The following is a 50,060-nucleotide window of genomic DNA, read 5'->3' on the forward strand; positions in this document are numbered from 1 at the left end:
TGCCGTTACGCACCACCCCGTCAGTAGCTGAACAGGAGGGACAGCTGATAGAAACAGAAGCCACTGGAGCACCTCAAAAACACCATCATACACTAAATCAGTAAGTTGGCAGCATCACCTTCAATATCTACAGAATATAAAGCACCTGCATTTTCAGCATCTTCGATGTTTTTATACTGGGCACTAAATATAGCAATGGTCTGAATTTCGTGGTTATGCATGAACCGGTCCTTATTAAATTATAAAAGCCACCCGAGAGTGGCCTGAGTTGAAACTTAAATCTGTGAAGTATTTTTGAGAGATTTTTTGCGATCCAGATGCCGGGCAACAATGGTTCCGATAACAAGTAGCATGATGACCGCACTGAAGAAGGTGCTGTCAGGGACGCCCTGGAAAAAATCACTGAAACTGTAAACAATAAAAATCAATGCGCAAAAATAGAAAACGATACGAACATAAGGGGTAAAAAACATTTTCATCGGTTGCCTTCCATTCAGGGAGAATTCTCAGTAATTACATCACACCTGAAGAGAAACTATTTTCGTATAAATGAGCATTTTCGACATATCAGAGGGGGGGTTTACTCATAAATGAGGTAGTAAGGGTCACACTTGAGGTGAAAGTTACTTTCCTGGCTGCGAACGAACTATCTCAAATGTTAGAGGTGTGCGTTCGCCTTGAGAGCCTCATGCCCTGAGGAGCTCAACTTGAGCCGATAGTATAAACCTGGCTCCAGATGGCTTGCTGGCTGGCATAACTCCACGAGGCCGAGCCGGAACAGGACCGGAGAGCTCCTGCACGTCACATCATCAGGATTCCCCATAAACGTACGCCGTTCTCTGGCCCGTCTGAAATTGCCAGAGATATCATAGACCGTGCCGGATGCCATCCGTCGTAACACGTAAATCTGTGCCATTGTAAGCTTCTGGGCGGAACTGCTTAAACCTGACATACCTTCCCCTCCTTATATAAAACAATCCGCCAGCAGCTCGACTGGCGGACAATGTTTGACTGGCAACAGCAAGGACATACTATTTAGTGACAAGTTTGATCTTGGTTTCACTCATTCGAAGTCGAAACTCCTGAAAACCCTGCTCTACCGCTAACTCCAGCCACTCAACGGGAATGGTATAGCTACAATCAGACCCACCCAAAGCGGCATCACAAGCGTAATCCCAGTCCTCATCCAGTTTTGGATTCATCCCCTGGGCGTAAGCCACAGTATCGCGGGATGCGGGAGAGCCCTCAAGCTCAGCATTAGTGATCAGGTATACACCATGACTGTGCGCGAGAAGCACTTTTGGCACCAGATGTGTGCTGGCAATTTTTGAGGATGAGGGAAAGAAAACCCTACCAGCTTTACGCGCCTCTTCTTCAGTCTGTCCCTCAGCGTTAAGGAGGGCTCCCCCCGGATAGCATGCCGGGTCATAGATCTGATCTGCGGTGACCGAAAACGTTTTTGCGGTGCGAATTTCTTCGATCAGTTTATTAATATCCGCCATTTCAAATACGAGAGTGGTCACAGGCTTACTCTCCCTCTTCAGTGGACAACATCAGATACTTTGTTGCCAGCAGAAGCTCTCCCACATCCTTGAGGGACAATTCAGCTTTGCCTTCTACGGCAAGCTGCAAGCGCTGTCGAATTGCATGAACAGAATCTGAAGATAAAGATGCCATTTTGCGCAAAACGGCATTAGCCTTTTCTACAGCAGGATACAGAATTTCTGAGTTGGTATTATCTTCGTCATTATCAAAGATAATTTCAGAATCCATATTGATGTTATCTTCAAGCCAGCTTGAAAGCACTTCAAGTAATGACATCACCTTTTCAATTTGCATATCGCCTCCTCTGTTAATGTGAAACAAATATAACAAAGTGGCTTACCCGGCTAATAACCTGAGCAGAAAGTTTTCGCACTTTGTTTGAAAACAACTTTTCTGCTCAGGTTAATGTTAAAGTCGCTGTGTAAAAGATAAAGGGCACTAAAGATGATTTAAGCATCAAACAGACTAAATCGGATTCCGTCTTTTATATCGCTTTTAAAATAGAATGAATGAAATATAAATTTAGCGTTTATGATTGAACGCTGTAGAGGTTGATTTATCCAGTGATATTCAGTTTGGGGCCTTAAAAAGGTTTTATTTTGGATTCGAATTACAAAGGGAGCACCGACATTTTTCTGGGGGCTCCCGCAGAGAAAAAGCGGTGAGGCTATGAAGACGAAGAGGAGGTATTCGACGAAATACTGTATGGCCACAGGAGAGCTTCAGCACCCATATCCTGCCGTCTCGCTCGCCTGTAATGATTTCAACATGTACAACGTCATACCACGTAGTTGTATTTCTCACTTTGTTTATGCTTCCTGACACCGTGTGAACGCAATCTTCGTCTGGATGCGTTCATAGATGGAAAACTGCCTTTCAATGGAACCGGCATTAGACAGTAATTCATGAAGCTCAGCAGAGTCTGTATCGGGAACGATAGCTACAGAAACTCCATATCTCCGTCCAATTTTGATTAGGTGCGCAAGCTGTTCTTTTTCGGATTCTGTGAGCATTGCCAGATCTCTTCCGGACACCTGCTCTATAAACGAACCAAGGTTTTTGGGAAAAAAGGGTTCGGCATCAGAGTTATGTGCTGGGCGCGTCTGCGGCTTATCGAAGCTATTGGGCATGAATAGAACCTATACAGTTAGAGAACTGGAGAATGGATAAAGACTCTATGAAAATCAGTTGTGCTACACTCGAATGCTAATCAAGCTTTATGATGGCTTTAGTAGGGATGGCCGTCAACTTAAACCGATAAGAAGGGAGCCATTTATCGTTAAAGTAACTTTCCCGGATGATGCTCTTTTTACGAAATAAGTTTCTCACACTCCTGTATAAGAGTCGCCCTGGAACGAGATCGACTGGCTTTGCTTAATGAAGAGCGTAGTTGATGTTCATCAACCCCATCAGCGATAAACTGACCGATTTTTGTTTCAAGCCGCTGCATTGCCTCGTAAAGCTTGGCATCCGCATTATTTTTAAGAAACCTCAGTATATAATCAGCAATAATTTGGACGGGAGTGAACTTATACATTATGTATCCTTAAGACGTTGTGTTAAATGATTCAAAAAAATTTATAACCAGACGTAAATTATTATACATAAGTAAGCACTTTAGCTAACAAGCTGGAGGAGTGAATTTCGGTTAGCAACTATATTTTAGAAGCTGATTGCTGAATAGACAAAGCCCGGCTTACCGGGCATTCATTTAATTAGATGCTAGAAATCTGACCCGTCGTCTGACTTTTATTCCAGGCAGAGTTAGGAACTAATAATGATGGCCTGGTCAGTTTGAGGAAGCCGGTTTCCTCTGATAAATGCAGGGTGGTTTAAACGAGAAGAAGAAATGGTCATCGCCAGAAATGTCTCTTCACGCGAACGCAGAAATTCCCCCCATGAATAGGTTTCCCATACGTCGTGAGAAAGGTCGGATTCCTTTATGTACCGGGATTGCATTGTTGGCTCAAAATCGACAGGGGCTAAACTGTCATAGGATGGATGAACACGGTACCCCAATCCCTCCTCCGTCTGATGGTATGCATGTGCCAAAAGGACATCGTGGGAGACCAGGTCATAGTCGTTGTCCTGAACGAGCGTTTTTACGGTATGACTAATTTCCCCAAAGCCGTCTATTTCCCAGAGCGTTATCATTGTGAACTCAGCTAAAGTTCGTGGGCTCTTTACCAGAAAGCCATTTAATGCTCGTCGCCCCTTCAGCATGCCAACGTGGTAGGTCTTGTTGGGATAGGGTTTCATTGCCACCAGCGAATCAGCTTTAAGCTCAAGTGACAATTCAGGGACAGACACGGACATGAGAGTACACTTGTTTTTCATATGGTGAAGAATACGTGGCACAAGATGCAGATACATCATTTTCTCCTTTTATGGATATAACTGGCAGATCCTCAGCAGCATCAAAATAGTTAATAGACTTTTTTAATTGGTTAACCACTGTTGATTGACTTGTTTTATGTCTCTGAGAAATTATTCGTTTTGTTTCTGTTCGTTATACTGCTCAAACCAGAAGACGACCGGTTTTACTACAATATGAAGCAAACCAAAACGTTCTGCGGTACGGAAATTCACGCTATATGCGCGAGCCCGTTCAACCTGTTTGGTAATTTCATTTCTCATTCCTTCAACACTAAAAGCTCCTTTAAAAAGGTTGCAGGGAGCGCATGATGGAAATAAGTTTTCTATTGCATGCAGTTCAGGGTGCATAACCTTACCCGTACTTCGGGCAACATGAGTTACGCCGCTGCCGACCGGGGCTCTCACCAGTTCAAAGTCGCGTCGAACAGGCTCAACATGATCGGCATGCCACCCTTTTTCAGGAAGCTTGCAACCACAATAGGCACAACGCCCCCCAAATTTCATTCGCAGCTCAGCTCGCTGTATTTTAGAGATCTTATTTTTAGGTTTTGAGAACCTACCATCAGGTGATTCCGCTTTGGATAACTTTGCTGAGGGCTCAGGTAACTCAACTAAATTCCCGTTGATATTTATCACCTTGACCATATCATTTTCCGCCTTTACTAATCTCACGGGCACAGGAGCTGGCTTAAGTAACCGCTGAAGTTAACAGCCACTGACTGCCTCTACCCAGACCTTCTGTTTATACTCAATAGGCCACCCCTCTTTATCTGCCCGGATGACGCAATCATTTACCGTGGTGCGTGACCGGATACGAACATCAAGCGGAAGCGAATCGTTATCCACACGAGCCTGTGCCTCATTTAAAATGCGTAAAAACATCTCTTTGGTCATTCAGATACCCCCTCAACTTTGCGAATTTTGATCAGATGAGGGCGATTCAGTTTACAAAGTTGTTCTGTCGCTTCATCAATCGAATTGAACCGATGAGCCTCTTCGATATTTAAAGTCCAGTATTTCGCTTTCCCTTCTCCCAGATCGGACTCAAAATAATTTCGCTTTACATCCATTTTTTTAGGCCTGCCATTTATCTTGACGACATTATGTCTGTCATCAAAAAGAAATTCGTCCCCCTCAAAAGTGATTAATACAAATGGCCCCTCAGGCTTGGAAGTCCGGGGACTTCCCATTTTCAAAGTCATACTTCAGCCTCTCGATAGAACTCATGAAACCTCAAATTAAAATGGACTCACACCACACTGATTCAGTATTCCTCCTGAACCCCATTAGGCTCTGTTGTGATTTCATATTTAATACCGCCAGGTGCTCCCACAGCGTCCGCGACCGACTCACACAGCAGCGAGAGATCGTTGAGGGTCATTGGGTGTTCAATGTCCAGCGTGAAGAGTTTCCCGGCTTGCTTGGCGGCTGTCTTGTCAGCATGTTCAGCATTAAAAAGGTATACGGTGTGTTTTTCCTGAGCGGGGGTATTTTGATTTTGCATTGATGATCCTTTTGTTTAGTTCCCCGATTCCGGGGGTGAGTGAATTAATTTAAATTTATATTTGTCTGGTTTAATTAGAACGTTTCCAGGCTATGCGTAAACAGGTAATGCAAAGGCTGTATCAACAGGATTAAAGTTACTTTTCTGGATGCAGCAACGCTTGGACATGATGTCCACATTACATCACGATCAAAGCTAAGTTTTTTTTGTATAACCCCTTCATTTTCGTGTGTTTCGCGTTTCAGACGCTTATACGACCTGCCTGACCATCCTCATCAGAAGGCGGTTTAACAGTCCTTTCGCTGTCGGGCGATTGCTATCGACATAGTAAAAACCTGTTTTGGTCGTACCGTGAGCACTGCTCAGCACCCTCAGTTCCCAGATAACGTCACGGATAACGCCGCCATTTTCTGGCTTAAGGCATTCAGATAAATGGCGCATGAAACGAGCTCTTACGGCACGGTAATAGCGGAACTCCTCTGGCTGGTTAGTATTTTCTTTCACCCGGAGTCGCTGGTTACACAGAGTTAGAACTGCATCCATCATTCCCGCCTTCAGCTTCGCCTGGATCGCACCTTGTTGCTGTTCCCTCTCACCTTCGAGTAACGTTAAGATTCTTTCTCCGAGTGCCGTCTTGTTGTGTACGTGCAACTGTACACAGGCAGCTACGCATGCCCAGAATCTGAACTTTTTTATCTGTCCACGCAATTTCCGGGCTACAACCTGACGGTATGCAGTATCGCTGAGTATTTTAAAACGCCGACTGGCAACCAGCTCTGGAAGCGACACTCTTTCGCCTATCCCCAGGCGGGAAAAGGTTTGTCCCCGTTGTGCGAGACGATGATAGACAGCGCCCTTCCCTTTTGAAATTCGGACCGCGCCATAACGAAGAAGATACTGAGCAGCAGTCGTTGGAGTAAACTCACCGTCAGCGATGCTCTGGCGTAACCCGTCGTATTCATGCCAGATAATCCAGGACGCCGTATCTTCTTCAACAGTCAGCTCATCCTCTTCCTCGAATGCCACGACGACAGAACTGCTCTCTCCGGTCTTTAGGCTACGTGAAGCCCTGGGGTCAGCCTGCCCGTCAAAATAGGTCATCAGCGGCAACGTATCAGTCAGTCCATCATAAGCTGTACCGAACCGGCCTCCGGGCAGTTTCATCCAGAGTGGAGCTGGCATTGGTGTACGGGCCACAGGCAGCATGTCAGGCTCATCCTCAAGAAGGTCCAGATCGGCCTCTTCCCAGACTCTGCGATAGATCTCAATTGCCCGAAACGGGCGAGGGTTGAAACAGTGCAACGACCAGAGGAAATCAACGTGGATCACGTTTGCTTCATGTACAAGCCGAAATTGTGGCTCAGCCATACGACGGTTATAAGCCGTATCGTCCACCTCGCCGGAAAGTAGCTTTCTGCGATGCTTTGCCGCACGTCTGGCTTCAACATAATCAAGGCTGCAACAGACATGAAAAAGACGTTCAGTCAGGGACGAAGAAAAGATATTGGGTTGAAGACGCACATACCCGCCTTCGAACACTTTACGACCGATATAATCCCGCAGGCTCCAGTCGTACTGGATCTTAGAAAGAAATCGCTGAAGACGACTTAGGCCTGCCTGATAACCATATTTCTCAGGGTCAGTGCGAAGGAGCGTTTCCATTGAATGGTCAACCCCTACGGCTGTGCAAAGCGAGCACCCATATCTAGCCCCACAAGCTGAGGTTCGCGTGGGTTTCTCCGGCGACCAGATACACTCTCCGGTGGCGTCTTTATAAAGCGTTGCCAGGCTGAAGTTATCCGGCATAAAGCTTGGTAAAGGGAAGCGGGATTCGGAACCACAGGCCATTAGAAAAGACCAGATGTCCTGAGTGCGCCACTCCTTTACTGGATAGAGTTCACCACCGTGCTCAGTCAGGGTTACTTTCCTCGCCTGCCCTCCCATTTTGAGGATATTTCCGGCCCTTCGGGCACTTTCATCATCCCTGGAGCCCAGCATCAGGCATACCCTGCTTCGTACGGATGCCGGGGCGTTTTTTAGATAACGAGCTTTGGCCTTGCGCAGGGGGGCGATTTTGTAGTCGGTTGAGCACTGACGGGTTGAAGAATTAGTCCAGGTCGGAAGTCCACGTCCAGTCAGAATGCGGCCTACCCAGCTCTGCGTAAGAGACGGTTGGGCGACAAGGACTGTGACCGGTAGCTGGTGTTCAGCAATGAACATTCTAAGCTGGTTGAGAACCTGTGAAGCCTGATAGTGCATCTCAGGGTTTTCGATCAGCGTATCGGACATCTGAATGAAATGATGTTCGCTGATATTTGTGCCGTTACGTACTGCCCTGATCAATGCCATCAGAAATAGGTGAAGAAGAGAATGGGAGTCTTTACCGCCACTGTATCCCACGCACATCGTCCATCCGTCCGTAATAGCCTGATAAATAGCAGATGTGGCTGACGTGACCAGAGAAGAAAGACTCACAGTCTCCTTTTCATCGGTATAGTTCAGATCGGCATCGGTTGTCAGGGTCTCCCAAACATCAGCCCATTTATCATGTTTCAAAATGGCAGCATTAGCCGCCTCAGGAAAAATAACTTCTGAGGGTAATTCAAGGAATGAGTCACTTTTTTCAATAAACATATATTTTCCTGAACCACGGCATATGCTGCATCACTGATATTTTTATTAGAACTTTAAAATAACTACAGCGCAACCATTTAGCGAAATTATATTAAATCAAAATCACGCAAATTTAATTCTTAAATAGATTTAAAATAAAAACCCATTGTAATTTAATCTCCCAGCACAGCTATTAGATATAGGTTGGTGGTGTAATAAAAGCCGTGACATTTGTTTTCAACTCAGACAGCGGAATTGAAGGAGTGTTAAGAGTCATGTCATCACCACAATGGCGTGGTAGAGCAGAAAGCTGAAATGAATCTTTCATCACCCTAATAACCGGGCATTCCGTACGTGCTGATGGCATTACTTCCCGCAGCATCGCTTCCTGCCTTGTGCTATCGCTATGCTTATATTCATCCTGGTCTGTTATTTCTTGAATTTCATCTTCACCACAAAATGACCAGTTAGCGTCATAGAAGTAAAACTCAGTTAACTGAAGATCGTTTTTTTTCACGTATGTCGCCAATTTGCGGATACGCTGTTCAAGCATTGTATCTATCCGTAAGGAAACACTTTGCGGAACATCACTTGCAAAGTCATTGATGCAAACAACGGTAGATACTATGAATTTATTGGTCATGGCAGGCTCCAGGCCACCGGGGGAACCGGTGGCTACGGTTATCAGGCAGGCTTATGCGCCGCAAAGGGTGTCAAGGGAAGGAAGAAGCTTGCTCAGCTTGTCGTAATCGAGCGGAGACAGTTCTGTAACGAGTTCGACCGAAAGACTGGTGTTGTCTTCTTCACTCAGAATATAGATTCCGTCTTCTGGCTCTTTTCCGGCACATGCCTTCAGTCGTCTGTTAACGACCTCCTGGGCTGAATCCGCTACGTCGCAGCTCAGGACATAGCTTGCCACATAGCTGCTCTCACCGTGGTAATGCGTCACTTTACACAGAGCATACTGGATACCGGCTTTGTGAGCCTCATTCATGAGACGAGAAAACTGACAGCCATCCTGGTAATAGTGGGTATCCTTTGTGACCAGAATAGTCATACCCCCAAATTCATCTGTCCGGCTTTTACTGCATGTAAATGCAGCAGTAATTGTTACCATTTCCGGGAGGTCGAATACCGACAGCACGGCAGTTGTGAGGCAAATTGCATGGTCAAGATCAATAGTCTCTCCATGAAAAACTGACAGCCCACTGCTGTTAACTTCTGTTGCGAACGACAGTTCATAATTACAGTCTGGGCAGGATGGTTGCCCAAAGCTCGGCTCTGAAGGGTCATACTCAGGGTGGTTCTCAATAATACTGAGAATCAGCTTCTCAGTCAGAGAACAATCTGCCAGTGGCTTATCAATCAAACGCTCACCTTCTGCAATTTCTGCTTCGGTAACGAATGTGATTGCTTCTTGTGCCATTTTAGCCTGCTCCTGAGTGCAGGGAATAATAAACGACGCCAGAGTATAATTATCTGCCACAGTTGACTCCTTGATTATTTAATTAATGTATTTGATGAGAAGATCATAACAAACACACTACTACCAACTAATAACCTGAAGTCGTTTTTTTAGAAAAAATATTAAGAAGAATATGAACACCACCTCATCTTAAATTAATATTGTTCAGGATTAATATTCATTTTTGCAAATAAAAACCGCCAGACGGCGGCTTTTATAAAGAGGGAAATATCATTGGAAGCTGAAATTACTTCACGGCAGGCCGACAAATTACGCGACTGCTGTGAGCTGAAGCGAAACTTGTAGAGGAAACTATAATCACCTTTTCTAAGTCGTCGGCACTGTCGGCAATATGATGCCGAAAAGCCTCCTCTGCATCACCAGGGGAATCGGCTTCGACCGGGTAGGCCTGATCATCATCATCAAACATAATGCGCCCGGAAATGAGATAAAGTCGGCTCAAATCTGGCGTCGCTGCGCTCGTGCTTCGTTCGTTCAGATTCATTTTTTCTCCGTCTGTTGCTCGTAAAAAGAATGACGCCGGTTTAAAAGGCGTCGCCAGGGTTCAGGCTAAAACGCAGGGTTGCCATCGAGGAAGCTCATTGGCTGGCCAATAGCGGATGCCACCCTGAGAATTTCACCTGGTGTGGCATAGCGCAGCATTTCTGAGCGTCCAAATTTCTGATACTCATCTACTGACATCTTTCTCCACTCGGGGTGAGGATCTTTTCCGCACAGTGACCAGTTGCTTTCAGAGGAATCACGACGGAGAACGTACACATCAAGCGAGGCTGTAAGCCCGCTTCCATATCCCCGCTGCGCTACAATACGAACCTGAGAACCATCGTCGCGTTGCAACGTCTGGGTTAATTTCGTGATAGGATCCTGAGAATGCATGCCATTTACCTCGTTTTTAAAAGAATTACCGTAAGTAAATGATACCGAATCGAGAATTCTGGCTAATAGGTCAGAAGAAAAAATATTGCATATTTTTGAAGTGTAGGATAATGATTAGAATAAAATGGCCTGAATAAATCGTTAGCTTTAACTCTGCTTATTTCAGAAAAACTCTGAATTAGTAGTGATGGAAAACGACGCGGTGAAAAGTAACTTTTACACCGCAATTCAGAAAAAAGTTTCAGTTAGTCACATTACGAATAACCCGGCTTACTTTCGCATGTGCGTTCCCCTGCATGTTAAAGTAAAGCCCTCCGGGCAGACTCGTCGCCCACTTAACGCCTCGCTCAGCCATACGCTTCGGTGTTTCCAGCCAACCACGAGGAATATTGCCCGGAACGTTACCGATAACCCGTCAAATGCATGCTGCTACCCGGATGCCGCCGGGAATATCGCATTTGGATTCAACAATATGCATGACCTCAGATAAAGCACCATGCCGCTGGACATGATCGCCAATGTGCAACTCGATAGGAGAAGCCATTTCTGAATCTGACTTCATATCTGTCCACCTTTAATTTAGAAACCGTCTAAATTACCAAATTAGTTAATCCAACAACATCTGTATCACAACCATCAATTTGTTTTTGTTGGGTCTATATCGTAGAAACAAGTGAATAATGAATACACTCGTTAATACAGACAACCGGAAATGAATGACTACCTGATTATCTCAGCGGTATATGCTAAGCCGTTAATATTGCCATTCTCTGGTGGAACCACTGCTAAATGAATAAACCGTTTGTCGCTTCAAACCACTTTATCAAAACCGTTAACTTGCATTAAGTCCGATACAGTTCGGCGAGCTCATCCAGCATGGGGTTACTCTTATATCCCGGTGCGGCCGTAAAAAGGTTTCGGGAAATCGCCAGCCACTCCATGATTTTGTCCGTCGCCAGCCAACGTCTGCCAAGTCGCTCGGCTGCGATGGGGACTTTATGCAAGCCAGCGAAGGGATCTACAACAAGATCTCCCGGCTCTGTCAAAAACTCAATCAGAAACGCTGCAAGCCTGGTAGGAGACGTTGCACCGTGCAGCGGAAAACCGAGCTCGCGGGCAATGGAATGGCAAAATCTCGTATCAGCGCAGCTATTGCCGTAAAACAAAGTATTCTTGGGGATCGTTCCTTCTGTTTTATTTCCAAAGGAACCGCTTTTAAGCTGGTACGCCCCATCACCATAAAAGGTCGTGCGATTTTCACCGCCTGCTGCCTGCAATTTTAGATGCTGGTCTGAATGCGGTTGTAGTACACGTAAGTTGTTTGAACGAACCTTACTCGCATCATTGGTAAACCACAGCACAGGCTCATACGATGAGCAGAGCTGCACCCGTTGCTTACATGCCCAGTGCGTTGGCGATGGGGGCTTACTGCGATTCACCCACTGAAGCCTGTCCATGAGCTCAAGCCCCAGCTTGTCACATAATGCCAGTGTCAGACGCTCCAGATACAGAGAACGTGAAGGCCTACCCCTATTAAAGCTATCTTGAGTGATATTCAATGCCACACTTGCGCCCGGTACAAGCTGTTTCACGATCGGTTCGAGGATACGCAGAAGCCAGTCAATATAAGCCTGCTCGCCACGCCCCCCTCCGTGCCCGTAGTCTCTTGAATTTCGAAGGAGGTAAGGTGGCGAGGTCAGGCAAAGATGAATTTGCTCGGTGATATTGCTGAAGAAGGCATAGGCGTTTCCAAAAACCGATGCCCCAAGAGAAGTTGAGAAACCGACAACACAGAGCTTTTCCCATGACTCATGCAGGTTTGTTTTCGTCTTAGAGGCGTATCTCCAGACGCCCCGTTTTTCTGGAACGCGTTCGATGACCCCGGCCTGACGGAGAGTCTGCTGAAACCAGCGAACCTTATGTTTGACGCCGCTGGTTCTGGTTTTATCTGACCCAAATTCTTTCAGTTCGTGCAATTCGGCATCCGACATGCCAGTTTTACGCTGCACTTCGCGATAAAGCTCGTCGTTGGTCAACGGCGATTCGGAGGCAGCGTAGATATGCGCAATTAAGTCCGTATTAATCGTACTCATCAGCCATCCTAATGGGGATACAGTTATTATATCGGCCTGATGGTTGGAAGTGAGATTACTAAATCAGACCGATCTGGTTTGTTGAAGACTTTGCCAAATCATGCAGCACAGCTGGGCTTGCACAGAGCGAGCCGGGCTCCTTTAGCGGAGACACCTTCGCAAGTTGGATTAATCAGCCTCAAGATTCTGGAACTCAATGAGCTTTTGCTCACACTCCTCCCTGCCCCACGATCCCTGCCAGTCACAGATGTCCCGGTACTTACTTTCCAGCTTATCCATCTGTGCGAGATTAGCTGTTGCGAAGTCTGTCCATATGTCATGCCAGCAAGCGTTGTACGTAACGCCAGCTGGTGGACAATACTCCATTGCATCAGCATTAATAATTTCAACGCGAAGATCGGTTGCAAACGAGGCTGCAACGAGGTTAATAACATCCTGTTCTTTTTCGATTACCGTGACATGGGTTACATCGTCTTTCTGAAGAATGGCGTGGAGCACCATACCAAGACCAAGACCATTAATGAGCACCCGCCCGGTGGCTCGCTCTATAAAATCCTGGCAGGTTCGGATCTCCATCGGGGTATTGGACATCACCACATCCCAGCCGTTGGACAAGCGGCGATATCTACCGGGCGGGATAAACTCATCTGTATTACCAGTACACTCGGCACGAAGGGCGAGGGTCAGCGCCTTATCTGTGGTAATTTCGAAAGTGTCCAGTTTCCAAGTTCCGGACTTGCCGTCTTTAACGGGTAAATCAGAAAAGCAGCTCTTCATCGAGGCAACCAAAATTCCAGTAGTTTTGTTACGCTGAACCTACCACAAACCCGCTCTTAATGAAGGCATCAGGAGCGATAGCGATCTTTGAGGCATCGTTTAAAACAGCGGCATCCTGTAACAGACACCCGATATTTTTTTTAATGCCGCAGGTGTTAAAGGTAGCGTTGCAAAGTTGCAACATCTTCAGGGGCAACCTCCACGCAGCTCCTGACACTGTAGTGATTTTCGCCGTTGTAGTCATAAACCCCACCGTCTTCAAAACTCAGCTGTTCAACCTCGCCAGCACACTCGGAAATCAGTGCCGTCTGGCAAGCATTTTTCTCACAATCGCTGACGAGTATACGAACATAGCTTTTCTCATGGTCGCCGTTACGGTTCTGGATCTTTACGATAAAGTGTTTTTCAGACATTTGTGCCTCCAGCTCAGGTTGAGGTTAATTTAGCGTTGCCCCGGTTCACCGGGGCAAGAATAAATCAACCCTTAATGAAATTGTGCCCCCAGGTGTTAGGCTTAAATGCCTGCTCTTTGATATATGTTTTCATTACCTTGCAGGTTTTTTTCAGGGCTTTGGTATTGGCATCGGTTACTGGGATAAAATGGCGAGAATGACGGTTTTCCCGGTACTGCTTATCAGCGTTTGGGTCAATTGCTTCGCTTTGCAGGAGCCCTTCGTGCCTGCCAATTACTATTACGTAGTTCATTTCACCTGAAACACGATCCGTGAGTAATTGAAGGGAAATATCAGCTGCTCGCGTGGCCTGGCTTGCAGATATTTTTGCATGCAAGAAAGCCCCCTTTCTGAATTTGGCCGGAGTTAGCCCTGTAATATCCTCAACACTAAAATTAAGTGAGGAAAGAATTGAAAATAAGTCGCAGCTAATGACTTCAGTATTATTAGGCATTTTACCCGTCCCCGTCCATATTCATGATACGGTAATGATACCAGGTCGATATCATTACCTAATAACTTGGTGAAAGAAAATCTGTAATTTTTAGTTAACTAAAATTAATAGTCTCAATACTGCTCAAGAATTCTTTTTTTACGTCCGGTGTAAAAGGTATACGTTCAATGTATTTATAAAGTGTCGCAAATGTTTTGGGTTCAATGTTTCGGGAGATAATGTCATCAATCGGATCTTCGAACATATTGATAAAGATATCGACATGCTGCTCTCCGCTTTCTGATGCCTTTGAAAGAAGACTGACCACTTCAATGTAGCGATTATCCTGCTCTGCAATGAACAACCAGTGCCCTTCGTTAAAGGCGGGTGCAGCGCTGTAGCGTTTAACAACAATTTCTGAAAGATTATATCCTGCCTGATTCAGCAGATTATTAAAGTTGAGTTGAGTTGAAATCACGTCTAACGTTTTCATAAAACCTCCTTTTCATCTGTACTTATTATACTGTTACCCAACCCCCAGCTAATAACCTCCCAGCAAATTTTCAGAAAAAAAACACCGCCTTTTATTTAAGATTGAACACATCCTTTTTAAATACCAACAATGATTATGAAACCACAATGTAAGTGAAGCGCCATTATGGAAAAGTAACTTTTGTGCAGCTCATAAATTTTATTTATTAGTTACGTTCCTTTGTCTTGTGGTCGAAGTTCATCAGGCGAGGCCTAAGAAGAATATGTGTGGTTTCAGCCAATGCGGTGATCGGGCATTATAATTTGGTCGGGCTATTATACGTGGGTAAAGGTAGTGGTAGGGAGAGGATCAGGTTAAATTGCATTTTCCCGGTTGCCTTCCCTGGCCTACCGGTTTCAGGTCAGACGCTAAGACCAGCGGTAATACTTAAAGTAGTCCTCATTTACAGCCAAAAACTCCCTTAAACCGTTCATTAATCCCTTTTCAAACGCTGTAACGATAAACCGGTATCCGTCCAGTGTTTCAATGTAGTAGATCCCGCCCGGTGTTATTCCAACATGCAACACCTCGGCTGTCATCATAAACTGGCCTTCCGGAAAATCATGCGACAGGTATATAAAACCCGTCGTGGCCGGTGCGGGTGTGGCATTCACTAAGACACCGTTAAACTGCTGCCCGTGCCTCGCCGGTACAAGCTCACTTCCCCTGGTTGACTTATCGAGCAGCCCCTTAACATCTTTTTGCTCTTTAGATGAGGTATAGCCCCGCACATCACTCCCATCACCTGGGCGAGAGCCGGTGCCGACATGTGCAAGACGACGGTAAGCGCTGCGCATATTGATGTGGCAGGATGCCCCGGCTCTACCCTGAAGCCTTACGCCAAAATCTTCGCAAAGTAATAAAATCTGACGTAGCTGGTGTTCATACACGGACGCAGAAAGTGAAAGGTTGAAACTGGAAAAGGTCAGTTCTAAAACCTTTTCCCGTTTGTCATTGAAATGTGCTTCCAGCCTGATGATTGGCTTTTCCGACATTGCAAAAGCTTTGTCCGTTGCTCTGTACCGGCATTCATCTCCGAAACATTCTTCAACAACGCTGGCTATAACCGTGTCGTGATCGCCATCTTCCGGAGCTGGCACAAAGATTTCAAATTGTGCCGGTGTCTCCGGCTCCAGCAGAACGGGATATAAACGCGGAGAATTAAGCAATGCGCATTCAGAATTAATGAGCTTAACCCAGGCGCTTTTGTCGTCCGGATCCTTAAGCTGCTGTCCAAGGTTATCGCAAAAGTCTACTATCTGACGGGTATGCTCATCCGTGACTGCACAGATCAGGTTAAGACCATGCGTGGCCATACTCAATTCCCGGGTTCGGGACTGGGAATTGATCGACCAGGGGTTAAGTGAAAGCGAAATAGGGCTTATGGAAGGGACGACCGTCTCATTCTGCAAATCTGTAAGCTGGCAGTTCGCAGTAGGCTTCGGGGAAAGGGTACTAAATATGTAACTTGCCTATTGTTTAGTACTGGCCTGGATATAAAACATCGCGTCCATGCTTGTATCCCGGGATGAAATTGAAAATAGCTTCATTTTTAACCTTAATGGATGAGCGATTTATAGTCATGTGCTGACAAATGGACATTATGTGCGCCATCATTCCATTCAAAGAATAATCGATACTTAGAGTTTACTCGAATGGAGGAATAACGGTTTGACGTCATTCTTAAGCGTTCATAACGCAAGCTGTTGGATAATAACTCCCGCTCACTCTGGACATTATCCAGCGTTTCGAGTCGACACAGAATCGCGTTAATAATTTCAGAAGGAATACCTGCCGTTGTTTTTCCATTACGGAAGAACTTTTCAAGCCGTCTGTCTTTAAATGAATGGATCATAGTTCCTCCGTAATAATTGACCTTAAAATTAAATTAAAAGGGCTTTGAATTAATGAATCCCTAAAATGCGGGCGGCGACTGCCAGCTGCTTATCACTTAACTGACGCTGGTGGGTTAAAGAAGACTTAAGGCTTTCCAGATAATTATTACTGCTGGATTGCTGGGTGATTGCATCAACCATTTTTTGATGAGATCTGCACCATGCATTGAACGCAGAGTTGTGGGCGTTTTCAGTCCTCAAACGCTCGTTTTGCAAGGATGCTGACACTTTGCGGGCAGCTTGAGCATTAATGCGGTACAGCGCATTCAGCGTGTAAGCAGTGCGGGTCGTTTCGAGGCTGTAACCCGTGGCTTTACAAGCCATACAGCGACTTCTATAAAAATGCTTACGCTCTCCCCGACCATTGCATTTATCGCAAAGAATACGAAAAGTATATTCCGCAGTACCTTTTACAGAATCAACACAGCGGATTTTTGCGCTGGAGATTTCAATTCCACTGCGATCATAATATTTGGTCATAATGTGATTCCTCCGGTTAGTTCTGGAGTAATCATGACAGAATGAATCTACTGGCTAATAACCTGAGAGTAAATATTTTAAAAAAACATTGAGAGAGGGTCTGCAAATTTATACACGAAGGATTCAAATATAATTTTGTTTAAAAAATTAAGAGCATTCTGAAGTAAAAGTGCATCAAAAAGCATTCATGGATAAATCATGTACTGGTGCCAGCCATTTAAACGCGGGCATTGTTCCGGAGTGATTAAACGGTTTAGCATCATAGATTAAAACCAAAAGGAAGGCGTCCTTCCCGTCTCGGGAATATTACTTTCCCGTTTGCAATTTAAGAGCCACTTAATGAGAAAGTAATAATTAAGTCATGCTCAACTCTACATATTACATTGAGGATGGCGTAACAGGGTACGGCATACTACCGCACCCTTCTGAAGAGCTTATGTTTGAGGGAATTCTATAGCAAATGTGGCCGTGCCAGATTGACCACTTACAGCGGGAGTAACGGGATACGTGCGCTCTTCACCATTACCAAGATCCAGTGACAGCGATTTAGTTTCACCAGGCTGGACCGTAACTCCGGCAACCGTAACGCCGAACTGGGCATTTTTCTGAACAGTCAGGGTTCCGTTTAACTGTCCGGTAATGATAGAACCGTCCTGACGCCGCAACACACTGGTTCGGATGATGGCCAGCGGCGTGTTGTCCGTTGCTTTCAGTGCTACGGCTGTGGCCAGCGTCTTGAGATTATCCAGCATAATCAGATTCGCAGGCTGGTAGGTAAAATTAAGCGTTTTAGTGGTCCGGTTACCTGATTCGTCAATAGCCAGTGCCTCCAGATGATACATCTGTCCCGATTCGTCAGTGTTGGGGAAGATTCTGGGGTATTCCGGAATAAAGACATCCTTGGATAACGGCGTGAATGCCAGGGTGACCTTTTCAGAGTTAGGTCCACCAGCGAGCTGAAGCGATGTCAGGGAAGCATCCCCAGAGGCATCAGTAACGCTTATGCGAAGGTTCTCAAGCCCTTTAACCAGTTTTCCTTCTGCGTCTGCGCCATTAAAACTGAACGCGATAACCGGAAGCGTTGAGTCAATTTTCAGCGGTGCATTAAGCGTTTTGGTTCCGGTGTTTCCAACAAGATCCGTGGCAGAGACGCTAACCACCGTATAATCCCCGTCCGGTAGACCAGCGTATGAGAAGGTGGCGTTTTTGGTTTTATAATCGCTTTCACTGACGGTCACAGGCTTCAGCGTGAAAGGTTCCCCCCGGGCATTTTTAAGGGTGGCTTCGAAAACTTTGGTATCCCAGTAGCTGATGTTCCAGGCGTTGACGCGATCATTATCGGTGGCCGTCATAGTGATTGTCTTGGAGGCCTTGTTTACCTGAGCGACATTAACCACCGGTGGGTTGTTATCCCAGATAACCGTAAAATTACCAGCAAGCGCATCGAATATGCTGTCACCATCTTTTCCCGAGTAAAGGTGCAGATACTCAAATCCTTTGTCACTGGTGTAGTTGAAGTTAACCGTCATCTCGCATGAACTTTGTCCGATAGGTATAGTGCAGAACCAGGCTGCATTTTTTACCGTTCTGAACTTTTGCACGTATGGTCGGGGTTCAGCGGTTACCTTTATGCGGCTAATGGTGGCGGTTTTAACGCTGATTGAGGCCTGAGTTAACCACTCACTGGTATCACTCCGGTACATCTCTTTAGCCACTATCTTCGGGGCTATTTCCATCGCCGGGGCTGGAGTGAAGTTGAGGGAGTTATGATGAATTCGTCTTACTCCTCCTGCCAGAGTCTGGAATTCATGATAAGTATCCCCCACATTGGGATATATGTATTTGAAAGTATAAATATTATAAGTGCTATCGGACGTCTGGAAATTCGAGTCCGCCCAGCCATATTTGGAACCGTTAACAGCAGTAAAGTCACTTTTTTTCCTTAATACCCGTACGGAAATAGGGTTCTGGAAGACGGTCATGCCAGACTGATAAGTGACCCATGATCCGGTAGTGGCGTCCTGCACCTGGATGATATCGTCAGGCTTAACCCGATCAATTACGCTTCGGCGGCTTAGTTCGATCCTGTTTCCCGCTTTGTCATAAAGGTAGATCCCCACTTTATATTCAGAGCGGTTTTCCGGTGCCAGGGCATTGCTGCTTGCGTCGGCGACTTGAACGGTTACGCTACCTTCCACTGTATTAATTTCCGCTGGCTTTTTACGCTCCACTCCAGCGGCATCGGTTATGAAATATTCAGCATTAGCAAGCCCGGAACCTTTATCACTCAGTCCATTAAAGACCAGTGCCTGGACGCTGGCGTACTGCATACCGGCTGGTACTGAAGTGAAGATCGCTTCGCTGCCAAAGTTCCACCCGTTTCTCGTATAACTTATGGTACCCGTTGCCGGAGGCGTTCGGTCAATTGCAAGCGGGTAATCCTGCCGGGAGACCTCCTTCCCTTGCAAGTCGGTAATCACCTCTCTGAGGGTGAAGCTATCTTCTCCCATCGCTGGTACGGTCAGAGTCTTGCCGTAATAATCAAAGCCTGTCGAAGATGTGGTACGGTCATCTACGGTAACCAGGCTGCTTTTCGTGCTCCAGATGAGGCTCCCGTCACTTTTCAGCAGACTGAGCGTAATATAACGGTCCAGACCGGAAATAACGGCAACGTCAAAGCTCGTTACCGGATTAATCCATACGGATGCAGGCGATACGGTCTTTTTAACGTTCAGGGTATCTTTAAAGCTGAATTCTGCGATTTCAGCGGAAGCTCCTGCGCTGAAACCTGCAAATGCAATAAGCAGGGCTAGTTTGATTTTCATGGGTTGTCTCCTGATCAGGTTCCCCATGATACTTTTTCAGTGTTCGAGATCTTTTCGGGAAAATAGCTAATTTTAATGTTTTTCTTTTCTGCCCGGCGGGACCTGTTTTGTTCCATTTTTATCAGTGAATGTAATGAGACCGATTCGTCCACTGTTAACAGTGTAAAAGCGAGGTTGAAAGCCAGCTTTGAGAAGGTTTTCAATAGCTGAAAAAAAATCTTTTTTGAGCATTGGTTTCAAGATGGTTTTCCTTTTATGCCCGGTGCCGCCGGGACGGTGGCATTAAATATACGCCATGTAAGTAAATTAATTTTTACCCATTTGATTGTCAATACAAACAAAAAATAAACCATGTTTATTATTTTACCAGCGATGCTATTTTAAAGTCCGTCTAAAATAAAAAACCAAAAAGTTAAATTTGAAGCCATCCTTCCTAAATTCATTTCTTGCGCATATTAGCCCCTGCTTTAAGTATATAATTTTTGAAAAAGTTGTCTGGAGGTTATTAGCTCGTGCATCTGGATTGTTAATATAAAGCCAACACAGAAAAGGAAAACAAAATGTATAAATTAGTATCTCCTCGTGAACTGACTGAGATTATTACCGGTTTACTGCTTAAACCTGAACTCCTTGGTGAGCTGGACTCACCAGAAAAGCATCGGATGTTTATGGCAGATTTAGGCCGGGTGGTGGCAGAACATTGTGGAGGTCTGGTAAACAGCGTCGTCTTGCCAGGAGCTGAAGTTACAGTGCCGGATGGGTTACCGCTTAACGGCCAGCCAGTACGTTATCTCGGAATCAAAGAGAGCATCCCTCACCTCCTTGTAGAGCCTGATGCTTCCTTACCTTCGCTCGCTAAAAACGTCTGGATGTATGCAGATCCTGAAGGCTGGAAAGAACATTTTGGAGCTGAGGAAGACTGCCTTACTCATGAAATGATGCAGCTGTTCCGTAAAGGTATCCAGGCTCTTCAGAAGGAGCATGATACCCCTGAAATTAGCCTCACACTTCAGGACTGGCGCCTGGAGGAGGAAACACTGAGAGAAGAGGACAGTCAGGCCTATCAGGTCAGCGTTACCGGCCAACATAACATCCACTGTGAAGTTGTTAACAAGGAAGGTAACCCCTGTTTTGGTGTCATGTTCGAAATCGATCAGGGTGTGCCTGCCTTACACATCAACACCGGCGGGGATATGTTGCTCCACATTCATTGCGCCCATAACGGACTCGTTCTGACCCCTGATGCAAGCGGTCAGCGATTTGAGAAGGCTCCCGTTGACCGCTTCGCTTATAACAGCCCATCCCTGCTGTTGTCTGCCGACTAACCAAGGCCAAATCTGAATTGTCCTGTTTAAGTAACCAACCCGCTGCCGCCAGGCGGGTAAATCCTCTTAATGGAGTTTTAATGCAAATCTCAACTGAAGTTCTGAACGTCTTATCTCGCTGCCGTGCTGAAGGGAACTTTCTTTTCCTGGCCGACCAGCTCGACCGCAGCATTTATGTTAAGACAAACAAAGTGCTGGAAGCTGCCGGTGGCAAATGGAACCGAAAAGAGCAGGCACATATTTTTACGGCGGATGCAGCTGAGCGTATCGAGCAAATCATTCTGACAGGTTCGGTCGACATCCCACGTGATTTGTTCAATTTCTTCCCTACCCCTGAGAATTTAGTCACAGATATGGTTCTACGCGCTGAACCAGCTGCCGGGGAACGTGTTCTGGAGCCTGAGTTTGGTGATGGCCGCATTCTGAAAGCCTTAAAACTGGCGGCTCCGGATGCATTGATTACCGGGATCGAATTGAACGATGAGCGATTCCTTGCAGTGAAGAACGATAGTGTCCTTAGCACAGGGGCCGAGCTGGTGCATACCGACTTTCTTGGGTACCAGCCCGATGAAACTTTTGATGTTATCGTTATGAATCCACCATTCCTTAAACGCTCTGACGTTAAACATGTCATGCATGCCATCGCAATGCTCGCTAAGCGAGGTCGCTTACAGGCCATTCTGTCAGCTGGGGTATTGTTCCGGGAAGACACACTGACAAAAGCGCTCAGGGAGCGAGTCAAACAACTTGGCGGACAAATTTCGCCTCTTCCGGATGATACATTTAGGGAGTCCGGAACAAAGGTCAAAACAGCCCGCCTTGAAATTGATCTTCGCCGCTAACTGACAAGCAACCGGAAAGAAATCTTAATACGAGTAGCCGGTTAAAGTTACCTGACCGGCTTAACTGACTAAATCAATAAAGAGTGAACAGAAATGACGCATACTGCCGTTTCTCAGGCTAATAGTGCTTTGCAGCTACCCACGCTGGAGCATGTCTACGCACTTCTGAAAGCAAATTGTAAACCTGACCGCTTTGACGGGCGTGACGGACCCGTGTGGGGCCAGGAATACTCGTGGAATCTGGCAAAAGATCGCTTACAGGATCTGGAGAAATACGGTAAGGCATATGTCTCCCGTCATGAAGACCGTATGGGGGAAGGATTTAGTTTTGGTCCTGACCTGTTAATTATTCGCTAACGCTCTTAAGGCCTGATGATATGGTAAGCACAACTGGAAAAAATATGTTTTCAAAGCCTATGACCACTTTCACACCAGAACGTATTGAACAAATTTTGGAATTTTCCGAGGGTAGTAACCCAAGCGAAGCAATGAGTCTTAGAGCTGACGAAGTTGCTGTACTGGCACGTATTGGAAAGGCAGTTATGTCGATTGCGCCTGTTTATCAGTGCGAGTTTTGCCACCATGACGCAACCGGGCAACTTCAGTGGCACTGGGAAGATGTGAACAAAGCTTTTTATGATAAATACGATCCAGACAGACGCGGAAGACGTCGAATCCTCTATACCGCCCCGCCGATGCCTTTAGTTTCGGCTGACCTGCTTAACATGGCTTCATCTGCTATTGAAGACTTGCTCACTAACAAAGACAGAAGTGGTGCGGGAATGTGGAATGACATTCCAGAACAGCTACGACGCGCAGCAGAACTGGTAATGGATAATAGCCGGGCCGCTGAAATAGAAGCGATGCTGATGCGTCTTTATGTAGAATGTGACACCGGTGAGCGCAGAGGCAACGGCAGTCAATCTGGCGTAGCAATGCCTTCGTGGCAAACCGTTGAAGAGGCACGTGTGTTGCTGGGGGTGAAATGATGCAGTTCTCGCCAGGGCAGTTTGTAATTCACAACAAGAAGCGCCTTGCGGAACGAAGGTAGACGTACTGACTGAGGTTCACTCCCCTCTCGACTGGTGGCGTAATACCGCCAGGTTTTGATTCATATATGCCGTCCGTTAACGCATTTATATCTGTCATACCTAATTTATCCTGATTCTTTTTTACACAAAGTAAAAGCATCACTTAATGCGATATGTGGATGCCGATAGTTTCAGGCTAATGTTATAAGTTTTGCAATCGTTGCCAGTTTGGATACCACAGCAATGTCAGATGTAATTCCAAAAAGAAAGATTTACGTCCTGAACGCACAATAAGGTTTGTCGAAAGGCAAATTATAGATTTGTAATTTCGAGCACCATATGGAGAAGTTTTTTATACTTTTACGAACATAGTGACCTTTAGGAAAAGCTTAAAATAACACCAAACCTAAAGGGGAATAAGAATGAAACATCTCGCTTTTATTACTGCTGTAGCCGGACTCGGTATGTCTGTTCAGGCCCCAGCTCAGATATATGAATCGGCCTTTAAGGACACGAACGGTATTGAGATCCACGCCCCGTCTTCTCGTCTTATGCTTAATCCGGCATCACCGGTAACTTTGACACTTATTTCAGGTCTTGATCGTTTCGTTAATGTCAAAGTCACGAAAGACACTGGAACTGTCATTCTTAATACTACGACTACACGGACGGGTGTATCAGACCGACTAACAGCTGCTGACGGTAGTGAGTTCTACGGCAAAAAAGTAACTTTGCCTGCTTTGGGTGAAGGCAAATTTGTCGTTCAGATAAACGTGTTAGATCTCAATCAGAAGCCTGTAGCGACCTATAACTATAACTGGCTAATTGATGTCACCCCTCCAGCGGCAAATGCTCTTACCGCTAATACTGGTTCTGGCTCTACCGCTGGTGACGTGTGGAAGCTTGGATTAGAGGCAACGGGGCAGTATGACTTCACCTCTTCGGGCGTAAGTGATGCAAATGGTATTGATAAGGGCCTAATATATATTTACAGGCAGGACGGTAGCCTCTACAGCACTACACAGATGCAGTATGACGTATCCGGCCAAAAGATGTACCACACTTACTCTAAGAATTCAGTTAAGGGAACCGGAATACCAGACAGCAACCTGGATGAAGACTTTACTGCAAAAGTTGTTATCTTCGATAACGCAGGTAATAGCCGAACGCTGCCAACTCAAAAATTTCGCTACGACAACACGCTGGGTGAGATGACACTGTGGGCCGTTCATGATCCAAATACGTCTTCCAGCGTCGTACCCGGGGTTTCTAATTATCCGGCTTACAAAGCCGGTATGGTCGTTAACGAAAACCCTATTCGATTAGTCTACCGGATCCCAAAATCTAACTACCGTGCTTATTCAGAAGGTGGGCTTCAGTTCATCAATCAATATTCCGCCCCCAAAGAGATAGCTGTAGACAGCACTTATGCTTATGTTGAAATGACTCTTCCCTATGGCTCAATTAATGGGGATATGGCTCGTATGGCGAACTTTGGCCAGTGGGGAGGGTATTATCCGTCATACAGCCTCGTTCTAAACCCATCTGCAAACCAAACGCCTGCATTTGCGGGTACCTGGGTAGATTTCCTCGATGATAAGGGGAACTGGGTTAAGTGGAAGGATTTTGAGAGTGTGGCTTCATCACGACTGCCAATTAAAATTTCCCGACTTCGTTTTAACGTTGAAGCCCGGCCCTTTGCACAGGAGATCGGCGGTAAGGCGACCTGCACCATTCCGGCAGGAAAAACCTCGTGTGAAGCGCCTGAGACGTTTGATATGGCCTTGGGTACCCAGGGCTACAATAGAATCCTTTACTTCGTTCGCAGCATCAGCAATCCCATTTTGCGGTCTGAGCAATGGATTATGACACGCTGGAACAATAAACAACTGCCGGTAATAAACTCGATATCATATGACGAGACTAACAAGCAGCTGGATGTACTGGCGTCACTTGAAGGCGATGGTAACTGGTTCGACTCGGTCTCATTGAGGGAATTTTATCTTTCCGATAAGAACACCGGTACCCGGATGTCACCAACAGGCGTAATCAAATCTCGTATCTCAGGTAACTACACGATTGCTTATGATTTATCCCGTCAGTCTGAAGGAAAATACAACGTTGAGGTCAACATCAGGGACTTCTTCCAGAACCAGACCAATAAAACTTTCGGAGAAATTGCTCTGGATAACACTCCTCCGACAGTGGCCATAACATTCGACGGAAAGCCGGTAAAAGACGATACGGTAGTGTACGGCCTGGAGAACCTCAGGATCGCTCTGGCAGATAATCTGACAACCCCGAGGATAACCCGTCTTCAGCTCGTAGGTGGCCCCACAGCTGATAACGTTGAGCTTACGTGGTCACCGGCAGGCAAAGATACATACATGCCTGAGTATCCGAGGCTGTTCCCAAATTTCGAACCATCTGAAAATTATTCAATTAGCGTAACAGTTGCCGATAGTCAGTCGAATACCAAAACCTATACTCAGAAGTTCAGTTATCTACCGAATAACCTTGTGCAGTTACATAATCTACGCACATTGTCGGTCAGTTCACCTCTCAAAACGACAGATGGCGTACCACTTGCGTACCTGTCCACTAACGTTCTGCGTAAGACAAATGGAGAAATTGCTAAAGGGGTCCAGAACGCAACGCTGACTGTGCGGAAGGATGCAGCCTTCGGTATTAAATTTAATGGGGCACAGGCGGCTCCAGGCGAGTCAGTTGAGGTGCAAATAGATATGGGCCAGGGGGATAATCTTCTGTTACCCGTTTATCCTTCCGAAAATGGGAAAGTTGGCACCTCAGAATTCATGATTCAGATCGACGAGTTGAAGTAACTACCCGGAGCCGACAGTAAAACTGACGGCTTCAATTTTACTGCCCTCCTCGACTCCGATCAGCCAGTACGTCTTCAGAGATTCGCAAGGAAGAACCGAAAGAAAAGTTACTTTAATCGTACGTTTCCAGCGATGCTTTCAAAAGACAATGCATACTCGTTGATTACGACAATGGGAGTGAGTGTCGAACCCCTTGAGTAAGGATACCTGGTAAATATACAGCCCCGGGGATTCTCTTCCTTCAACCGGGGATGACAACGGGAGTGAGTCCGGCAACTCACACCTGTTGTCACTTCTCTGACATATCGTCATACGAGCTTACTCAAGCGCATCCACAAAGATGGGATCGTTTTGAATCTAAACTGGTACTGGTTAGCCAGTCACTTGCATCTACTCCCCCGTCGATATTTAAGTGACAATTGTAGTGATCTGCAATACTGGTGTCTCAGAAACACTGACGACGGTAGAGACTCAATACCCTAACCCCTGACAACAGAAGTGAGCTTAGAGGTGTTACGCTGCTGTCACCTAATGCTTGGGAATTGCCTGACTCACAACCATTGTCATCCGGAGCTACTGATTAACGTTGAACCGCTGGACTTTAATGACAGTGGTAGTGATGGATCATTTCCATTGTCGTCATTTTATCGGACAAGCCTCTTCGTCCTACAGGTTTAAGCTGACAATGGTAGTGATTGGATGATCTCACTACTGTTGTCACTCAGTTCTTTGAGCGGACCCTTCCCTCGGTTGGTCGGCATTAACAACGGTAGTGACTCGATTGGCTCACTGCCATTGTCATCGTGTAAATGACGTACCTTATCAGCTCAGCTGAAAGCAATGACAACGGTAGTGACTCTAATTGCTCACTGCCATTGTCGTCGTGTCTATTGAGAGCCTTATCAGTGCACCTGAAAAGCAATGACAACGGTAGTGATTCTAATGGCTCACTACCGTTGTCACCGTGTGTATTGAGAGGATGGTCCACTTAACTGGACGTATATGACAATGGTAGTGACTTTAATAGCTCACTACCATTGTCGGTGTGTGAATTGAGAGGATGAGCAGCTCAGCTGTACGTCCATGACAATGGTAATGACTTAATGAGCTCACTACCGTTGTCACCCTGTTAATTAAGAGGCTCATCTGCTCTTCTGGAAGGCTATGACAACGGAAGTGACTTGCTGGGCTCACTGCCATTGTCGCCGTATGAATTGAGAGGATCATCCGCTCTTCTGGATGGCAATGACAACGGTAATGACTTAATAGGCTCACTACCATTGTCACCCTGTGAATTGAGAGGATGATCTGCTTAACCAGACGGCCATGACAACGGTAGTGACTTTCTGGGCTCAATACCGTTGTCACCCTGTGAGTTAAGAGGTTGACCCGCTCTACTGGACGGCCATGACAACGGTAGTCACTTTCTGGGCTCACTACCGTTGTCGCCATATAGAATGAGAGGAGCATCAGCTCAACTGAACGGCAATGACTACAGTAATGAGCTGGATGAAGCATAACCATTGACATCTGGCCCAACCGGAAGCCGTATTCGCCAATCCAATCGAGATTCACAATGGCCGTGACTCGCCGCATTAAGTTCCGGTGTCCTCCCAAAGCTGAACGCACACTCGGAGGACAATGACAATGCCAGTAAGGTACACATCATTACCATTGTCACTATAGCTACCAGAGAAGCCGGGATTTGAATGTCGATGGTAGTGAGTGGGTCAACTCACTGCCATTGTCACCCCGTTACGATATTTTCCGTTGGATGTACTGGCCAATGAAGTAAAGCGTAGAAACCGGGTGTTAACAGGTGACTCAGGAGAAAGCGTTGAATTTCGCAATCTCGATCTACATAGGGTGGTAGAGAACAATGACAACGGTAATGACTTTTGACTCATTACCGTTGACGTGAAAGAGCGGGCTGGGACTAACGAAAATCGAAGAAGTAATTTAGCACCCGGAGCCTAAACCGCCGGGTTAACTTTAGCTGGCGTTGCTGTTCTTTTTCTGGCTTCGAAGACTACGAATATAGCGCAGTTCTTCAGCGGTTAAATCATGGACGGTAAGAACATCATCGCCGTCAATCGGGTCAGCTGGTGGGCATAACTCACCTTCTAAAACAGAAGACCCTGAGTTCTCTTCTTCATCTTCAACCACTTCTAAAGGAGGCTGAGTATTGTTCAAATTCAGATCGGGATCCCGCTTATGAATCTGGAAGTATACTTTTCCGTCTTTCTTAATTTCGGTGTACTTGAGGTATCCTATCGATGCCAACTCTTCAAGAGCCTTTCTCACGGTAGCATTCTGACTATTTGCTCGTGTTTTGAGGTTCAGACGATTTTTCAGCCGAGTAAGGGATATCGGTATAGGATTTGGCGGTAATGACTCTATGAACGTATAGAGAGCCTGGGCGCTTTCCTTCTTGGCCAACTCCTTAATTGCCTTCAGCTGCATCAAAACCTTATGATCGTATTGATAGAGCTCGAAAATCTTAGGATCAACCTGAAGGACAACCTGATCTGATTCCGGGTCTAACAGGGCAGACTGTACCAGATGCGTTGTATAGACTTTGGACGAGTTATTACTGGTGAACGACAAGGTAACGGATGCTAACCTGCGTAAGGAGGCGTCTATACGTTTTCTGGACGCTGTAGATGAGCGATAATTTTCAGGCGTACATAGCTTGAGGAATTCAGTGAATTTTAAGCTTATCGTGTCATTGTTAATCGGATGATTGGCATAGGTTCGAATGATGCCCATCCACGTCTTAAAATCTACTGACATATTAAGACGCTCACCGACAATTGAAATATTGGTGAACCCCTCGCTCTCCATTAAAGAGAGCGTCTGTAACTCTTTCGTTGCGTCAAAGCCAACCGTTTTATATTCCCGATTTTGACGCCCCACACTCTTTGGTGATGGGACGAACAGCCCGAGCCGCATCAAAGCAATAGACTGCACCGTACGGTTGCTGTTAGGACGCAAAATGATGTCTTTACCTGATTCTTTCTCTCTAACAGAGAAAGCCCTGGTGACCAGGTCCTGCTGCTCAGTATCTTTCTCTTTAGTCATAATAAGTTATCACTGAATGTGTAAACAGATTGGTGAATAGTAAGCCCCAGCGAACTCTATGTCACTGGATGGATCATTGTGATGATCCATATCTGTGCATAAGTTCTACCTAAAAAAACGACTCCACTCATTAAAACTTGGCAAAAACTCTTTGCATACAATGACCTGCAACTCTTATCAACAACGGATCAGATCAAGTTAAAAAGATCTAATGAAAAGTCACTACTATTGTCGCTCTGATCACTACTGATGTCAAAAAACTCATTACCAACGTTATAATAATCACTACTAATGTCAAAATAATCACTACTGTTGTCACTGATCACGTCTCAGGCCTTGTGCCGTCTGGCCTGGAGGCAGCGGGGATCTCTTTTGATCTATCAGGAACACTAAGGTACTAATTATTGGAACTACCTTGTGGAAAATGGGGATAAATAAATGCTTAGTTCTTATACAGGTCTCAACTTGCCTCCCTGATAAAAACTGTCGTCAAAGCTAAATCACAGCCACAGGCATTTTCGGTGGATAAATTTTTGAGAAATAGAAGCATACATGCAGACTCGTGTCGCAAGTAATTGAAAGTAATGATTTATTTAAATAATGCGAGTCACCTTACCTCACAGTGGAAGTTTAAGTCTAACCTCACTACCATTGTCACTTAAAATCATTACCAACGTCGAAATAGTCTCTACCATTGTCTTTTAAGTCACTCCCGTTGTCACTTATGTCGCTACTGTTGTCAGTGACAATGCTCCAGCCCAGTAACCATGCGGCCTACAGCGTACCGGGATCTTCTTTGTACTCTCTGGCACCTTTGGGATCATTTATTGGATCTACATGAGGGATAAAATCTTTTGACGATTTCGTAGTGCAGTTATACCAGCGACTTAGCAAGACAAAAGCTGCAATTTAGTGACGAGTTACTAGTCTGCCCAACAAGAGCAATGCAGAGAAGATATGTGGTGAAATGACCATGGTAGTGAGTCTAATCACTACCATGGTCCGCAGTAAGCGTTACTTACGCAATGAACGTCGGACTGATTTGCAACAACATGGGCTACGGCGCATCAGAAGGCGGCCGTTGTGCTTCAGCAAAACAGCCCTGCTTTATTTTAATTCTTCAATGTTAATCATGAACTCAGATCTGCCAGTAAGGCCGGATACAGCAGGGAAAATAGGAAAGCTACGGCTGTCCCCGAGCCCCAAATCCAGTTGAAGCTCTTTGCTTTCACCTGGCATCGCAGAAACGCCATTTACAGTCACGCCGAATGCAGCGTCCTTACGGACAGTAAGCACTGCGTCCTGAAGCCCTGTAGCGATTGAACCATCCTTTTTACGCAGCTGGCTGGCATACAGAACAGCCAGAGCAGTATTGTCAGATGTTTTGAGAGAAGCATTGACAGCTAAGGTTTTCAGATTCTCTAGCCTGACGAGATTGTTTGGAAGGTAGTTAAATTCGACTGAGCTTTCTTTAACGTTGTTCATCTCATCTTTGGCCTGAACTGTGAGAGTGTATGTTTCGCCTTCATTAAGAGACGGAAAGATCTTGGGATAATTAGGTGCATACAGGTTGTTTCCCAGATTCACCCAAGACAATTCCACCGCATCAGAAACAGGGCCACCGCGAAGAGTCATACGGCTTAAGGATGGTTTAGTTAGAGCATCGGTGAGCTGTATACGGACGTTCTCCAGCCCATATACTGTTACGTTTTTGCTGATCGGTTTTCCTTCGTAGCTAATACTTACAGATGGTGCTGTATTATCAACGACAACTGTTTGATAAGGGAGGTTACCGGTATTGTTGAATGTATCTTGGGCATTAATCACCACGTTATAACTGCCTTCTGGTACCTCTTTCATGTTGAACTCATACGTGTAGTTCCCAGACGCCATATTTCTACCTGTTTGTTTGCCGGTTACGCTTATTTCTGCGTTGTTACGGTTTTTATCTGACAACCAAACTCGATTTACATAAACATGGTCGAAATATGAACCATCTCCAGGTTGATTCACGTAAACCTGGAGAATGTTGGTGGTTTCATTGTAATCAAATCCAGTGACGGAGGGACCCAGTGTATGCCAGGCTATATTCTCCCATATAGGGGCAAAGAAGGTTGCTTCGGTGGTTGACCTTACTTCATAGCCACTATGAAGATAACCGGTAGTGCCATTTATAATATCCTGGGGCAAAGAGACGGTACAGGTTGTTGAGCCAGCTGGAATACTGCATGTTGCTCCGCCAGTGATTTTTTGATCATATGGCCTGGCCTGTACATTGAATCGGATATTAGTAAGTTTTATAGGCATATCAGATGCCTTGAACAGGTTCCAGTTTACGCTGTTGAACCATGTTCCATCAGCCTTTTGTCGTTCTATGGGTGAACTTCCCCAAGCCGGACTCTTTACAGAGGCAGGATCCCAGTTGAGCCAGCTGGCATACTGACCAAGATCTCCTCCAGACCATTGATATGTATTCACAGGTCTATAGTAGTTTCCATCTAAGGCACCCTGTGGCAGCTTAACTTCCACGTAGACATAGGTGGCATCTTCGGAAAGGACCTGTACTCCGCCATAGTTATTGGTAATGCTCATGCCACCATTTCGATATGGCTTCCAGTTAGTTCTTGGGATACGTATAACCAACTTGTAGGGGTTTTCCAGCACTGTAAGGCCTCGTTTAAACGGGACGTATCCCGAAGAAATGCCGGGTACAACACTGGTGCTTACACGTGAGTCATGAACTGCAAATGGCGTAAATTCTCCCATTTGATCGTCATATAAAAACCGCTGGGGAGGAATGTTAAGCGTATTTCCTGCCAGGTCCGTAACGATGAAATTGAAGGTGAATTCTTCATCAAGATCACTTGAGGGCATGCCAGCCTGGGTGTTCATATCTTTAATCCACGGATAGAACGCACGTTTATTGGCTGTGTCATAACTCAGGTTATTGTCGGAGACCACAGAACCATTACTTCGTTTAATGACAAGACGGATCTTGTCAATTCCACTAGCATCCTCAATACCGTCTGCAAATATAGAAAACTGGCCACTACCGCCTCGGCCCAACTCCCAAAGTGGCCCAGAAAGTACCATGTCGTAACCTGCGTTTTGACTCGGATAAATACTCTTATAGCGTGGAGGAGTTGTATCAACGATGAAATGATAAGTAGATGTGCTCACTACAGTCTGGCGAATATCCAGAGTTTCATTGACTACAGTAAAGGTCCCTTCTCCGAGCGCCGGTAGAACCATATCCTTTCCATAGTATTCTGTTCCATCGGCAGCAACGATACGATCTGCAACGCTCGTTTTGGTCGAGACGGAGGAATACATAACCTTTTTATCGCTGTCTCGTGTGACCGTCACTCGCTCGTACCGATCAAGACCCGATATCAAGTTCAGAGTCAAAACACCAGCGGGATTAAGATATGTTTGTGTTGCAGGTTTGATATTCCGAACAGCCTTATTGGTATCTGTAAATGAGTAGCTAAATACCTGAGCATGTGCCGAAGATACAGTAGCAAGGGCAGTTGCAACCATGCAGCCAATTAGAGTTTTACGCATATGATGCTCCGGGAATAGGTTATAGCCTTATTCTACGGATTCAGCCTACAAGGTCCGGTCGGATAAAGTGATAATTTGCCTGTTAAAAGAGACATCAAGTGAGAAAGCAACCAACGTACAGAATGCAAAATGGCGGCAGTGCATCTGGATGACGCAAAAGTAACTTTTTGTATCCACTTTTTTGGATTTTAGCCTTCAAAATGAGTATTCAACCAATCATAAAAGTAACTTTTGATAGACGCTGCTCCTTTATGTTTGCCAATTGTGCTGATATGTTTGTAAATTCAAGGAAGTGAACCGCCCCGGGAATCCTGGAGACTAAACTCCCTGAGAAAGAGGTAAACAGGATGACTAAAAATACTCGTTTTTCCCCCGAAGTCCGTCAACGGGCAGTTCGTATGGTTCTGGAAAGTCAGGGCGAATATGACTCACAATGGGCGGCAATTTGTTCCATTGCCCCAAAGATTGGCTGTACACCAGAGACTCTGCGTGTGTGGGTTCGTCAGCATGAGCGGGATACCGGGAGTGGTGATGGTGGACTCACCACCGCTGAACGTCAGCGTCTGAAAGAGCTGGAACGTGAAAATCGTGAACTGCGCCGCAGTAACGATATCCTTCGCCAGGCTTCCGCTTATTTTGCGAAGGCGGAGTTCGACCGCCTCTGGAAAAAATAATGCCGCTGCTGGATAAGCTGCGTGAGCAGTACGGGGTCGGACCGGTATGCAGTGAACTGCATATTGCCCCGTCAACGTATTACCACTGTCAGCAACAGCGACATCATCCTGATAAACGCAGTGCCCGTGCTCAGCGCGATGACTGGCTGAAGAGAGAGATACAGCGCGTATACGATGAAAATCATCAGGTGTACGGTGTGCGTAAAGTCTGGCGCCAGTTGTTACGCGAAGGTATCAGGGTGGCCAGATGTACAGTGGCGCGCCTCATGGCGGTTATGGGACTTGCCGGTGTTCTCCGGGGTAAAAAGGTCCGTACTACCGTCAGCCGGAAAGCCGTTTCCGCAGGCGACCGCGTAAACCGTCAGTTCGTGGCAGAACGTCCAGACCAGTTGTGGGTGGCTGATTTTACCTGGGTAAGCACATGGCAGGGCTTCGTTTATGTGGCGTTCATCATTGATGTGTTCGCCGGATACATCGTGGGATGGCAGGTCTCATCATCCATGGAAACAACATTCGTGCTGGATGCACTGGAGCAGGCGTTGTGGGCCCGTCGGCCGTCCGGCACAATCCATCACAGTGATAAAGGTTCTCAGTATGTATCGCTGGCCTACACGCAGCGGCTTAAGGAAGCCGGATTACTGGCATCAACAGGGAGTACTGGCGACTCGTATGACAACGCGATGGCGGAGAGCATCAATGGTCTTTACAAAGCGGAGGTAATACACCGTAAGAGCTGGAAAAACCGTGCAGAAGTGGAACTGGCCACACTCACGTGGGTGGACTGGTATAACAATCGACGATTGCTGGGAAGGCTGGGTCATATCCCTCCGGCAGAAGCAGAAAAAGCTTATTATGCTTCCATCAGAAACGATGATCTGGCAGCCTGAGTTCACAGATAAAACACTCTCCAGGAAAACCGGGGCGGTTCAGAAGCGAGATTTTAAAAGCATCTGTTGAGTCAAATTTATGTAAAATAACAGGGAAACCATCACTTCTAGGTTGAGGAAACCCAATGTTATACATGCTCTTATGCTGTTTTCTGATGCTCAACAGTACATTCGTTATGTTCAGAGCAATGTCTGCAATAAGTAAAGGATCCGCTAAAGAAAACCGGTCTGAAATATCGCTGATAGTCCTAGCAACACTTGGAATCGCATCACCATTCATTGTCGCAATGATTACTATTAATGAAAGTATGACATCTAAAACAGTAACAGATTTTTCTTTGGGTGCTCAGTGGTACGGAATGGTTTCAGCGGTAGCGCTAATGGGGTTATATGCTCGACGCGTTTGGAAAGAGAAGAAGTCCTTATTTACTGGCGCTTTCCTGGCCTCTTCCTTAATGGCCTTTATTTTTACTGACAGCCTTGTTTTCGTATCCCAGAAGGACACCGGCGTTCTGGCTACTTTCGTACTCGATAAAAACGCTGGAGATATTGATTGTAGTCGCCCGGCTATGATTGTCCATTACAGTAAAGGTGTTCCAACGGACTGGCGTTGCCCAACCAGTATCATGTTGATGGCGTATTCTTCATATCCTTTTTTACCCTGGCCTGAGTATAGCCATGGTACCAGCCAGTCTCTTACGGTTGTTATTGATACATTTATGGAAAACGCTGTTAATCTCAGCCAAAAATAAAAAATAAACCTCACTAGTGAGAGGTTTTATAAACCTGAGCCACCAATCTAATTAACTCTATATTTTTGTTTTAGCTTTTTTAAAGATAGACTTACCGAATAAAACAGCAATTATAGAGCAAAGGCCTGGCGTTAGGACAAAAGCTAATAATGCACTGCCAAAACTTGTCATTTCAGGCACCAGGAACCAGCTGATAGGCCACGTCAGGGCTGGTAAATTTAGCGGATCATAAAGCGCATGTAGAGCGCTTAACACACAGTAAAGTGCTAAAAAGCAAACTAGATAAACAACGATCCACATTTTAATTTGCTCAGCAATTTCAAATTTTGGACTGCCCATGCTTTACCTCAGTGGCTGAATATTGATGGTTAATATCTTTAATCACCCGTAAGCACTTAGTGCATACCTTAGTTCGATTTGTCTGCTTGTCCAGAGTGTATTTAACTTCAAGTTGACCTCCAGCATTAAGCAAAGTGAGCATCTCATCTTCTAACACGCTTCGGTAAATGGTCTTGGCCGAGAGTGTGCCCGGTAACGAGTACTCAACATAATTGTTTGAAACTCTTACCGATTTAGGGATTTTACCACTGAGCTGGGTTTCATTCGTTGAAGGCATTACAGTTACTTTAATCACAGTTGCCGGTGACCAGAAATCCTGATAACGCACTTTATGAATTTTATCAGCTCTAAGGCCTAACCACACATTTCCGGCGATAAGAACAATAAGCAATCCATAAACTGATCGTCGAATGTTACGCCTTTTAATCACAATGTCCCCCATCCCTCAAATATCATTCTAAATAACTGCACCAGGATATCATGAGCGTAATTAATAGAATTCTTCATAACCGGGGTTTTCAGTTGAGTTTGCGGACTCTTTACTTTGCGGTTTCTCACCCTCTAGTTGAGTATCCCTGACAGGCTTGGATTTACCCATGCTCCTCTGAAAGGTATCCATAACAAACTCAATATCTTCTTCTGGCAGGCTGGTGGGTTGGTTGCTCATAGGACTTCCTCTTGTTGAATACGTTCGGCGTACAGGATGCGAACCGAAACGGTCGTGTTTTCAAACTCGTTCTCAAAAACGTCCATCCATTCCGTCCGGAATTCTTCCCCCAAAAGGTTATCGAGCCCCTGAAGAGATAATGGAAGAACGGCTGCTAGAGATCCCCCGGCTGCGAGATGAGATGCAGCTGCCTGGAGATGCAGCCTGGCCCGGTTATCGGCAAAAGGTGGGTTCATCACGACATAATCAAACTTCTTCTGTTGATTAGACTTAGACCATGTGAGGAAGTCAGCTTCTGTCGTATCGTATCCCTTAGCCCGGGAGATAAGGCAATTCAAAGTATCAAGCTCGATGCCAGTAACGATCACACCGGCAGGGAATGATTTAAGCAAATCCGCATGGCCAATATTAGGCTCCAGGAGGGTATCCCCTTCCCCTGCACCAAGCAGGGAAGATACATATTCGCTGATTCGGCAAGATGAAGGGTAAAACTGATGCGATACAATATCAGGCATCTCCCCTATCTGGCCGATGTAACGAATAACCTCACACGGATCATAGGAAAATGTCACATCGTATTTTGTTACTGTTGCCCCTAAGAACCGAAGGGTGTCAGCGGCAACACTCGAAGATTTGCGTTCGGCGAGAGACCCTAAAGATGTCCAGCAACTCCATTTATTGTCCCCGTCATTTTTAAACATCAGTTCAGAAAGCTGCATCCGGGTATCAAAGTCGATGCACTGCTTAAGTACAGGGAATGCCTCCAAAGATTTCTTGCTATGAGCCATACGGTCGGCAGGTAATGCCAGCGGTACGATAGCTGATAAAATATTGTTAAGCCGCTCGGCGATATCAGGGTGGACGTCAATATGCATTGATCCATTTTTGTAAACCCTGAAACGAATACTGTTGCCATCGATGCAGATCCATTTTCTGAACCCCTCATGTTCGACCAACGCCTCAACCAATGATTTGGTGTTATGGATCGCCTTCACCTGTTCGCCACGGAAGAATGCGCATATAACGCGGAGCTCGCTCAGCGGTGAAATGCCAGACTCTTTAAAATCCACCCTTAATTTCTGCCAGGGGTATTTAGACGGCTCGCAAACTCCGGTAGTGATCATGCGGGTGGAGAACCCAAAAGCTTTGTTTGTCTTGTGACTGCGGCTCAGAGACTGGAAGACGTCGTAAACCCTTTCTTTAATAAATTGATTGCGGTCATTAAGCAAAGCAACGACTGTGCCCACTACAGCGTCAGCTGTGAAATCAGGGATCACCTGAGGCGGCATAATATAACGGTCGGCCGTAAACTGCTTATCCCATTCGTTACGTTTGGCATCCGACATGATAGGCAAAACATCAGTGAGTGCCATAACGCATTTCCAGTATTCTGATCTCAGAGCGTTTTCTGCGAACAAAGCATCCGCTTCTGAGATGCTGTGGTTGTAGCCTGAGAGATAAGAATAAAGTTTCTGGTGATTGTGGGTTTTGAACTGGACAGCCATGAGTTTCAACAAGCAGAGTTCATCATTATAGGACTCAACAAGATCCGCGATAATGCCGAGCTCTTTGCGCATATCTGGAAGAAATGTTTCAGGAGAGCTAACCACCAGGCTATGAGAGGTTGTTAAAGCCAGTACGCTGTGACCTGCATTATCGGGTTTAGCTTCAGAATCAAGAGATGACATTTTACCGGTCCTTTAGAAAAAACTTTTACCAGGATAGCAACGTCGCTCAGTAACCTAATAGGTTCAGTGACACGAAAAAGTTTTTTATGTCTCTGAATAAAACTTAAAGATGTCAACTCATAGAAAGAAGCAAAAAAAAAGCCCCGCATAAACGGGGCAAGAACGATACATGGAGGTTTAAAAAAGGCGGGCAAAAAGCCTGAATCCTTAATGACTCTGACAAAACCAGCACTTTGCCAAAAGTAAATTATTCTGCGTCCGGCTGTGGGTCAGTATCCTGATCGGTCTCTTCCCCTGCCTTCTTAGCATTTTTTTTACGTGGGTATTTTGGCTTCTCACCATTAAGTTTTGCCTGACGATTCTCCGCACGGCGAAGCTGCTTGTTCTCTGATTCTGTGATCTCTTTTGAAAGATTTCTCAACATCTCCAGAGTACTGCGGTTCAACGTAATGTTGATTTCTTCGTCAGCACTTGAATCTGTCAGCTCCGGCAATTCAATATCCCCCAGTTTCTGTAATAAGCTGGTGGTGATGAGTTTGACGCCTTCTACGGCTTTTGTGGCAATAACCGGCGGAATCCGTGCTGGCTTGAAGTCTGAAGGTCTGACTCGTACCTGACCATGTTGGGTTTTTTTCACCGTGATGCCATTCGCATCGGCCTGCTCAAGTTCTGCGATCATCTTCTTGATACGTGAAATTGCTTCTGTTTCGCCGAGCTCATCGATCAGTGAAAGCACGTTAACATACGAAATAGCGTCAGCATGAATCCATTTCTTGATAACAACAGAACAGGTTGTCAGGCGGATAAGAGAACTGATGGTCGTCGGGCTTTTATTTTCACGTTGAGCAATTCGTTCGAGTGACCAGCCAGCAAGAGAATGTAGGCGACGATAGGACTCGCCAAGCGCAACAGGAGAAAGCGCAAGACCACGGTTACCATCAATGGTCGCGAGCTCACAGCCAATTTCATCTTCTTTAATCTCAACGCAAAGGATTGTGATGTCATGATCTTCATCACATGCCATCATTGCGGCTTTTAAACGGCAGTGCCCCTGGCGAACAAAAGGTACCCCATCAATGACACGTACTCGGATAGGGTCTACATAGTCACCTCGAATGTAGGCATTCTTGATGTTGTAGATGTGTTCTTCAACCTCAGGGAGCTTATAGTAATCGTCACCCATTCCCATTTCGCGGGAGTTGAAGCCTGGCGTGACCTGAATTACTGAAGGGTGGATAGCCCATGCTTTCTGGTCACTTACTTCAGTACAAAGTTCAGGGTTTGCATCACGGAACTGTTTAAGCCCAGTGACGTAACGGCCTGTGCCAGTAACTACTGAAAAGGCAACATGGGCCGTTTTAAAGACCTTGTCATTAGCTTGCTGTGTAGGTTCTGTCAGTAAAACACTCATAGGGGCTCCGTTACATTTTTCTGCTTACTTTCTGCGTAGCGGGGATACTACCGAAAAAAAAATTCATAATTTTTCGCAAAAAAGGTACTTTTTGAGCCTATTCTGATTTTTTACAAAAAAAGGTGGCTCCCCATTACTTGTGATGGCATAAAAATCGCTTCATAAACAAATACATAAATCCAAAACATAAAGTTCAGGTATAAGTGAGGAAAAATCTTATAAATCCGAAATGCTGAAAGTCAAAACTGTGCGTCTTAAACAACTTTTTTTTGCTCCCTAAGTTATTAGTTAAAGCCCGTGGTTAGGTACGATACCAGCACCTAAATTTCTCTCTCAGGTATAGACACTTTGACTCGACATCTCAGACACATGCCGATAATCAAATGGGCTGGTGGAAAAACGAAACTGATGCCTTTCATCAGCCATCACTACCCACACGATCATAGTTGCCGGTGGGTAGAACCCTTTATAGGCGGTGGTGCCGTTTTTCTGAACATGTTTGCACAAAATGCATTGCTTGCAGATAGCAATCCAGACTTGATCAACCTATACAGGACTATTCAAAGACAGAAAACTAACTTTATAAATCAGGTCCAAAACTTGGCGGATAAAACCTTTGTCGAAAAGGACTACTATGAGATGAGGGACCGTTTCAACAAAACCTGTATTTCTGGTCAATCGCTTCAAAGAGCGGCTTTGTTTTACTCCCTGAATCGCCTGGGCTATAACGGTATGTGCCGCTATAACTCAGAAAGAATCTATTCAGTGCCGTGGGGGAAACATACAGAACTGAAGCTTGACCTCAATAAAATAGACTACCTTTCATTTCGTCTTTCAGGTATTGAACTGATCACCGCTGGTTTTGAGGAGACTCTGGCCGCAACCGGTGAAGGAGATCAGATTTACTGTGATCCGCCATATGACAAAACAAGCAAAACTAGTTTTGTCAGTTACGATGGTAAACCGTTCAGCCAAAGCGACCACGTGCTGTTAGCAAATATGCTCGTTGACGCTCACAGAAAAGGCGCTGCTGTTGCGATATCAAATAGCCTGACATCATTCACTTTGGGCCTCTATGAAGAGCGTGGATTCGTCATACACAGACTCAGCGCTTACCGATCCGTAGGAAGTAAGCCGAATACACGGAAAACGGAAACAGAAATACTGGCCGTGCTGAAATAGAGTAAATTCTAATCAACTAGGCTAATCCATTCCTCAAAAGTTAATACCTCAGGGTAAGTTCGTTGAACATAAGGTATAAACTGAAGCTCTTCTATTCTCCGGTCGCCCCTCTTTCCTTCGCAAATAAATGAAATGAGTCCTTGCTGAGAAAGGCCAGTAAGGACGCTCATAAGTCTTATATTTAGACTTTTAAGCTGTAAGTCGTTATTAATGTCCTCCACTTTATGAGAGCTCTGGCCTGAACGTTTAAGATACTCGTAAACCATGAAATTCGAATTTCGTCGTTTTAACAATTTTTCGGTTATGCATTCCTGAATGAAGTCGCCAAGAGCATCTAAAAGCGGACTGAGAACTACCGGGAAAGTTAATGTGTAACTTTGAGAAGTTTTAGACAAAGTGAATGAGTTTAGAAAGCTAAAGTTTAGTCTCTTTTTTGAATATGGAACATAAGCGACAAGAGTAGTCGACATAACAGTAAGTAAAGCTTCAAGATGGTTCACTGTTATTAAAGTGGTTTTATCTGTATTTCTAAGATTATGGAAATCAATAAACGCTACTCTTGAACGGCTAAGCCAATCTTGTACTTTAATGTCGATAGAAAATTGCGAGATATGATTTGAACATTCATTTTGGGTGATAGGGCATGCAGACGAAAGATGGTTATGGATTATCATGCATAGCACAAAAAAAGGAAAACGGCAGGCTGTGGGGCATTGAAAACCGGTTAAAGAAAGCTTAGACGTTTCATATGCGCTTACCGGAAAAGTAACTTTTCTTAACGTTGGCTTTGACGATGTTCTTGCATTTTTACAAATGAAACCGAGACCCAGATCATTGTGCATTTTAAAGTCCATCTCCATCATCACCTTTTAGCCTTAACTGTATGGTATTGGTATACAAAAAATTAAAATTATAATTAATAAGATTATCATTTTTTTACAATAGAAAAGGTTCTGATAGAGGGGAATTTAAATGTAAAAGATTTATACTCGCAGATCTTTATGAGGGATAAAACCCATTGCGTAAGCAACAATATTACGTGAGTGAGTCCTAACGACAGTTAAAGTCTTGGCTCTATATTTAAGCAGCAAAAACATTTAACTGTCTTGGAGTTTATTTAACTTAAAAACTGTTATTGCAGCATAATTTTTCGAATCAAATTCATAGAATTTTCTGACTTTTCCAGTCAAATGATAACGTTCACCCAATAAAATGTGATCCTGTTTATCGGCCGTTAAAGCGATCCCGTCATTTCTAACTTTACCAGTAAATGTAAAAAAATAACTCCCTTTACTTTTTGCGTACGCGGCCCTGACTTCAGTAAATGTTAGTTCAATGCTTATGACCTGGCCGATATTGTAGCTATGTTTTAAAATTTCTTGTTCATTTTCCGGAGTTTCAGACAACATCACATCAAAAGTTGTAAAGAAACAATCCAGCTGGCGTTCTGTCAAGAAACGGTTATTGTCTAATTGCGCCAATATACTATTAGAAAACTTAGTGTTAGCCTTTTTTGCTTTCTCAATAAGGACGTGGTTTCTGGATTTCCATGCTTCGAGTGTTGGGTTAACACGCAGTTCCGGAATGTTATCGAGAAAGGTAATTGGCTCTAGTGCCACTAATTTTTCAATAATGGGTCCAACTGTTTGTACCCCATGACACTTTTCACATAAATCAGCCCCTTTGTGGCCTGTGCCCGCACATTCGTTACATTCTCTTTCGATAGGTGCATAATAATTTCCATCTCCGTTAAGTGATACATTCACTGAGGCTGGTACCATATGACCATCAAGAGTAAAGAAAAGAGATTTCATTTTCGAAACACCTCCAAACGTGCCTCTACGATTGCTACAGCTTCTTTCACAGTTTTTTCATAGTGGTCATGCCCTTCAGGAAATTGATCAAAACGTTTACCGTGTTCTAACTCTTCCATGTTGCGTTTAAGGACTTCATGAGTTAGAAGCAAATCACTATAATTATCGATAAGAGTCAGCTTTATAGGTTTAATCACTCAACTAATCCTCGTTTTTAATATTCCTTAAGGAGATCTCGAATTTCCAGAAGCTCTTCTAATTTTGGTTTAGAAACAATGATTGCTGTATTTTCGTCGTTAAGTAAAGACAATAAAATATTTAGCTTTTCATCATTCAAGATTATTTGAACACCATCATTGGAAAATATTACATTATTACTATTAACATTTTTGAACAAGTGTGCACTATCTCTACCAAATTTTAGTTCTGTTTGAGTATTCGTTATAGATTCCGTATGTGTACTTTCCACAAGCTCAAGAAATTCAGATTTTAGCCGTTCTGTTTTCTTATGCGAGAGGCGCTTAATACCCAAAGTCTTACGAGTGACTGCCGAATTTTTCTTTTCTGGTCCGCCTTTATTTAAGGTGTCTGGTCCTGCTCCAGCTGCATTGTGTTCAGGTATGCCTACAATTTTGCTCGTTGTAGTCTCAATATTCTTAACGCCAGGTAAGAAACCTTCTATATGTTTTAAAACCATTTTGTGATCGTTGGAATATTTTAACATTATTTCAATGGCGAGCGTTTTTTTGATTAGATTTAGGCTAATCAAACGTTGAAGCTCTAATGGCATATCAAGGATTTTTAGCATATTACGAATTGCGGTAGTTGATCGTTGATATCGCATTGCTAGTTCTTCAACCGAATACCCGAGACTAACAGCATGAGCTAATGCATGAGCTTGCCCAACCGGATTTAGCCCATTGCTTCTGTTACCATCGAGGTTCTCAAGGTATTCTTCAATTTCGTTTTTATAATCGATTAGGATAACAGATAATTTTGGAATATTAGCACCTTCAGAAATTGCTAATTTTAAGCCATGAAAACGAGTATGACCTTGACGAACTAAATATTTACCTTTTCTTTTTACGACCTTGATCATATCAACCTGCCTTCCTTCCTTAAAGGCTTGTTTGATTGACACAATCATCGACTTGACAGGTTCTTGTTCGTAACACAAATCTCCGATTACCGCCTCTCGGGGATTAAATCCCTTTTCAATTTCAACTAGATTAGTATCCACTTCAATGACTGTATGTTTGCTGTTGTTCATATCTTCCTCCTGTTTACTACATGATACATGAACCTCAAATTTGCCAAATAGGGCTGATACATCTAAAAGGTAAACTCAAAAAATTTGCTTAATAAAATTAAAATAAAAACTGTCTTGAATAAAACAATGATAGTAGACCCTCGTTCATTTCCGTTTGCGATCTGTAGATATTGTTAAAGGAGCGCTATTCCTTGTTTTATATGGACTTATCATTGTTTTCAACAGGATAGATCAATTCTTTAGATCACTAAAGATCAATAGAGTTCAAGTAAAGATCACGGCATCTTTAACTCATTGATTATAGTGACTTTATGAAAGGATCCGGCATTCGGATGCATGCGAAAAGCATTTGAATGAATAAGGAAGGCATTTACTGGAATGCTTATGGCATTTAGGTTAATGCGTAAAAAGCATTTGCAAGAATATGTTATAAACAGTTTGCCAAATGAAAATCTTATCACCGACGAGTTAAGTTAATGATTAAAAACAACGAGTTAATCCATCCTTTTGACGTAACCAGTAATGAATCAGGTAAGACTTATCAACTGACGCCTAACTCGTCCAAGTCGGTTCAGCCCGTGGCCCTGTTGAGATTGAGTGTATTTACCCCTGTCGGCACAAAAGAAAACCGCGACCGAAACTTTGAAGTTGATGCCTCTGATGAGCTTTCGTGTATGGAAATTGCAAGATCGGAGGGTTATGACGACATCAAGATAACTGGTGTCAAACTATCTATGTCTACCGACTTTAAGTGCTGGCTCGGGATCATCATGGCTTTCAGTAAATATGGTTTTACTTCCGAGAAGATTACCCTGACTTTTAACGAGTTTGCGAAGATGTGTGGTATCAGTTCAACAAACATCAACAAACGAACTCGTGCGCGCTTTAAAGAGTCATTAATGAACCTTGCATCGGTAGTGCTTGCCTTCTCAGACTCTCGGAGTGGTCGGTTCACAGTAACGCATCTGGTGCAGAAGGCTATGATTGATCCAAAAAGCGATACTGTTGAGTTGGTTGGGGATCCTTCTATGTGGGAACTGTATCGTTACGACCATAAGACATTGTTAAGCCTTCAGGTTCTATACATTTTGGCTAAAAAAGAAGCTGCGCAATCTCTCTATATTTATTTTGAAGCAATGCCAGCTGGTACGTTGTTCGTTAATATGAAACGGTTGAGGGAAAGGTTGCTTCTTACAACCCCTATTCGTACGCAAAACCAGATAATTCGTAAAGCAATGCGGGAACTTGAATCTATCGGATATCTCGATTATCAAGAAGTTAAGAAAGGTCGCGACATACAATTTCAGATCTTCAAAAGAAGCCCTAAGCTGGCCCTCGCCAAACAAGGTTGAAAGCTACCAGGTATGCACTGGTTATAACATGCTGAAAAATAAGTTATTTATCAGTGCTATGCTTAGTGCTTCTTTTACTACTGGTCTTACATCTCGGCTTAATGTGCAAAAAAGTAACTTTTCAAACGAACTCCTGACTATTCATCTGTATGCCTTTCTGGCTCAAGCGTACATGCTAGCCCATTCATTAAATGCCGTGGAGCAAGATGGTTTCGTGCGCACTCTATTCACGTGAATGCCTTTTGTGGATTACGCCTCTTACATTCATACAAATGCTTTTGATGTCGGTATCCCAAAAAATCATTCATTGAAATGCTTTTGTTTGCCACTGTATCCCGAGCATAGCTATGCAGTGGTATAAAAAGGCATTTTGGTGAATGGCATTAGGTCGAATGACACACAGTACAGCTTTGTTAAGAGCGAGAATGGTCCAAGACATCTATGACATTGGGCATCAGAAGGACTATGTGTTTGATATGAGATCAAAAAAATATCAGAAGCATCACAACTCCAATGGCATTCAAAGAAATGCCTTTGTTTTGTTAGTACACCAAACAACCCAAAATTCATGCAGTTATATCAAAGACTCATTCGCAAAAGGACTCAGCCAGAAAGCATTTGCTTAAATAGCATTGGCCAAAAGCATTCGAATGAATGATGTTCATATGGACAAGACAAAGTCCCACTCACGCCCAGAGGTGTAAAAGGCATTTAGATGAATGACGCACCGGCCGAGGATTGTATGTAGTTTCTCCAACTGATAGTTGCCGAACCAGGGAGCACAGTGATATGCGGCCTTCTCAGAATCAAGAGATAGATATTAAGGGAACAAAAAAGATTAGATATGAAGCTTAGTTACCTGCCCGATATCTAGTTAGAGCTTTTCAAACCATCAAAAGTGACTTTTATGCTTGAGGAGTCTCATCAGCTTCAGGATTGAGCTTAACGTAATCTTACCCCCTCCCCTCTTTCAAACTTTTACTAAGCGTTCACTGGTACTTTTCAAAGATTATGCTTTAGGCCCCTTTGCTTAAAAATTCACCAATCGCTAAACGTTAAAAAAAGGGGGTTTATGCGAACGGAAGGATCGGAATAAAAAAGTATTATTCATTCGCGTTTACGTGAACTCAAATCTACACGGAGTAATTATGGAACTTTCTTTAAATATTGGCCTTAGTGAAAAGAAATCTAACACGGCTGCACTTTTTAAAACAAAAAGCGCAAAAGTGATTTTGTTTGTTCTGCTGACCGTGCTTTTTTGCGGTCTGGCATATGCGGGTTCAGATGATGGGGCACTGGGAGATATTTGGTCATACATGAGTGAAAGTATGACTGGAGCTCCGGGCAAAATTCTGGCAGCCGCGATGTTGATCTCAAGCGTATATTTCTCTGTCCTTAAGCCTAACCCGGGCCTGGCACTGGTTTCATTATTCATGATGCTGGTAATGGCCAACGGCGAGAAAATTATCAGCACCTTTATGGATGCTGGCGTACCGCTGTAATTTATTGTTAATCATGCATGAGGGGGTTCATCCCCCTCTCTGGATTTTTAATGAGTAAGCAGAACGACGTTCCTCAGCATACCTATAGATTCCCTTTCAGGATCAACATGCCTCTACTGATTTTGTTTTGGGATGCAAAAAAAATAGGGCTTGCATTCATTCTGGTTGCATTTGGGAATATCTTCGAATGCTTCGGGTTTTCTGTTGTAGTAGCGGTTGTATATTGGATTGCGTATAACAAAGCAGCTGAGTCAGGAATAAGAGGATTGCTAAAACACAGACTCTGGTGGCTCGGTTTTTTGCCAGGTAAAGCAGTTTTTAGTAGCCGTTATTTCAACGATCCATTTATCAGAGATTTGTATTCTTGATGGAGCTATGAATGAAAATGCTAAGTGGCATTAACATCCCTTTTTTCAAAAAATCTAAAAAGGATGAAAACGGTGATCTTGAACAGTCATACGTAAAGAAAGATGAAAGTGCTAAGGGACGTTTTTTGGACATTAAAAAACGATTTAGCCCACAAGCTGAAGCGTCAGGTGCTGGAATTACATACAGCGCCCTGATTAATCGTGATACAAAACTTATCCGCATTAATACTGTTTCAATAGCCGTCATTGGGTTATTGGTTGCAAAGATTCTTTTTTTCACTGACCCAGTGACGATTGTTACCCCTCCAAACATGAATGAAGAGATCACGGTTGTTGGTAACAAAGCATCGGAATCTTATAAAACACAATGGGCTCTCTTTTTTAGTACCCTTTTAGGGAATATTAATCCAACTAATATTTCCTTTGTGACGGCCTATGTCCTCGATGCCCTTTCACCTGAACTACAGGCTAAAACGAGTGAGTCTTTACAGGAGCAGATAAATATCATGCAGGCTCGTGGTGTTGAGCAGACCTTTAAGCCTAATGATATTTACTTTGATCCAAAAAATGACATGGTCTATGTCTGGGGTACCAAAACGACTCGACTTGTAAATGTTCCGGACAAAACTGAATCATCGAAATGGACTTATGAATGGGTTCTCGGGATGAAAAATGGTCGCCCAAGAATTGCATATGTAAATCAATATTCCGGAACACCGAATATTAAAAAAATTACGATAAACGGCAAAGAGCAACTGGCAACGCTGGATAATCCGCCACCGTCTACAGGTAACAAGTGATGATTAAAAAAAAGGGCTTAGGGTTCAACGCAATTACCGCATTGATCATGCTCACGACTTCGAACTGCGTAATCGCTGAAGAATACCAATTGCCAGCAACAATTAATAACCCGGTTGTAATGCCAGTTGGTGCTGACGGATTTCAGAATGGAGCTGCAAAAGCCATTATTCCGGGTCAAGCTGGTTCTGAACAGTCAGGTGCACAAACAAACCTTAGTGAAGCCGGTAATGCGCAGGGACAAAAACCTACAACTGATCTCCCTACCGTGCAACTTTCCCCAGCCAGCAATGCTTCGCCTGCGGTAAGCGCTATTACTGGAGCATTATCAAATAATCCTAGTCTCCCCGGATTTGACGCACAGACCCGCTCTGGTGCAATTGATAGCTATGGGAGACCAACAGGTACCTCTTCCCAGCAGAATGCAACCAATGCGACCGCCACGTCAAAAGCCGATGAACTTTATGTCGAAGCTCGTAACCGATATAAAGAAGTTCAGCGTGTAAATGTGCCGCCTGGTGGGAATGTGGTACTGCCAGTTTCACGAGGACTTCAAAACAGAATATCGACCAGCTTCAAGAATGCTTCTGTCAGCACTTCTACCCCTGCTGAAGAGGCAAGCATATTTGTTAATGGTGGCGATGTCTTTATTTCAACTAATACCGATAAACCAATCGGGATTATGTTGTCGGAAGATCAGGTACCTGAATCGACCTATAACCTGACCCTGGTACCGCTTGATGTTCCCGGTGCGATGATTTCAGTTACTACATCTTTAAGCCCATCTATGCAAGCCAAACGTGAAACCTCATTGGATAAGCAAAACTATGAGGAAATGTTGGCCCGCTCCCAGTCAGAAGAACTGGCTCCATCGGATCCAAAACAAGACGATCATAAACAAAGAATCATTGATTTATTGACTCCTGTGGCTCTTGGTGAGGTCCCTTCAGGATTCAGTTTACAACAGGACCGACTTTCTCGTATTCCTGCGTCAGAGCAGTCCCCATGTAACTTTAATATGTATGCAAAGCTCGGTCAGAGACTGGTTGGCTCACGTGAACTTATTGATGTAATTCTTGTGAAAAACGATAAACCATACGGTCAAATCGTTGCTGATCAGCAGTGTATGGCAGAAGGCGTTATTGCAAGTGCTTTATTTGATAAAGCATACCTGCAACCGGGAGAAGAAACAGAGCTTTACATAGTCCGGGATAAATTGTTCAAGGAACGCGAGGCCCGGGTTACAACCAGACCAAGTCTAATCAGAAAATAATATGGGAAAAGTTACTTTGCCTGCTCTGCTTGGGGCCACCGTGATTGGTTTTGTCGTATTTGCTTTAACCAGCTTTTACTACAGGTCAGAATATATACCAAAAAGGAGTGTATTAATCGTTCCGGACGCACCCATTAGTATCGAAGATGGCAGTAACGCTTTTCCCGTTCAGACAGTAATAATGAACGATCCAACTCTTATTGATAAATTTGTAGGAGAGGACAATATTAATGAGGAGAATGCTTTTGACTATCACAAAAGTAACGTTTTGGAACCTAATTACAAACATGAAATATCTAGAACGAGCCAGATAGATAAAGCTGAAATGAATCATCCATCTGTTCGTGAAAACTGGGCCAGAGCAGGTGATCCCTATATCGTTCCTCAGATGTCTGACAGCGAACGAAATCTAAAAATTAAACGATTCCAGAAACCTACAAGTGGAGCTAATCATGGACATTAAAAAGGCCTGGGAAAATAAGACCGTCAGACTTTCTGTTATTGGCGCTCTGCTGGTAGTGATTGTTTATATTATTAGCCAGTCTATTTTTTCCACACCAGTTAAGAAAGAAAAGAAAACACAGAAAAAAGACATGCAGACCAATTTGTTGTTAGATGATTCGCAAATGAACAAATTGAGTAATGAAGAAAGCCAGAAAGTATATAAGGAAATGGTTAAGCAAAACCGACTTGATCAAAATGCGGCGAAAGAGGACCGCGAAAAAGCAGAAAAAGCCCAACAGGAAACTAAAGCCCAAGTTGCAAGTTTAACTTCTCAACTTCAGCAACTGTCTCAGCAAATTAATGATATGCAGACTAATCGAAACGGCAATCGTAACTTGGATGCTGGTAGTTCGCGTAAAACGATTAATGAGCAGGCACCGGCAGCTCCTTATCAGCTTAATGCTAATGCGCCGATTAATGGCGTAAACCCTAATTACGCGTCTATCACACCTACGCGTAATAGCCCGATGAGAACAATCACACAAAGTTCCATTAAGACTAATGGTACCGATGGTGTCATTCAGGTTATGCCCGTGTCTGAAAACAGAATCAAGGAAGGCAGAGAGGTCATTGCAGGAGATAAAGCGCCTACTCGGACTGTACGAGGTGATGGTACTGCGCCAGTTGATAGCAAAGCGCGGCATGCTGCCCGAAAAGATGAAATGTTTCTTCCGGCAACATCTATTATCACTGGTGTTCTGATTACCGGGCTTGAAGCGCCTACAAGCCTTTCTTCCAAATCAGAACCAATGCCAGTAACAATGCGTATTAAAAAAGATGTCATCATGCCCAATAATTTCACCATGGATTTGCGTGACTGTAACCTTCTGGGTTCAGCTGTTGGTGATTTGGCGTCACAGCGTGCTTACATACGTGCCACTTCTATCGGCACTGTTGCAAATAGTCGGTGGTGATAAACTTATCATCCCCTTTTGCTGATGGAGCTGCACATGAACCCATTCAAAGGCCGGCATTTTCAGCGTGACATCATTCTGTGGGCCGTACG

Annotated in this window: 54 protein-coding genes and 1 other annotated feature; of the genes, 15 read left to right on the forward strand and 39 right to left on the reverse strand. The window is 44.5% G+C overall.

All coding sequences use genetic code 11. From position 1 onward, the window contains the following. From K0778_RS17100 to K0778_RS17230, 28 genes are all read right to left on the reverse strand, one after another. Positions 1-64: IS1 family transposase (locus tag K0778_RS17100; protein ID WP_001676991.1), on the reverse strand; the 64-nt coding region annotated here is incomplete at its 3' end. A gap of 28 nt (positions 65-92) precedes the next feature. Next, positions 93-221 (reverse strand): hypothetical protein, encoded by a 129-nt coding sequence (locus K0778_RS27730; protein ID WP_255123643.1) that lies wholly within the window; start codon positions 219-221, stop codon positions 93-95. A gap of 54 nt (positions 222-275) precedes the next feature. Next, positions 276-479, reverse strand: coding sequence for a hypothetical protein (locus tag K0778_RS17105; protein WP_000781545.1), 204 nt, complete (start codon positions 477-479; stop codon positions 276-278). Positions 480-1,031: 552 nt separating this feature from the next. Further along, positions 1,032-1,523 (reverse strand): DUF3085 domain-containing protein, encoded by a 492-nt coding sequence (locus K0778_RS17110; RefSeq protein ID WP_001424592.1) that lies wholly within the window; start codon positions 1,521-1,523, stop codon positions 1,032-1,034. 4 nt (positions 1,524-1,527) lie between these two features. Next, complete coding sequence (locus tag K0778_RS17115) at positions 1,528-1,839, reverse strand: DUF957 domain-containing protein (RefSeq protein ID WP_001165367.1); 312 nt, start codon at positions 1,837-1,839, stop codon at positions 1,528-1,530. 515 nt (positions 1,840-2,354) lie between these two features. Next, positions 2,355-2,675: a hypothetical protein gene (locus K0778_RS17120; RefSeq protein ID WP_001133831.1), complete on the reverse strand. Its 321-nt coding sequence runs from the start codon at positions 2,673-2,675 to the stop codon at positions 2,355-2,357. Positions 2,676-2,854: 179 nt separating this feature from the next. Beyond that, a complete protein-coding gene (locus K0778_RS17125) occupies positions 2,855-3,082 on the reverse strand; it encodes a hypothetical protein (RefSeq protein ID WP_000276410.1) in 228 nt (75 codons plus the stop codon). Positions 3,083-3,309: 227 nt separating this feature from the next. Beyond that, positions 3,310-3,921, reverse strand: coding sequence for a DUF6012 family protein (locus tag K0778_RS17130; protein WP_077248242.1), 612 nt, complete (start codon positions 3,919-3,921; stop codon positions 3,310-3,312). 111 nt (positions 3,922-4,032) lie between these two features. Continuing rightward, positions 4,033-4,566: an HNH endonuclease gene (locus tag K0778_RS17135; RefSeq protein WP_000241454.1), complete on the reverse strand. Its 534-nt coding sequence runs from the start codon at positions 4,564-4,566 to the stop codon at positions 4,033-4,035. A gap of 60 nt (positions 4,567-4,626) precedes the next feature. After that, positions 4,627-4,815 carry a hypothetical protein gene (locus tag K0778_RS17140; RefSeq protein ID WP_000159618.1) on the reverse strand — a complete coding sequence of 63 codons (189 nt, stop codon included), beginning with the start codon at positions 4,813-4,815 and terminating at the stop codon, positions 4,627-4,629. Further along, positions 4,812-5,123 (reverse strand): hypothetical protein, encoded by a 312-nt coding sequence (locus K0778_RS17145; RefSeq protein WP_000172889.1) that lies wholly within the window; start codon positions 5,121-5,123, stop codon positions 4,812-4,814. Before K0778_RS17145 ends, K0778_RS17140 begins: the two co-directional genes overlap by 4 nt. 62 nt (positions 5,124-5,185) lie before the next feature. Then, positions 5,186-5,425 carry a hypothetical protein gene (locus tag K0778_RS17150; RefSeq protein WP_001180999.1) on the reverse strand — a complete coding sequence of 80 codons (240 nt, stop codon included), beginning with the start codon at positions 5,423-5,425 and terminating at the stop codon, positions 5,186-5,188. A 249-nt stretch (positions 5,426-5,674) separates the two neighbouring features. After that, positions 5,675-8,059: a phosphoadenosine phosphosulfate reductase family protein gene (locus K0778_RS17155; protein ID WP_000469466.1), complete on the reverse strand. Its 2,385-nt coding sequence runs from the start codon at positions 8,057-8,059 to the stop codon at positions 5,675-5,677. Positions 8,060-8,231: 172 nt separating this feature from the next. Beyond that, positions 8,232-8,681 carry a hypothetical protein gene (locus K0778_RS17160; RefSeq protein WP_000182314.1) on the reverse strand — a complete coding sequence of 150 codons (450 nt, stop codon included), beginning with the start codon at positions 8,679-8,681 and terminating at the stop codon, positions 8,232-8,234. A 51-nt stretch (positions 8,682-8,732) separates the two neighbouring features. Next, positions 8,733-9,524 (reverse strand): hypothetical protein, encoded by a 792-nt coding sequence (locus K0778_RS17165; RefSeq protein ID WP_046788417.1) that lies wholly within the window; start codon positions 9,522-9,524, stop codon positions 8,733-8,735. A gap of 226 nt (positions 9,525-9,750) precedes the next feature. After that, on the reverse strand, positions 9,751-10,008 hold the full coding sequence (locus K0778_RS17170) for a hypothetical protein (protein ID WP_042634392.1): 258 nt from the start codon (positions 10,006-10,008) through the stop codon (positions 9,751-9,753). 65 nt (positions 10,009-10,073) lie between these two features. Further along, positions 10,074-10,400: a hypothetical protein gene (locus tag K0778_RS17175; protein ID WP_000556022.1), complete on the reverse strand. Its 327-nt coding sequence runs from the start codon at positions 10,398-10,400 to the stop codon at positions 10,074-10,076. Positions 10,401-10,815: 415 nt separating this feature from the next. Next, complete coding sequence (locus K0778_RS17180) at positions 10,816-10,962, reverse strand: hypothetical protein (RefSeq protein ID WP_001426334.1); 147 nt, start codon at positions 10,960-10,962, stop codon at positions 10,816-10,818. 280 nt (positions 10,963-11,242) lie between these two features. Continuing rightward, positions 11,243-12,493, reverse strand: coding sequence for a site-specific DNA-methyltransferase (locus K0778_RS17185; RefSeq protein WP_000104323.1), 1,251 nt, complete (start codon positions 12,491-12,493; stop codon positions 11,243-11,245). Positions 12,494-12,661: 168 nt separating this feature from the next. Further along, the gene (locus K0778_RS17190) at positions 12,662-13,270 is read right to left on the reverse strand and encodes a hypothetical protein (protein ID WP_000833773.1); all 609 of its coding nucleotides are present in this window, start codon (positions 13,268-13,270) and stop codon (positions 12,662-12,664) included. A 155-nt stretch (positions 13,271-13,425) separates the two neighbouring features. Then, a complete protein-coding gene (locus K0778_RS17195) occupies positions 13,426-13,683 on the reverse strand; it encodes a hypothetical protein (RefSeq protein ID WP_001290637.1) in 258 nt (85 codons plus the stop codon). A gap of 64 nt (positions 13,684-13,747) precedes the next feature. Then, on the reverse strand, positions 13,748-14,176 hold the full coding sequence (locus K0778_RS17200) for a hypothetical protein (RefSeq protein WP_001133498.1): 429 nt from the start codon (positions 14,174-14,176) through the stop codon (positions 13,748-13,750). Between the two features lie 94 nt (positions 14,177-14,270). Beyond that, positions 14,271-14,648, reverse strand: coding sequence for a hypothetical protein (locus K0778_RS17205; protein WP_000853477.1), 378 nt, complete (start codon positions 14,646-14,648; stop codon positions 14,271-14,273). Between the two features lie 407 nt (positions 14,649-15,055). Further along, positions 15,056-16,003, reverse strand: a complete 948-nt coding sequence (locus K0778_RS17210) for a flavin reductase (protein ID WP_164846946.1) — start codon at positions 16,001-16,003, stop codon at positions 15,056-15,058. A gap of 242 nt (positions 16,004-16,245) precedes the next feature. After that, positions 16,246-16,542, reverse strand: a complete 297-nt coding sequence (locus K0778_RS17215; protein WP_000581857.1) for a type II toxin-antitoxin system RelE/ParE family toxin — start codon at positions 16,540-16,542, stop codon at positions 16,246-16,248. 49 nt (positions 16,543-16,591) lie between these two features. Further along, the gene (locus K0778_RS17220; RefSeq protein WP_108679823.1) at positions 16,592-17,062 is read right to left on the reverse strand and encodes a hypothetical protein; all 471 of its coding nucleotides are present in this window, start codon (positions 17,060-17,062) and stop codon (positions 16,592-16,594) included. A gap of 434 nt (positions 17,063-17,496) precedes the next feature. Beyond that, a complete protein-coding gene (locus tag K0778_RS17225) occupies positions 17,497-19,887 on the reverse strand; it encodes an Ig-like domain-containing protein (protein WP_000694550.1) in 2,391 nt (796 codons plus the stop codon). A 72-nt stretch (positions 19,888-19,959) separates the two neighbouring features. Next, positions 19,960-20,127 carry a hypothetical protein gene (locus K0778_RS17230; RefSeq protein WP_000803860.1) on the reverse strand — a complete coding sequence of 56 codons (168 nt, stop codon included), beginning with the start codon at positions 20,125-20,127 and terminating at the stop codon, positions 19,960-19,962. A gap of 320 nt (positions 20,128-20,447) precedes the next feature. Here K0778_RS17230 and K0778_RS17235 point away from each other — a divergent pair, with 320 nt between their 5' ends. The 5 genes from K0778_RS17235 to K0778_RS17255 all read left to right on the forward strand — a co-directional run bounded on the left by K0778_RS17235 (position 20,448) and on the right by K0778_RS17255 (position 25,928). Then, a complete protein-coding gene (locus K0778_RS17235) occupies positions 20,448-21,212 on the forward strand; it encodes a hypothetical protein (protein WP_000277497.1) in 765 nt (254 codons plus the stop codon). A gap of 80 nt (positions 21,213-21,292) precedes the next feature. Next, positions 21,293-22,054, forward strand: coding sequence for a methyltransferase (locus K0778_RS17240; RefSeq protein ID WP_001167416.1), 762 nt, complete (start codon positions 21,293-21,295; stop codon positions 22,052-22,054). A 93-nt stretch (positions 22,055-22,147) separates the two neighbouring features. Further along, on the forward strand, positions 22,148-22,411 hold the full coding sequence (locus K0778_RS17245; protein ID WP_000149861.1) for a hypothetical protein: 264 nt from the start codon (positions 22,148-22,150) through the stop codon (positions 22,409-22,411). Between the two features lie 44 nt (positions 22,412-22,455). After that, positions 22,456-23,043 (forward strand): hypothetical protein, encoded by a 588-nt coding sequence (locus K0778_RS17250; RefSeq protein WP_000491822.1) that lies wholly within the window; start codon positions 22,456-22,458, stop codon positions 23,041-23,043. Between the two features lie 464 nt (positions 23,044-23,507). Then, the gene (locus tag K0778_RS17255; RefSeq protein ID WP_000681217.1) at positions 23,508-25,928 is read left to right on the forward strand and encodes an Ig-like domain-containing protein; all 2,421 of its coding nucleotides are present in this window, start codon (positions 23,508-23,510) and stop codon (positions 25,926-25,928) included. Positions 25,929-27,920: 1,992 nt separating this feature from the next. Here K0778_RS17255 and repHI2 read toward each other — a convergent pair. After that, a complete protein-coding gene (gene repHI2 / locus K0778_RS17260; RefSeq protein ID WP_000159529.1) occupies positions 27,921-29,009 on the reverse strand; it encodes an IncHI-type plasmid replication initiator protein RepHI2 in 1,089 nt (362 codons plus the stop codon). A 1,107-nt stretch (positions 29,010-30,116) separates the two neighbouring features. Beyond that, positions 30,117-32,573: an Ig-like domain-containing protein gene (locus tag K0778_RS17265; protein ID WP_001572417.1), complete on the reverse strand. Its 2,457-nt coding sequence runs from the start codon at positions 32,571-32,573 to the stop codon at positions 30,117-30,119. Positions 32,574-32,920: 347 nt separating this feature from the next. Between K0778_RS17265 and K0778_RS17270 the strand changes: the two genes are divergently transcribed. Together K0778_RS17270 and K0778_RS17275 are read left to right on the forward strand one after the other, a co-directional pair. Continuing rightward, a protein-coding gene (locus tag K0778_RS17270) for an IS3 family transposase (protein ID WP_373467743.1) occupies positions 32,921-34,134 on the forward strand; the annotation gives its coding sequence in 2 pieces (ribosomal slippage) (positions 32,921-33,209 and positions 33,209-34,134; 1,215 coding nt in all). Continuing rightward, positions 33,202-33,318: a sequence feature (AL1L pseudoknot), on the forward strand. It overlaps the preceding gene by 117 nt. A 125-nt stretch (positions 34,135-34,259) precedes the next feature. Further along, the gene (locus K0778_RS17275) at positions 34,260-34,886 is read left to right on the forward strand and encodes a hypothetical protein (protein ID WP_000966519.1); all 627 of its coding nucleotides are present in this window, start codon (positions 34,260-34,262) and stop codon (positions 34,884-34,886) included. A gap of 57 nt (positions 34,887-34,943) precedes the next feature. Here K0778_RS17275 and K0778_RS17280 read toward each other — a convergent pair whose 3' ends face one another. The 5 genes from K0778_RS17280 to K0778_RS17300 all read right to left on the reverse strand — a co-directional run bounded on the left by K0778_RS17280 (position 34,944) and on the right by K0778_RS17300 (position 38,991). Further along, on the reverse strand, positions 34,944-35,225 hold the full coding sequence (locus K0778_RS17280; protein WP_000535422.1) for a hypothetical protein: 282 nt from the start codon (positions 35,223-35,225) through the stop codon (positions 34,944-34,946). Beyond that, the gene (locus K0778_RS17285) at positions 35,206-35,655 is read right to left on the reverse strand and encodes a hypothetical protein (RefSeq protein ID WP_094875903.1); all 450 of its coding nucleotides are present in this window, start codon (positions 35,653-35,655) and stop codon (positions 35,206-35,208) included. Before K0778_RS17285 ends, K0778_RS17280 begins: the two co-directional genes overlap by 20 nt. A gap of 60 nt (positions 35,656-35,715) precedes the next feature. Beyond that, positions 35,716-35,892 carry a hypothetical protein gene (locus K0778_RS17290; protein WP_000070863.1) on the reverse strand — a complete coding sequence of 59 codons (177 nt, stop codon included), beginning with the start codon at positions 35,890-35,892 and terminating at the stop codon, positions 35,716-35,718. Then, on the reverse strand, positions 35,889-37,580 hold the full coding sequence (locus K0778_RS17295) for a DUF4942 domain-containing protein (protein ID WP_042634269.1): 1,692 nt from the start codon (positions 37,578-37,580) through the stop codon (positions 35,889-35,891). The genes K0778_RS17290 and K0778_RS17295 overlap by 4 nt, the downstream gene beginning before the upstream one ends. 247 nt (positions 37,581-37,827) lie before the next feature. Further along, on the reverse strand, positions 37,828-38,991 hold the full coding sequence (locus tag K0778_RS17300; protein ID WP_000114859.1) for a hypothetical protein: 1,164 nt from the start codon (positions 38,989-38,991) through the stop codon (positions 37,828-37,830). Between the two features lie 369 nt (positions 38,992-39,360). On the opposite strand from K0778_RS17300, the gene K0778_RS17305 reads away from it, so the two are divergent. Next, positions 39,361-40,173: a Dam family site-specific DNA-(adenine-N6)-methyltransferase gene (locus K0778_RS17305; protein ID WP_001121575.1), complete on the forward strand. Its 813-nt coding sequence runs from the start codon at positions 39,361-39,363 to the stop codon at positions 40,171-40,173. Positions 40,174-40,181: 8 nt separating this feature from the next. On the opposite strand, the gene K0778_RS17310 is transcribed toward K0778_RS17305, so the two are convergent. The 4 genes from K0778_RS17310 to K0778_RS17325 form a co-directional block, all read right to left on the reverse strand. Further along, positions 40,182-41,036, reverse strand: coding sequence for a hypothetical protein (locus tag K0778_RS17310; protein WP_000970403.1), 855 nt, complete (start codon positions 41,034-41,036; stop codon positions 40,182-40,184). A 234-nt stretch (positions 41,037-41,270) separates the two neighbouring features. Beyond that, positions 41,271-41,987, reverse strand: a complete 717-nt coding sequence (locus K0778_RS17315) for a zinc finger-like domain-containing protein (protein ID WP_000838218.1) — start codon at positions 41,985-41,987, stop codon at positions 41,271-41,273. Beyond that, positions 41,984-42,184, reverse strand: coding sequence for a hypothetical protein (locus tag K0778_RS17320; protein ID WP_000594931.1), 201 nt, complete (start codon positions 42,182-42,184; stop codon positions 41,984-41,986). The genes K0778_RS17315 and K0778_RS17320 overlap by 4 nt, the downstream gene beginning before the upstream one ends. A gap of 17 nt (positions 42,185-42,201) precedes the next feature. Then, positions 42,202-43,257: a hypothetical protein gene (locus K0778_RS17325; protein ID WP_001065779.1), complete on the reverse strand. Its 1,056-nt coding sequence runs from the start codon at positions 43,255-43,257 to the stop codon at positions 42,202-42,204. A 476-nt stretch (positions 43,258-43,733) separates the two neighbouring features. Between K0778_RS17325 and K0778_RS17330 the strand changes: the two genes are divergently transcribed. From K0778_RS17330 to K0778_RS17360, 7 genes are all read left to right on the forward strand, one after another. Beyond that, positions 43,734-44,609, forward strand: a complete 876-nt coding sequence (locus K0778_RS17330; RefSeq protein ID WP_000594612.1) for a RepB family plasmid replication initiator protein — start codon at positions 43,734-43,736, stop codon at positions 44,607-44,609. Between the two features lie 1,148 nt (positions 44,610-45,757). After that, positions 45,758-46,111: a hypothetical protein gene (locus K0778_RS17335; protein ID WP_000423602.1), complete on the forward strand. Its 354-nt coding sequence runs from the start codon at positions 45,758-45,760 to the stop codon at positions 46,109-46,111. Positions 46,112-46,128: 17 nt separating this feature from the next. Then, positions 46,129-46,479 carry a type IV conjugative transfer system protein TraL gene (locus K0778_RS17340; protein ID WP_024152015.1) on the forward strand — a complete coding sequence of 117 codons (351 nt, stop codon included), beginning with the start codon at positions 46,129-46,131 and terminating at the stop codon, positions 46,477-46,479. 11 nt (positions 46,480-46,490) lie between these two features. Continuing rightward, positions 46,491-47,279 (forward strand): TraE/TraK family type IV conjugative transfer system protein, encoded by a 789-nt coding sequence (locus K0778_RS17345; RefSeq protein ID WP_000783153.1) that lies wholly within the window; start codon positions 46,491-46,493, stop codon positions 47,277-47,279. Continuing rightward, on the forward strand, positions 47,279-48,550 hold the full coding sequence (locus tag K0778_RS17350; RefSeq protein WP_000592090.1) for a type-F conjugative transfer system secretin TraK: 1,272 nt from the start codon (positions 47,279-47,281) through the stop codon (positions 48,548-48,550). The genes K0778_RS17345 and K0778_RS17350 overlap by 1 nt, the downstream gene beginning before the upstream one ends. Position 48,551: 1 nt before the next feature. Next, on the forward strand, positions 48,552-49,013 hold the full coding sequence (gene htdO, locus K0778_RS17355; protein ID WP_000521240.1) for a plasmid transfer protein HtdO: 462 nt from the start codon (positions 48,552-48,554) through the stop codon (positions 49,011-49,013). Then, positions 49,003-49,968: a conjugal transfer protein TraB gene (locus K0778_RS17360; RefSeq protein ID WP_269903009.1), complete on the forward strand. Its 966-nt coding sequence runs from the start codon at positions 49,003-49,005 to the stop codon at positions 49,966-49,968. Before htdO ends, K0778_RS17360 begins: the two co-directional genes overlap by 11 nt. The last annotated feature ends 92 nt before the right edge of the window (positions 49,969-50,060 follow it).

The organism is Escherichia sp. XD33, assembly GCF_019375075.1.
Lineage (GTDB): Bacteria > Pseudomonadota > Gammaproteobacteria > Enterobacterales > Enterobacteriaceae > Enterobacter > Enterobacter flexneri_A.

Coding starts and splice junctions, on each gene's coding strand:
- K0778_RS27730 (WP_255123643.1), bottom strand. CDS start 221: ATGCATAACCACGAAATTCAGACCATTGCTATATTTAGTGCCCAGTAT.
- K0778_RS17105 (WP_000781545.1), bottom strand. CDS start 479: ATGAAAATGTTTTTTACCCCTTATGTTCGTATCGTTTTCTATTTTTGC.
- K0778_RS17115 (WP_001165367.1), bottom strand. CDS start 1,839: ATGCAAATTGAAAAGGTGATGTCATTACTTGAAGTGCTTTCAAGCTGG.
- K0778_RS17120 (WP_001133831.1), bottom strand. CDS start 2,675: ATGCCCAATAGCTTCGATAAGCCGCAGACGCGCCCAGCACATAACTCT.
- K0778_RS17125 (WP_000276410.1), bottom strand. CDS start 3,082: ATGTATAAGTTCACTCCCGTCCAAATTATTGCTGATTATATACTGAGG.
- K0778_RS17130 (WP_077248242.1), bottom strand. CDS start 3,921: ATGATGTATCTGCATCTTGTGCCACGTATTCTTCACCATATGAAAAAC.
- K0778_RS17135 (WP_000241454.1), bottom strand. CDS start 4,566: ATGGTCAAGGTGATAAATATCAACGGGAATTTAGTTGAGTTACCTGAG.
- K0778_RS17140 (WP_000159618.1), bottom strand. CDS start 4,815: ATGACCAAAGAGATGTTTTTACGCATTTTAAATGAGGCACAGGCTCGT.
- K0778_RS17145 (WP_000172889.1), bottom strand. CDS start 5,123: ATGACTTTGAAAATGGGAAGTCCCCGGACTTCCAAGCCTGAGGGGCCA.
- K0778_RS17150 (WP_001180999.1), bottom strand. CDS start 5,425: ATGCAAAATCAAAATACCCCCGCTCAGGAAAAACACACCGTATACCTT.
- K0778_RS17155 (WP_000469466.1), bottom strand. CDS start 8,059: ATGTTTATTGAAAAAAGTGACTCATTCCTTGAATTACCCTCAGAAGTT.
- K0778_RS17160 (WP_000182314.1), bottom strand. CDS start 8,681: ATGACCAATAAATTCATAGTATCTACCGTTGTTTGCATCAATGACTTT.
- K0778_RS17170 (WP_042634392.1), bottom strand. CDS start 10,008: ATGAATCTGAACGAACGAAGCACGAGCGCAGCGACGCCAGATTTGAGC.
- K0778_RS17175 (WP_000556022.1), bottom strand. CDS start 10,400: ATGCATTCTCAGGATCCTATCACGAAATTAACCCAGACGTTGCAACGC.
- K0778_RS17180 (WP_001426334.1), bottom strand. CDS start 10,962: ATGAAGTCAGATTCAGAAATGGCTTCTCCTATCGAGTTGCACATTGGC.
- K0778_RS17185 (WP_000104323.1), bottom strand. CDS start 12,493: ATGAGTACGATTAATACGGACTTAATTGCGCATATCTACGCTGCCTCC.
- K0778_RS17190 (WP_000833773.1), bottom strand. CDS start 13,270: ATGAAGAGCTGCTTTTCTGATTTACCCGTTAAAGACGGCAAGTCCGGA.
- K0778_RS17195 (WP_001290637.1), bottom strand. CDS start 13,683: ATGTCTGAAAAACACTTTATCGTAAAGATCCAGAACCGTAACGGCGAC.
- K0778_RS17200 (WP_001133498.1), bottom strand. CDS start 14,176: ATGCCTAATAATACTGAAGTCATTAGCTGCGACTTATTTTCAATTCTT.
- K0778_RS17205 (WP_000853477.1), bottom strand. CDS start 14,648: ATGAAAACGTTAGACGTGATTTCAACTCAACTCAACTTTAATAATCTG.
- K0778_RS17210 (WP_164846946.1), bottom strand. CDS start 16,003: ATGGCCACGCATGGTCTTAACCTGATCTGTGCAGTCACGGATGAGCAT.
- K0778_RS17215 (WP_000581857.1), bottom strand. CDS start 16,542: ATGATCCATTCATTTAAAGACAGACGGCTTGAAAAGTTCTTCCGTAAT.
- K0778_RS17220 (WP_108679823.1), bottom strand. CDS start 17,062: ATGACCAAATATTATGATCGCAGTGGAATTGAAATCTCCAGCGCAAAA.
- K0778_RS17225 (WP_000694550.1), bottom strand. CDS start 19,887: ATGAAAATCAAACTAGCCCTGCTTATTGCATTTGCAGGTTTCAGCGCA.
- K0778_RS17235 (WP_000277497.1), top strand. CDS start 20,448: ATGTATAAATTAGTATCTCCTCGTGAACTGACTGAGATTATTACCGGT.
- K0778_RS17240 (WP_001167416.1), top strand. CDS start 21,293: ATGCAAATCTCAACTGAAGTTCTGAACGTCTTATCTCGCTGCCGTGCT.
- K0778_RS17245 (WP_000149861.1), top strand. CDS start 22,148: ATGACGCATACTGCCGTTTCTCAGGCTAATAGTGCTTTGCAGCTACCC.
- K0778_RS17250 (WP_000491822.1), top strand. CDS start 22,456: ATGTTTTCAAAGCCTATGACCACTTTCACACCAGAACGTATTGAACAA.
- K0778_RS17255 (WP_000681217.1), top strand. CDS start 23,508: ATGAAACATCTCGCTTTTATTACTGCTGTAGCCGGACTCGGTATGTCT.
- repHI2 (WP_000159529.1), bottom strand. CDS start 29,009: ATGACTAAAGAGAAAGATACTGAGCAGCAGGACCTGGTCACCAGGGCT.
- K0778_RS17265 (WP_001572417.1), bottom strand. CDS start 32,573: ATGCGTAAAACTCTAATTGGCTGCATGGTTGCAACTGCCCTTGCTACT.
- K0778_RS17275 (WP_000966519.1), top strand. CDS start 34,260: ATGTTATACATGCTCTTATGCTGTTTTCTGATGCTCAACAGTACATTC.
- K0778_RS17280 (WP_000535422.1), bottom strand. CDS start 35,225: ATGGGCAGTCCAAAATTTGAAATTGCTGAGCAAATTAAAATGTGGATC.
- K0778_RS17290 (WP_000070863.1), bottom strand. CDS start 35,892: ATGAGCAACCAACCCACCAGCCTGCCAGAAGAAGATATTGAGTTTGTT.
- K0778_RS17295 (WP_042634269.1), bottom strand. CDS start 37,580: ATGTCATCTCTTGATTCTGAAGCTAAACCCGATAATGCAGGTCACAGC.
- K0778_RS17300 (WP_000114859.1), bottom strand. CDS start 38,991: ATGAGTGTTTTACTGACAGAACCTACACAGCAAGCTAATGACAAGGTC.
- K0778_RS17305 (WP_001121575.1), top strand. CDS start 39,361: ATGCCGATAATCAAATGGGCTGGTGGAAAAACGAAACTGATGCCTTTC.
- K0778_RS17310 (WP_000970403.1), bottom strand. CDS start 41,036: ATGATGGAGATGGACTTTAAAATGCACAATGATCTGGGTCTCGGTTTC.
- K0778_RS17315 (WP_000838218.1), bottom strand. CDS start 41,987: ATGAAATCTCTTTTCTTTACTCTTGATGGTCATATGGTACCAGCCTCA.
- K0778_RS17325 (WP_001065779.1), bottom strand. CDS start 43,257: ATGAACAACAGCAAACATACAGTCATTGAAGTGGATACTAATCTAGTT.
- K0778_RS17330 (WP_000594612.1), top strand. CDS start 43,734: ATGATTAAAAACAACGAGTTAATCCATCCTTTTGACGTAACCAGTAAT.
- K0778_RS17335 (WP_000423602.1), top strand. CDS start 45,758: ATGGAACTTTCTTTAAATATTGGCCTTAGTGAAAAGAAATCTAACACG.
- K0778_RS17340 (WP_024152015.1), top strand. CDS start 46,129: ATGAGGGGGTTCATCCCCCTCTCTGGATTTTTAATGAGTAAGCAGAAC.
- K0778_RS17345 (WP_000783153.1), top strand. CDS start 46,491: ATGAAAATGCTAAGTGGCATTAACATCCCTTTTTTCAAAAAATCTAAA.
- K0778_RS17350 (WP_000592090.1), top strand. CDS start 47,279: ATGATTAAAAAAAAGGGCTTAGGGTTCAACGCAATTACCGCATTGATC.
- htdO (WP_000521240.1), top strand. CDS start 48,552: ATGGGAAAAGTTACTTTGCCTGCTCTGCTTGGGGCCACCGTGATTGGT.
- K0778_RS17360 (WP_269903009.1), top strand. CDS start 49,003: ATGGACATTAAAAAGGCCTGGGAAAATAAGACCGTCAGACTTTCTGTT.